Source organism: Streptomyces sp. BR123 (genome assembly GCF_013401435.1).
Classification (GTDB): Bacteria; Actinomycetota; Actinomycetes; order Streptomycetales; family Streptomycetaceae; genus Streptomyces.
Map to the genome: position 1 here is coordinate 1 of NZ_JACBGN010000018.1, position 51,727 is coordinate 51,727.

Consider the following 51,727-nt stretch of genomic DNA (forward strand, 5'->3'; position numbering starts at 1 on the left):
CCCCCGGACCCGTCGGCCGCGCCGCCCGGCGGCCCGACGCCCCGGGAGGAATTCGCCGCCGACCTGACCCGGCTGAGGGAGGAGGCGGCCCTCACCGTGCGGGTACTGGCCACACGCGTGGAATCCCCCGGCGCGCACACCACCATCGGCGGCTGGCTGGCCGGGCAGAGCCTCCCGTCGCTCGGCTCGCTGCCGCTGTTCCGGCGGGTGCTCGAGGAACTGGGCGTCAAGGAGCCTGCGGAGACCGCCCGCTGGCTTGAGCGACTGGCCGACCTGCGCCGGTCGCGCACCCCGCGAGCGGCCCGCGGCGTGGTGCCGTACCGGGGGCTCGCCCGGTTCGAGGAGCACCACGCGGACTGGTTCTTCGGCCGGGACCGGCTGCGGGACGCGGTCGTGGAGCGGCTGCTCGCCGAGGGGCCGGACTTCCCCCACCTCCTGGTCGGCGCCTCGGGCTCGGGCAAGTCGTCGCTGCTGCGGGCCGGGGTCCTGCCGGTCCTGCGCGCGGCGCACCGGTTCGTCCCGTGCCTGCTGGCCCCGGGGCGGGCCCCGGCGTCGGAGCTGGTCCGGGCCGTACGCACCATGACGTGCGCCGCGGACTCCGCGGTGCGGACGGCGGTGGAGGCAGCGGCCGCCCCCGGCGCGGCCGCCGTACCGGACTCCGCGGCCGGGCTCGCAGCCCACCTGCGGGACTGGGCCGAAAGCCGCGACGTCCGCGTCCTGGTGGCCGTGGACCAGTTCGAGGAGGTCTTCACGGTCTGCCGGGAACCCGCCGAACGGGAGCGGTTCCTGGGCTTCCTGGCCGCGCTTCCTTCCTCCCGCGTCCACGTCCTGGGTGCGCTGCGCGCCGACTTCTACGCCCAGGCCCTCCAGGAGCCCGCCCTCGGCACCGCCCTCCAGCGCGGCCAGATCGTGGTCGGGGCGCTCACCACCGACGAGATCCGCAGCGCAGTGCACGGACCGGCTGCCAAGGCCGGGCTCGCCGTGGACGAGGGCTTCGCCGACCTGCTGGTCGCGGACCTGCGGGACTCCGGCGCGGGCGGGCTGCCGCTGCTCTCGCACGCCCTGCTGTCCACCTGGGAGCGCGGCCGCGGCAGCGTCCTCACCATCGCCGACTACCGGGCGGGCGGCGGCATGTCCGCCGCGGTCTCGGCCAGCGCGGAGGAGGCGTACGCCGCACTCAGTGAGAGCCGGCGCGACCTCGCCCGAGCCCTGTTCCTGCGCATGGTGACGGTCGGGGACGGGGTCCCTGACACCCGCAGGGTGCTGCCGCTGCCCGGCCCCTCCTCTCCCGCGGACGACGGGCGCGACGAACGCGCCGAGCAGGTGTACGAGGTGCTGGAGTGTTTCGTGGACCGGCGCCTGATCGGCCTGGACGGCGAAGGCGCCCGGATCACGCACGAGGCTCTCCTCACCGCCTGGCCCCGCCTGCACGGCTGGATCGAGGCCGACCGCGCCGGACACCTGGTGTGGCAGGACCTGGCGCGCGACGCGGAGCGCTGGCGGTCGGCCGACCGGGAGCCCTCGCTGCTCTACCGCGGTGCCCGGCTGGCGCTGGCCGCCCGGTGGGCCGAGCGCGGCGGCCGTGCCCGGGAACTCACCGACACGGAGCGCGGGTTCCTCGTGGCGAGCCGGACCGCGGAGGAGCAGCGGGCCCGCCGCGACCGGCAGCACGCCCGGCGGCTGCGGCAGCTGCTGGTCCTCCTCACCGTCCTCGCGACCCTCGCCGGCTGCCTGGCCGCAGTGGCGCTGGTGCAGCGGCGGGACGCCGAACAGCAGCGCAGGACGGCTCTGTCCCGGCTGGTCGCGGCCCGCTCGGAGCGGCTGCGGGGCAGCGACCTCGCCCTGGCCGCCCAGCTCAGCCTGGTGGCGTACCGGACCGCACCGACGGCGGAGGCGCGGGCGGCGCTGACGGACGCCTCGGCGATGCCGGCGGTCACCCGGCTGCTGGCGTTCCGCGGTGTGGTGCAGGCGGTCGCCCTCAGCCCGGACGGGCGGACGCTCGCGGCGGCAGGACTGGACCGCACGGTCGCTCTGTGGGACCTGCGCGACCCGGCGCGGCCGCAGCGCCTGGACAAGCCGTCGCCGCCGTTCGCGGACACCGTGTACGCGCTGGCGTTCAGCCCCGACGGCGGGCTGCTCGCGGCGGGCGCGGGCGACGGGACCGTACGGGTGTGGGAGCCGGCCCGCGGCGCCGCCGCGGCAGCCTCGCCGGCCGCCGCCACCTCGCCGGGCGGGGGCGGCGCCGCCGGGACGGTGTTGCCGGGGCCCTCGTCCGCCGTGTACGGGCTGGCGTTCGCCCCGGACGGGGCCCGGCTGGCCGCCGGGTCCGCCGACGGCGGGGTGTACGTGTGGGAGCGCGCCGCGGACGCCCGCCCGGCGGCGCCCGCACCGGACGGCACCGGCACCGGCACCGGCCCCGGCACCGCCGTCGGCAGCGGTGCGGGAGCCGGCACCGGCGGCTTCGGACCCGCCCGCCGGCTCGGCGGGTCCGACGGGCCCGTCCACTCGGTCGCCTTCCGGCCCGGCGGCCCGGCCGTGCTCGCGGCGGGCGGGGCGAACGGCGCGGTCCGGCTGTGGGACGCCTCCGGCAGCGGCGGGCCGGTGCCCAGGGAGCAGCCGCTGACCGGGGCCGGCGGGCCGGTGTTCGGGCTGTCGTTCAGCCCCGACGGCCGCCGGCTGGCGGCCGGCAGCCAGGACCGGTCCACCCGGCTGTGGACGGTACCCGGCCCCGCGGACGGTGCGCCGCCTCCCCCCGACGTCCTGGCCGGGGCCCCCACGGCCGCGGACGGGCCCGCCAGCTATGTGAACGCGGTCGCGCACAGCGCCGACGGGCGGTGGCTGGCCACCGGCAGCGCCGACAACCGGGTGCGTCTGTACGACGCCGCCACCCGCACCTCCCTCGGCTCGTTCCCGCACCCGGGACCGGTTACCTCCCTGGCGTTCCTGCCGGACGGGCAGGGCATGGTCAGCGGCGCCGCCGACGGCACGGTACGGATCTGGCGGCTGCCCGCGCGTCCCCTGCACGGCGTGCAGGGCACCGTCAACGCCGTCGCGTACAGCCCGGACGGAACGCTGCTCGCGGTCGCGGGCCGCGAGGTGCACCTGTGGGACGTCCGCGATCCGTGGCTTCCCCGCCCGGTGGGCACGCCCCTGGCCAACCCGACCGGCTACTCGGGCACGCTGTCCTTCACCCCGGACGGCCGCACGCTGGCCGTGGGCGGCCGCGACGGCAAGGTGTGGCTGTGGGACACGAGCCGTCCGGACCGGGCCGCACCGCGCGGCGAACCGCTCGCCGGCGGCACCGGGACCGTCCAGTCCGCGGTGTTCTCGCCGGACGGCCGGACCCTGGCGGTCGGCAGCGAAGGCCGTACCGTCCGGCTGTGGGACACCCGGGACCCGGACCGGCCCCGCCCCGCGGGCGAACTGACCGAGCCGACCAACTTCGTGTACTCGGTGGCGTTCAGCCCGGACGGCCGGCGGCTGGCCGCGGGCACCGTCGACAAGCAGGTGCTGGTGTGGCGGCTGCCGGCGGGAGGCGGCGCCCCGCACGCGGAGGCCACGCTCCGGGGACCGGGAAGCTACGTGATGTCCGTGGCCTTCAGCCCGGACGGGCGGACGCTCGCCGCCGGCACCGGCGACCGGGACGTGTGGCTGTGGAGGTTCGACGGCACGGCGGACGGCGGGCGTCCGGTGAGCGCCGGACCCCCGCTGGCCGGCCCCAGCAGTTACGTCTACGCGCTCGCCTTCGCCCCGGACGGCGCGACCCTGGCCGCCGCGAGCACCGACAGCACCGTCTGGCTGTGGGACACCTCCGGGGCCGGCCGCGCCGGATCGCAACCGCCGCAGGCCCGGGCCGTCCTGAGCGGTCTCGGCGGCAAGGGGTACGCCATCGCCTACAGCCCGGACGGGCGTTCGCTGGCGGCCGGCGGCTCGGCCCCGGCGGCGCTGGTGTGGAGCACCGGTGCCGAGGACGCCGCCCGGCACGTCTGCGAGCGGGCCGGCTCGCCGATCACCCGGGCCGAGTGGGCGTCCCTGCTCCCCGGCCTGCCGTACGCACCGCCCTGCCCCTGACCTCCCTCGGCCCGTACGGAGTTGTACGGAGCTGCGTCCGGACCCGTCCGACCTGCGGCGTTGCCCTTCCGCCGGGCGGATCCGGTCGGGCTTGCTGGTGGGGCGCCGCCGGAACGACCGAGCACAACCCGGGCGGCGGATCCGACCACCACGACGCGAAGGAGCACCACCATGCGACGCTTCACCAGCAGCCTGCGGACCCGGACGGCTCTCGCGGCGGCCGCCGCGGGCCTGGCCCTGACCGGCGTTCTCGCCGGCGCCGGCGGGGCCGAGGCCGCCGGCAGCTACATCTCGTCCAACAGCGGCGGGGCGAACGTCCGCTCCTGCGCCAACACCGGCTGCGGCTCGTACGGGTACCTCGTCAACGGCACCGGAGTGGGCATGCAGTGCTGGCTGGACAGCCAGTGGGTGTACCCGCCGAGCTCCAACTACGCCTCCAACCGCTGGTTCCGGGTCTCCAGCCCGGTCGGCACCGGGTACGTCCACTCGTCGCTGGTCGCCGGACAGACATCCGTGCCGCACTGCTGACCGACACGCCCGCAGCGCACGTCCGAGGGCCGCTCCGGATTCTCCGGGGCGGCCCCTGCGTCCGTGCCGGCGCCGACCGGGCAAGCTCCGGGCGACAAGGGCCACGACTACCCGGCCTGCGGCAACGGCTCCGCCGCCGCGGCATCAAGTCCCGTGGCCTGCTTGCCGGCGCCGGCCCACGTGCCACCAACTCCCATGAACTGTGACGGACTTCCGGAAAGTGCCGAAGACCGCCGCTGGATCACTTCGCCGGGGACGTTTCCCCCGGGCCGGTCCCAGCTTTTCCCCGGAGGCCGCCCTCTGGCGATCCTGCTGACCGCCCGGTGCCGGGTAGGGCAATCCCCCGGTCAGCGAACCGTCCGGTTCGGGACGGGCGGCGCCGGCCCGTCCGAGGGGCCACACACGAACCATTTGAAACCCGAACAATATTTATTGCATATTTTTGCAACCTAGGGGGTCGGGAAACGCCTCCCAAGATGAGGACCCACCCGTTCTGCCCGCCCAGGGCAGCCGCACTGTTCGGAGCGAAGTTCGTGCACGATGACCCGCAGTCGCAGCAGCCCCGGCGATCCCGCAAGAAGGTGTGGATCGGCTCCGCGGTGGCCGTGGCCCTGTTTGTCGGCGCCGGCGCCGGGTTGATCCACTGGAGGACGGACTGGTTCGACGGGAACGGCGAGTCCGTCAGCTACGGAAAGCCCCCTGCCGGAGCGGACAAGGAGACCGGCGGCGGGAAGCAGGCCTCCGCGCCGAGCGCGGACCCGGACGTGTCCCTCCCCACCGGTCCGTTCGTCGACTTCAAGCAGACGGTCAAGCTGGACGACGGCACCCGCATATCCAAGGCCCGGGTGAAGGGCGCCAAGTCCGGCTTCGAGGGCAGCGTCTGGGTGTGGACGCCGAAGGAGTACGACCGCCCCGAGTACGCGAAGAGCGCCTTCCCGGTCATGATCGCGCTGCCCGGAGGCAACGGGAACGCCGACAACTACTGGGCGACCATGCCGAAGCTGGGCCTGCAGAAGGCCGTCGCCGAGGGCGCCGAAGCCGGCAAGAGCCTCCCGTTCATCCTGGTCATGCCGATCCTCAACCCGGACGCCAAGTATTACTACGACGGCTCCGACATCCCCGGCCAGGCCAAGATGGGCACCTGGATGGGCGAGGACGTACCCGACCTCGCCCGGGCCAACTTCCGCACCTACAAGTCCCGTGACGGCTGGGCCTTCATGGGCAACTCCTCCGGCGCCTTCGTCGGCCTCAAGCAACTCCTGCAGAAGCCGGACCGCTTCCGGGCCGTCATCGCCAACGGCGGCGAGATCGTCCCGGACTCCCCGCTCTGGAAGGGCCACCAGGCGGAAATGGACGCGAACAACCCCGAGAAGCTCGCCCAGAAGCTGATCAACGGCAAGGGCCCCGAGGTGAACGTCCTCTTCCAGTACGGCACCAAGGAGGGCGGCCGCGACCGGATGGAGAAGTTCCAGCAGGAGTTCGGCAAGGGCCCGATCAAGGTCACGATCCACGAGATCCAGGGCGGCGACCACAACGGCTGGGACTACGTCCGAGGCATGAAGGAAGGCCCCCTGGAACAGCTCAGCAAGCTGCTGAAGGGCCCGAAGCCGCAGTAGGGCAGGTGCGGAAGGCCTCGGCGCGGTTCCTGGTCGCACCGGCCGCGACCGGCGCAGCGCGCCTGATGACGGGCCGTCCACCCGGCGCCGACCCGCCCCGGCCGAAACCGCCGACGGGCGCCCGCTGCCGTTCAGGCAGGATGGGCGGATGAGCAGCCCTTCACAACAATCCGCCGTCGGCTGCGAGCCGGCCCCGGCCCGCCATGACGACACCTGCGCACCCGTTCCGGCGCGGGCAGCCGGGCTTGACGGGGCTGCCGCGGAACGGCTGCTTTCCGAACTCGCCCCGCTGCCGCACCGCCAACGGGTGTGCGCCGCCGTCGACCACGTCCGCGCACTGCCCCCGGCCGAAGTGCCCGGCCTCCTCGGCGTTCTCGCCGACCCCGACCGGCAGGTTCCGCACGTCCGCGCCCTCGCCCTGATCTGTGCCCGGTCCGTGCCCACCGATCCAGCGCACGGCGCCGGCCTCACCGCCGTGCTCACCGCCGGCCTGACCGACCCGCACCGGTACGTGCGCACCCAGGCGTTGACGGCCCTCGCCGCCGGACTGATCACCCCCGATCCCGAGCTCCTCCTCGCCGACCACGTGACCGGGGCTGCCCGCCGCGATCTGATCGGCCGGCTGCGGCGTCCGGCCGCCGATTCCGCGGATCCCGGCGCCATCCGCCGTCTCGCCGACGCGCTCGTGGAACCGCTGCGCGAGACCTGGGGGGACCACGAGGCGGCCCGCCTGCTGCCGGGCTGCTCCGCGGAGACGGTGCGCCGTCTGCTGCCCCTCCTGCACCACGTTCTGGCATGCTGGCCCGCCCTGACCCGTCGGCACCCCATGGTGGTGTGGGAGTGGCTGGCCAGGGAGGCGGAGTCCCTCCCGGAGGCAGCGCGCGAGGAGTGGTGGCGGTTCCGGGCCGCGCCGGCCCTCACCGCGCTGGCCGCCGTCCAACCGGTCCGGGTCCTGGACCTGTTCGCGCTCCACGGACCGGCCCGGCTTCCCCCCGGGCTCCTCCCGCACCTCCCCCGCTTCCTGACCCACGCCCCTCGGCGGGTCGCCCGGCTGTGGCGGGAGGATCGGCTCGACCTCGTCCTGACCTCCCTCACCGATGCCGCCGCACGGCGATTCGTCCGCTCCCTGCCCGAGGACGAACTGCTCGCCACCGTCCGGCATCCGCGCTCCACCGTCACCGTCCTCACGGCCGTGCTCGGCGCGCTGCCGCCCGGCCGGCGCGGCCCTGTCCTGGACGCGACCCGCAGCCACAGCCCGCGCGGGGCAAGGCTCGCGCGCACGGTGTCGGCAGCCTCCGGCCTCGAACGTCCCCCGATACCCCAGGACCTGCTGCGGCTGCTGCCCTGCCGTACCGCCGCACCCCACGTCCGGCACGCCCTCGCGGCCGCCCGTGAGCGCGGCGCGACGCCGGCCGAGCTGTTCCTTCTGCGCGGGCTGCTCCCCTACGAGGACGCGGCCCCGGCGCTGCTCGCCGGAACCCGCCGGTCCGACACGGACGAGCGGGGCGCGGCCTGGCGGGCACTGGTCGCCTGTGCGGCACGCTCGCGCCGCCCCGCCGCAGTGGCCGAGGTGGTGGCGGAGCTCGCCGAGCGGCTCCGCTCGGAACAGGACCCGGTACGGACCCAGGCCCTGGGCGCGCTGTCGAGCGTGCCGCCCGGACTGTTCGCCGAGGCCACGCCTGCGGCGCTGCACCGGATCGCCACGGACACCCTGGAGGCCCGCGACCGCTCGTTCGGCTCCCTGACGGCCCTGGCCACCCTCGCCCGCCGGGTGGCCTGCGCTCATGGCGTGCGCCCCGGACCACCGGGCGCGCCGCTCCTTGCCTGGGCCGTCCAGACCCTGCTGCGCACGGACGGGGCCGGACACAGCCCCGCCTCCGGCGCCCACACGCTCGGCACGCTGCGCCGCAAGCCGCCGGCCGGGGCGGTCGAGGCGCTGGTGGGCGGGCTGCGCCCGCTCGTGACCGCCGCCCTCGACGCCGGTGACCCCGCTCCCGTGCTCACCCTGGCCGAGACCCTCGCCGACCTGGGCGGGAGCGGCGGCGCCGCCCGTCGTGGAGGCCGCAGCCGGCCGGAGGGGACGCCGTGGCTTTGGAAGGCCGTCGAACGGGTCCTGACCGGCACGTCGGATGAGCGCGCGGCCCGCCGCAGCGCGGACCTGTGGCTCGCGCCGGCCACCCTGCGGCGAAGCCGGGTGCGTGCCCTGCTCGCCGCGGAGCCGAGTGCGATCGCACTGCCCCGGGTCGTCGAGACGGTCGCCAGGGATGCGGACGACCTGCTGCCCCTGCTCCTCGCGCACCCCCTCGACGCCCCGCCCGCCGGCCGCTTCCACCCGGTCGAGCACATCGGCCGCCCCCACGAGCGGTATCCGCTGCCGCCGGTGGTGCGGGCGGCCCACCGCTGGACCGGCGCCGCCTGCGCGGCCGTCGCCGACTGGCTGGTGGCCGGCCTGCGCACCCGCCACCCCGACGCCGGGACGGCCACGGACGGGGTCGGGGGCGCCGACGTGCCCGGCGATGCCCTGCTGCGCGCCCTGGCCGCCGTCCCCGGTTCCGCCGGCATCGCGGAGGTACGCGCCCTCGCCACCGCCCGGGACGTGGCCACGGCCGAGGCGGCGCTGGCCGCGCTCCCGTACGCGGACCGCCCGGCGCTCGTCCTGCCCGACCTGCTGGCGCGAGCGGCCGACGACAGGGCCCGGGTGGCGGTGTACGCGATCGGTCGGGTCTGCCCCCACGTGGCGCCCAAGGACCTGGCCGCGCGTTTCCGGCCGGTGCTGGCCCGCAGCGAGGGTTCGAAGGTGACCAGCCGCAAGGAGATCGTGCGGCTGGCCGCCGACCGACTGCCCGCCGCCCTCGCCGGTGAGGCGCTGGTCGCCGCGTTCACGGCCCCCGGGCAGCACCCGGACGTACGGGCGGCGGCAGCGACGAGGGCGGCCGCCCTCACGGCCCTGGAGCCGGTCGCGGCCTGCCTGGACGACATCGCGCGCCGAGGCTCCGCCTCCGAACGGGCTGCCCTGCTGCGGGTCTCCCCGTGGCAGCTTTCGGGGCCGGCGCGACAGCGCTACGCGGCCCTGGTGAACGTGGTCTGCCACAGCCTGCTGACGGCCTCCGGGGCCGTTCACGCCGAAGGGGCCGCGTCCACGGCGGCGGACAACGGCCAGGAGGACGGCCCGACACCACAGCAGACGGCCGAGACCTGCCGGGTCCTGTACCGGTGGGCGCAGGCCGAGCCCTCGACCGTGCACCTCGGGCTCCTGCCCCGGCTGGTCGCCGACCCGCGCGCTGCGGGCCCGGTGTGGGGGGCGGCCGCCGTGACCATGGTCGACGCGGCCCGGCAGGACCCCGGCGGCGCGGGAACCGTCCTCACCACGCTGCTCGCCGAGCTGCTCGGCGCCGGCGCGGGAGAGCCGCACCACGCCGCGGTCCGGCACCGGGTCGAGGCGCTGACCCGGGAGCTGGAACGGTGGGCGGGACAGCGGCTGCCCGACGCCTGCCGCCCCGTCTGGGAGCGGGCGTGCGCCCTGCTCGTCGCGCAGGACGCCACGCTCCGGCTCGGCACGGGCCTGCGCACGACCCTGGGACCCGGCGCCGGTTCGGACCACGAGGCCTGGTTGCGCAAGCAGGCCCGGCTGGTCCGGGACCGTCCGCTGCTCGCGGCCCGGACCGCCCGAGCGGAGGCCCGCCGCGCCGGCCGGCCGACCGCGAGCGGCCTTCGCGCGGACCTCGCACGGGCCCGTTCGGCCGCCGCCCCGGACGCCCTCTTCACCGGCCTGTACGCGCTCGCGCGCGCGGAGGAGGAGCTGGGAGCGGCCCGTTCCGTCGGCGGCGACACCGCCACGGCCATGACCGCCCTGACCGAGCTGTGCGGCCACCCCGCGCCGGACGTCCGGGACGCGGCGGCCGAGGCCGCCGGCCGGCCCTGAGCAGGGCACGCGGCGCACCGCGAAGCACGAGCCGGGGAAACACCGGCGAAGGTCGCGGCGCCCTTCAGGCGCCGCGACCTTCGGTGAGTCCTCCTCGTCTCCGGCCGGCCGCTCGGGTCACACCGCGAGCTCTACGGTGGAGCTGCCCGTGGGGCTCTTCACGACGGGCTTCTGCCGGTCCGCGCACTGCTGGGGGGTGTCGATTCCCAGGCAGAGGACCGATCCCCGGGGAACAGTGACGGTGCCGTCGCCCTTCGGCAGCGGCTTGCCGTCGACGCACAGCCCCGGGAGGCCCTTCGGGTCGTTGCAGTAGCTCTCCGGAACCACTCCGGACTCGGAGTCCGTCGACCCGGACTGCTCCCCGCCCTCAGCGGGGTCCTTCTGATCGGGGCCTTCGTTCTCCGTGTTCCCGTCCTCGTTCCTGTCTTCGCGCTCGTCGTTCTCGTAGCCGCTGGCGCCGCGGTCAGCCGAGAGGGTGGGGGTGACCGTGTGCGGCGTCGCCGGGGCGGCGAGCGCACTCGTGGGCAGGAGCGCGCCTCCTGCCGCCAGCGAAGCCGAGGCGGTGAACAGCACGAGACGCCGGGTGCGGGAGGTACGAGACATGAGGGGATCTCCTACGTGGGGGGAAGGGGGAGGGCCCACCGGTTCTGCGTGAACCCATGTCTCAAGTAAGCCCCGGCGGCCGAACCCCGTCATGCCCCTGCATCTCGGGACTTGACGGACCCCGGAACGCCTGATCCGCGGGACGGCAACCTGCTGCCGCCCCCGGCCACGGGTGCCGCCTGCCGGGCGGCCTGACACGGCGGGCCCCCGGTACGCACGGCACCGGTCCGGCAGCCGGCTGGGCCGCTCCCGGGCAATGACGACGTACTTCCTGCTCGTGGACTGCGGTGGACTTGCGGCACGAGATCGAGATCCACCGCATGACCGGGCGGGTGGTCGAGTGCCCGATCGACCGGCCGCGCGGAACGCAGTGCCGCCGAGTTCGATCCGCCGATCCAGCCCACCGACGGAGTCGGCGATCATGGACTTCGGCAGACGAAAGGAATGGGGCCATGGGGAACCTGGAGATGAGCACCGGCGACATGCGGGCCGTGATCCGGCTGCTGACGGCGGTGGAGCGGACACCGGAACAGGACCGCGTCCTCGGCATGGCGCGGGAGCGGTGTGCGCAGGTCGACACCCGCTTCGAAGACCAGGGCATCACGCTGGGCGTGCCGGTCGCACAGGCACTGGAGGAACTGCTGGAAGGCAGTCCCAGCGCAGACATGGAGCCCGGCTACACGTATGCCTTCCAGGCGCTGGTGGCAGTGAACTTCTCCGACACCTATGACCTCGGCTACTGGCGGCGGCCGTCCTGGTTCCACACCGTCGACGAGGAGATGACCCGCAACGGGGTGCCGGCCGACCTCGCGCCGGCCGCGCTCCTGTTCGGCGGTCCGCCGCTGCGGCTCCCGCATCCGGGCGACGCGGTGCCCTGGATGGGCACCTTCCCGGCTTCCCGGGCCGCCGAGTTGGTCGAGGCGTACGAGGCGGTCCTCGACCGGCTCGACCCCGAAGTACGCGAGACGGCGGAAGTGCTGCTGGAGCCCATGCGGGTCGAGGCCCACGAGTGGGAGGTGACGAAGAAGGCGGGCCGTACCGAGGACACCGTCTTCTTCTGGCTCCACTGAGCGTCAGAGGCGGGGACTTGGGGCCGTCGGCTCGCTGGGCCGCAGGCAGCGCCGCGGCTCCGGGGGCGGCCCGGGCACGGAAGGCCCGCCGGGGCGGGAGAGGATGTCGCACATGACAACGCAGACGCCGATCACCAGCATGGACCTCGCCGGTTTCACCGAGCGGGATCCGGGGGTGTGGACCGACGCCCGGGGGCTCGTTCTCTCCGTCCACTTCTTCGGTCTCGTACCGGACCTGCCCGCGCCGATCGAGGCGGCCGACCGGCTCCGGTACGGCCTGGCCAGGTCCGTCTCCGCGGCCGGTGCGGGCCTCATCGAGGCAGTGGTCGGCCAGGTGGACACGCTCCCGGCGGTCCGTCAACTCGTCAAGGTGCCGCTGCAGAACAGGCGGGGGCAGGCCTTCCTGGCCTCGTGGACCATACCGCGGGCCGGGTGCAGCACGGTCGTCAAGGTCCAGGCGGCAGAGGGCGCGTTCACGGGGATGAGGGAGGCCGTGCTGCTGGCCGAGGCCGGCCCGGAGCGCTTCTTCACGCCGCACCCGTACGGGCCGGACATCGCCGGGGGGCTGCCGTACCACATCGGAGACCTGGAGCAGTGGGACGCGCGGTTCCCCGACCATCCGCTGACCCTGGTCCGGGCCGAGCTGAACCGGATCGCGCCCACGGTGGCGCTCCACCCCTCGTTCAAGGCCCTGCCGCCGTTCGGCCACGCCGAGCCCCCGCAGCCCCACGCCGCCACCTGAGCGGATGCCGGCCGCCGCCGCGGCGGGCGGGCGAGTGCGCCGCCCGCGCGCGCCGCGGCCTAGGCTGCGGGCATGGTCCCGCATCGCTATCTCTCAGAACTCTTCTCACTGGACGGCCTGGTCGCCGTGGTGACGGGCGGCAGCTCCGGCATCGGACGAGCCGTCTGCGGAGCTCTCGCACGAGCGGGGGCCGGCGTGGTGCTCGTGGCGCGCAAGGAGGCGGAACTGGTCGCGGCGGCCGAGGAACTGGCGTCGGAAGGCTGCCGGACGGCCTGGGTGAGCGCCGACCTCGGCACCCGGGACGGGGTACGCGCGGCGGCGGAGCAGGCAGCCGAGGTGTTCGGCGAGCCGGACATCCTCGTCAACAGCGCAGGGATCAACCTGCGGCCGCCGATGGGCGAGCTGGGCGAGGACGTGTGGGACGCCACGATGGCGGTGAACCTGGAGGCGCCCTACCTGTTGGGCCAGCGGTTCGGGCCCGGCATGGCCGAGCGGGGTTTCGGGCGGATCATCCACATCACCTCCCAGCAGGCACACCGGGCTTTCGTCCAGAGCGGAGCATACGGAGTGTCCAAGGGGGCGCTGGAGTCCTTGGCCCGCTCCCAGGCCGAGGCATGGTCGCCCCACGGCGTCACCTGCAACACGCTGGTGCCCGGTTTCGTCATGACCCCGCTCAATGCACGGCTGTCGTCCGACCCGGAGATGGTTGCGGCGCTGGCCGCGCGGACCCTGGTCGGGCGCACCGGCCTGGCCGACGACTTCGCCGGAGCGGCGGTGTTCCTCGCCGGCCGCGCCTCGGGCTACATCACCGGCCAGGCGATCTTCGTCGACGGGGGGTTCTCCGTTCACTGAACCCGACACCGTGTGGAGCGGCAGCAGCTGCGCACTGCGGGCTGTCCTGGACGGTATTGACCGAGGCGTCCTCGGCGCTCGTGCCGCAGACGCGGACAGGGCGTACGCTTCGCGTCGGCCAGGGGCCGTCCCGCACCGGGCTCGCTGTTCGACACCGCCGACCTGGACTTCGACGGCCACGTGGACAGGACGGGTTCACCCGTCTGCGGGTGGCGTCCAGGAACACGAAGCCAGCGCGGACAGGCGGTCACGGGCGGGTTGGCCGTCCTGCCCGACGGCCCCGTCCGTCTGCCGGCGGTGAACACCGGCCCGACCGGGCTCGACGGTCACTACAGTCGAGTCTCATGACGACGGTCACAACGCGTACGGTCGAATACCCGGCCGACGGTCTCACGATGATCGGGCACCTTGCGCTCCCCGCCGGTGCCGACCGCCGACCCGCAGTCCTGGTCGGGCCCGAGGGGCCGGGGCTCAGCGACGTCGAGCGCCGCCGAGCCGATGCCCTGGCCGAGCTGGGATACGTGGCGCTGGCCTTCGACCTCCACGGCGGCCGGTACGTGGACGACCCCGAGGAGATGCTGGCCCGTTGCATGCCTCTGCTCGCCGACCCCGAGCGGATGCGGGGCATCGGCAACGCGGCGCTCGACGTGTTGTGTGCCGAACCGCGGACGGACCCCGCCCGGATCGCCGCCGTCGGCTACGGCACCGGGGGCGCAATCGCGGTTGAGCTCGGGCGCCACGGCGTCGACCTCCGCGCGATCGGGACGGTCAACGGACTGACCACGGGCCGGCCGGGCGACGCGGCACGCATTCGCTGCCCGGTGTGGGCCGGGGTCGGGTCGGAAGACCCGATCGTGCCGCCCTCGCAACGGGAGGCGTTCACCGCCGAGATGCAGGCCGCGGGCGTCGACTGGCGCCTCGTGGTCTACGGGGGAGCCCTGCACGCCTTCCACCACCCGCCGGTAGACCACACCGTGCTCCCCGGCGTCGGCTACCACCCCCGGCACGCGCAGCGGGCCTGGCGCGACATCGTCGACCTGCTCGCCGATTGCCTGCCCGTAACGCAGTGACCCGGTCGGCTCCCGAGGCTCATTCCTGCCCGCCGTCGTCGCCCTCGCCCCCGTCCGGCTCCGGCGCGTCCGGGTCGCAGCGGCCGCAGGGCGCCGGCCGGTGCGGGATCACCTCGTTCCGGTCGACGCGGTTGCGGGATGGGCACCCGCGGCTCCGGCGTGCGGGCCACGGCGGCTGCCTCTTCCCGTTCCACGCAAGCCCCGCAAGATTCGCTCATGCATTCGATTGCAGGTGTCGGTGGCACTGGCTCCGGCCGGCCGTACCGCGTGGACTCTCCACCAAACCCTGATCCCGGAAGACCCGGCGGGCGGCGGTCCAGCGTCTGGGGCGTCGCAGCTCGGCGATCCGGGGCGGGGCAGGGCGGGGCAGGCAGGCAGGCAGGCGACGCTGCTTCGTCAGAGCGCCACACCCTCGGGACGTGGATACTCTGTGAAATATGATCGAGTCCGGACGGCCGTGGCTCCGTCGGCGCCCAGGCCCGGGAAGCCTCGTGCGGCTGTCACCGGTCATTCTGACCGTCGTGATCGCCAGCCTGGCCTATGCCACTCCGCCGGAACTGGCCTTCAGCCGCCTCCTGCCCGCGGCGCCGGCCCTCGCCGCCGCCATGTGGCCGGTGCTCCCCACCGTCCTCCTCGGCACGGTCTGCCTCCTTCTGATGATCGGCCTCAGCCTCGTCTTCCCCGACCTGGGAACGTGGTGGACGGCCGCCGGGATCATCGCAGTCACCGTGGCCGCCGCGTACGGCAGCCATGTCCGGCTCCAGCGGGAACGCACCCTCTTCCACGTACGGCTCGTCGCCGACGCGGCTCAGCAGGTGGTCCTGAGCCCCATGCCACGCCGCTTCGGCACCATCCAGATCGAGTCGCTGTACCTCGCGGCCGCGGCGGAGGCCCGCATCGGCGGGGACTTCTACGAGGTGGTCGACACGCCATACGGGGTCAGGCTGCTCATCGGAGACGTGCGGGGCAAGGGACTGCCGGCGGTGGGGGCGGCCGCGGCGATCGTCAACGCCTTCCGGGAGGCGGCCTACGGCGAGACCGACATGGTGAACGTCGCACGCCGGCTGGACGCCAGCAGCACCCGTTACAACGCCGCCTTTCCCCCCGAGGGGCCGATGGAGCGCTTCGCCACCGCCCTTCTCGTCGAGATCCCGCACGAGGGCAGACGTATCGACATCCTCAACTGCGGCCACCCACCGCCGATGCTCCTGAACCGCGGGGAACTCCGTGTCCTCGAACCGGACACCCCCGCGCCACTGCTCAGCCTCGCGGAGCTGATCGGAGATCACTACAATGTCGACACCTTCGACTTCGCCCCCGGTGACCTGCTGCTCGTCTATACCGACGGGATCGTCGAGGCCCGTTCCCGCGACGGCGAGTTCTTCCCGCTGGCAGCTTGGATACGTCGGCAGCCCCCGACACCGCCCCGCGAACTGCTCACGGCTCTCCACCACGACCTCCTCCGCTACAGCAGGGGACGGCTCGACGACGACATCGCCGCCCTCGCCGTACGCCTCCGTGAGCCCTCGGACACGGAATCCGAGTGAGCGGCCCGTGCCACGATGTCGCCGACGGGCGGGCGGTGTCAGGCGAGGGGACCGGATTCCTACCCGGCTCGGCGTGGCGCCACGGCCCGCCGATGCACCGAACGGGACGTGCGGCAGGTCAGCCGGAATCCACCCGAGGGGGTCGGGACTGGGTGGGTGATCGGCGATCCACGTCCATACGGCCCACTTGCCGCGTCACGAGCCGGTGGCGCCAGACGATGTCACGCCCCCGCAGCACGATACGCACGACCACCCGGGCCGAACCCGGGCCCGTCCCGCGCATTCACCGCCGGTGAACCGCCGCTGGCGCCATCCGGCGTGCGGGGGAGAATGCGTCCATGCGCATACGAGCCGTACGCCTGGACGAACTGCCCCTCCTCCAGGACATCGAGAGGGTCGCCGGGCAGTGCTTCCGGGACATCGGCATGCCGGAGGTCGCCGACGACGAGCCGCTCCCGCTCGGTGAACTCGCCCGCTACCACCACGCCGGGCTGGCCTGGGTCGCGGCCGACGACGCCGACGCGCCGACCGCATACCTGATCGCCGACCGCGTCGACGGCAACCTCCACGTCGAGCAGGTCTCGGTGCACCCGGACAGCTCACGTCGCGGTATCGGCCGGCTGCTGCTGGACCATCTGGCGGCCCACGCCACGAGCACGGGGGCACCCGCCCTGACCCTCACCACGTTCACCCGGGTCCCGTGGAACGCTCCCTACTACACACGCTGCGGTTTCCGATTCATGGACGACAGCAGCATTGCCCCCGGTCTGCGGAAGATCCGCGAGCGCGAAGCGGCACATGGCCTGGACCGGTGGCCGAGGGCCTGCATGCGCCGGGCACTGCCATGAGAACCACGGGCCCGGAACGCAGTCGAGCACGGCATCAACCGGCTGAGAGACAACCGGCTGAGAGGCAACCGCGCCGTGGCCACCCGGTTCGACAAACCGGAAGTCCGCTTCGAGGCCGCCCTCCTCATCGCCGCGATCGACGAATTGGCCCCGGACATCGGGGGTCGGCGCACCTGGCCGAGGGCTCTGGCCGGAGAGATGTCCCGGCGCGCGGCGTCCGGTGCGGTACCTCGCGAGGCGGAGGGCCTCAGCTCGTGCCCAGGGGACAGTGGGTCCGGTACGACGGTGAGGGACGCCCGCCGGTCACCGACGGCCCGTCAGCCGAGATCAAGGACCGCGCGCCTGCCTGGCGGCGCGGCTCAGCGGCCGAGCGCGCCCCGGAGGGTGATCCCGTACCGGCTGCGCAGGCGCCGTACCTCCCAGACCGAGAGCGCGGTCACCGAGAGGGGGCCGCCGAGGAGGAACGCGTACAGCACTTCCGGGGGCGCGGCGACGTCAGGACCGTTGAAGACCTGAAAGGCGAAGAGCGACCACACCAGCAGTGGCGAGAGCAGTGCCGGGAGCAGTTGGTGGACGTCGGAGGCGCGGAAGCAGGTGGCGACGCAGATGTAGGCCATGAGGATCGTGAACGGGATGGAGGCGATCAGCAGGGCGATGGAGAGCAGCCAGCCGATGGCGAGGACCACGAAGCTGAGCAGCGAGCAGAGGATGCCGCGGCCGACGATCGAGGAGAAGAAGCCCATCAGGTCTCCTCCGTCGACGAGCTCGCCCTTGAGGGTCGTGAGGGACAGCCAGGTCGAGGCGGGGCCGAGGGCGAGCGCCAGCATGGAGGCGACCGGCCCCAGCAGGCGGCGCGCGAAGTCGCGGCGCCTGTCCGGGGTTCCCGCGATGAGGAAGGCGGCGATGCCGATGATGCTTCCTGCCAGCAGGATGGCGCAGGCGATGGCGAGTTCGACGAGTTTGCCGAGGACGAACTCCTGCCGCCCCGAACTCAGCGGATAGGCCGCGATGAGCCACACAGCGGCGACCATGCCGAGGAGCGTACGCCCGATCTGCATCCTTCCGATGAGCCTGTCGTCCGGACGTTCGTCCAGTCCGGGGGCGCGGTCACCCATGCAGGCGTGGAAGAACTCGTTCACCGTGGCGAAAGGTCCCGACCCGTCGTCGACCGTCTGCGCTCTGGCCGTGCTCACTTGCTGCTCCCCCGGTTTTGCGTGTGCTCCGCGTGGGCGTGTGTCCGCCGCGAACGCCGAACACCTTAGCGGATCTTGAACCGGTGACCGATCCGAGGGAGCCGGGGGAGCCGGGGCATCCGGCGACGCCTGTCGGGCGGGACGGCTCGCGGCTGCCTCCGAGGCCGCACCGCGAACCGGCACACGCCGCGTACGGCCGCCGCGTCCCTCCGGTGTGGCGGCCGGCGATGCGTGGGATACATGGCAGTCGCCGTACGACCTGCTCTCGTCGAGGAGATGCCATGCGTGTCGCTCCTGTGGCCGGCGCCTTCGAAGGGCTGCTGGCGGAGGCGCGGGCCGCCCTGCCCGGCATGGTGGCCCTGCGCCGGAGCATCCACCGCTTCCCTGAACTGGGCAGGCATCTGCCCCGCACGCAGCAGGCCGTCCTGGAAGCCCTGGGCGGCCTGGGGCTGGACCTGGTCACCGGCTCGCACCTGAGTTCCGTCACCGCCACCCTCGAAGGCGCCCGGCCCGGCCCGACGGTCCTGCTGCGTGCCGACATGGACGCGCTGCCCCTGGACGAGCAGACCGGTCTGGACTTCGCCTCCCGACTGCCCGGCGCCATGCACGCCTGCGGACACGACGCCCACACCGCCATGCTCGTCGGAGCCGCCCGGCTGCTCGCGGCCCGCCGCCCCCTGCTGGCCGGGTCCGTCGTCTTCATGTTCCAGCCTTCGGAGGAATCCGGCGGCGGTGCCCTGCACATGATCGACGAGGGTGTGCTGGAGACGGCCGACGGCACAGGAGTGGCGGCCGCGTTCGCACTGCACATCACCTCGTGCTTCGACAGCGGCACCGTCCACCTGCGGCCGGGCCCCGCTTTCGCCGCCTCCGACGGGCTTCACGTAACCGTACGCGGCCGCGGCGGACACGCCGCGACACCGCACCGGGCCCTCGATCCCGTCCCCGTCGCCTGCGAGCTCGTCCAGGCCCTCCAGTCCATGGTCACGCGGACCGTCGACGTCTTCGATCCGGCCGTGCTCACCGTCGCCTCGGTCCACGCCGGTACGACGGCCAACGTCATCCCCGAGACAGCGGAGATCCGCGGCACCTTCCGCACCCTCTCCCCGACCGCACGACAGCTGGTACGCGACGGCATCACGCGCGTCGCCCACCATGTCGCCGCCGCCCACGGTATGCGCGCCGACGTCGGCTTGACCGAGGGCTACCCGCCCGTCGTCAACGACCCCCTCTCCACTGCGGCCCTCCGCGACACCGCCACCGCGCTCCTCGGTCCCGACCGGGTCCATGATCTGGTCGCGCCGTTCATGGGTGCCGAGGACTTCTCGTACGTCCTGCAGCGGGTGCCGGGGGTGATGGCCATCCTCGGTGCGCGCCCGCCCGGCATCACGCCCTCGGAAGCCCCCGACCTCCACTGCGACCGCGTCGTCTTCGACGAGGACGCCCTGGCCACCGGAGCGGCCCTCCACGCGGCCGCCGCCCTCCAGGCGGTCCTTCCCCGGTGAGGGCCTTGAGACGGTCCGCTGCGCCACCCTGTCGCCGTACCGCAGGACACCGCTGTGCCTGGAGCGCTCCGTGACCGTGGCCCGGCCGGGTCGGTGTGAGTGCCACAACCCCCGGCCCCGTCCCGGCAAGTGCTGTGGGACATGGCCCGCACCGGCGACCCGGTGCACGTACGCCGGGCATTCAGGCGACCGGCCGAGGGACACAATGGTCCGGACCGGGGCCAGGACCCCGGCCCGCTGGATCTGATTCGGCGAGTTGCTGCGTCCTCCCCAGCCCCCAGCCCAAGGTCCGCCTGCACGCCCACCGGACCCGCGGGCCATGCCGGACCGGCAGACCTACCGGCACCACACGTCGATCCTGCCGGATGACCGCCCGCCGGACCTGGTGCGCGCGGCGATCCGGACGCTCTGCCATGGGACGCCCTCGCCGCAGAACCCCGCCCACAAGCGGAATATAAGATTCCCCTCTCGGCGTACAAAAGAAGGAACCGCATGTTCGACTCCATTTCCTCCGGCGGCGACCTTGGTCGGTTCCAGGCGGCCTCGGGCACCCGTCCCGGATCTCCGGCGGGTCTCATGCCGCGCTGCGCCGCCACTGCCATCGACCTGGTCATCGCTGTCGCGGTCATTCTCGTGCCGCTGGTCGGCCTCGACCGGATGCTCACGGGCGCCGGGGTCGCCGACGGGGACGCCCGTGCGATCTGGCGCACCACCGCCGCACTCTGGGTCGCGGCCTTCCTCCTGCTCTACTCTCCGCTGAGCGTGTCGCGCTGGGGCGCGACCCCGGGCAAGCGGGCCCTGCGCCTCGAAGTGGTGCGCTTCACGACCGGCGAGCGCATCGGCTACGGCCCGGCCGTCGCCCGGCACCTCACGAACCTGGTGGTGACCGGCATACCGGCGCTGTGCGTCGCCAACGTCTCGTCGATCAACCTCGGCACGGACCGCCGTGGCATACACGACAGGGCTTCGGGCAGCGCGGTGATCCACCGCCGCTGACGGCGCGGTCAGGGCCGGCTCCGAGGGCAGCCAGGGCTGCCGTGATCGCGACGGGCCGCGTGTGCCGGACCTCCGGCGGACGGCGTGTGCGGCCCCCGTAACCGGGCAGGCGGGGACGTGGGGAAGGGACCGGCCTTCCCGCCACCGCGGTCGCCGAGTCAAGCGCCGACGGGTGCCGCCGCAATCCATCGGACAAGGAGATGTCATGTCGCACGTGAAGGAATCCATCGAGGTCGACGTTCCCGTCACCACTGCCTACAACCAGTGGACCCAGTTCGAGTCGTTCCCCGAGTTCATGCACGGCGTCGAACGCATCGAGCAGCGTAGCGACACCCTCACCCACTGGGTCACCACGATCGGCGGGGTGGAGCGGGAGTTCGACGCCGAGATCACCGAACAGATCCCCGACGAGAAGGTCGCCTGGGTCACCGTCGGGGGACAGACCGAGCAGTCCGGACTGGTCACCTTCCGCCCCATCGACCCCACCCATACCGAGGTCACGCTCATGATGGACTTCGACCCCGAGGGCATGGCCGAGAGCATCGGTGACAAGCTCGGCTTCGTCGACCGCCAGGTGAAGGGCGACCTGAAGCGGTTCAAGCACTTCATTGAAGACCGCGGTGCCGAAACCGGCGCCTGGCGCGGCACCGTCTGACAACTGCGTGCGGCCGCCGTTTCGAGCGCACGGGCGGGTCGGCGTGCGGCGGGGCGCGCTGAGGTTCCGGGCCCACCTGGACCTGGCGCCGTACGCTTCAGGGCGCCCCGAGGCGCCGTACAGGGCCAGGGCCTCGTGACCGGAAGTCGGCGCGGCCGGGTGGCGAATCACCGACCCTGATGCGCGCGGCGCTCCAAGCCCGCGCATCCGGGAGTTCGAGCCGGGCGCCGACGCGGCTTCCATGACCTCTACCCGCGCGTCCACCCGTACGCCAGCCGCGGGTCGCACCCGGCCGCCCGGCACCGGCCGACCCGCGGTCCCCCGTGGCACCTGCCACTGCCGGAACGGAACCGGCCCCTGGGCCGACCGGCGCAACCCGGATTCCCGCAGCGGCGTCGGCGGACCGGCGGCACCGGCGGAACCGCCCTGGACAACGTCCCTGCCGCCCGGTTCCGATACGGGGCGCGCGTCGGCCGCGCCCGGCCTGCGTGTCGCCACCCTGAGACCTCGAAATGCTCCGCCGTCGACAATCGGGATGAACCAGTACGTAGAAGGATGTACCGAGAATGTCGCCCGTTACGTCGATCCGGTGATCTCCGCAGGTCCCTACGGTTTTTCGTATGGCATCACCGAACGGTCGGACCGGACCACACGACATGCCGACGTGGCGGGCAGCGGCCACTGCGATTCTGGTCGCCGCGGTTCTCCCGCCGGCCGTGTTCTACGTTCTGCGGTCACAGGGCATCAGCCAATGGCTTGCGCTGACGCTCAGCGGGGCGCTCCCGGCGGTGCGCATGGTGGTCACGGCCGCCACGCAGCGGCGTGTGAACGATCTCGAAGCGTTCATGATCGGCATGCTGGCGGTCCGCATCGTCACGTCGCTGCTCGCCGGCAGTCCGCGGGTCATCCTCGTCAAGGACGCCGGACTCGGGGCGGCTGCCGGGCTCTGGATCCTGGGCTCGCTGCTCGTGGCGAAGCCCTTCGCCTTCCAGGCGGCCCAGTCCTGGCACGGGCCCGCCGCCGCTGCCGCCCGGGAAGCGGCCTGGCGCGTCTCGCCTGCGCTGCGCAGCGCACTGACCCGGCTCACGGTGCTGTGGGGCGGCGCCCAACTGCTGGACGGCGCTGCCGGAGTACTCGTCGCACTGCTGATGCCGGTGGAGGCGGTTCCTGCACTCAACCGGGCCAAGGGGCTGGCGCTGCTGAGCGCCGTCCTCCTCGCCACCGTCTCCTGCAGCCGCCACTACAGGCGGCGGCACGCCCTGTCCCTCTTCGGCTCGACACCCCTGATCACCAGAAAGGAGGGCCGATCACCATGACCGACCAGCGCACCACGCACAAGGACCCTGCCACCCCCGCATCCGCCCCCGAGGCCCTGCGTGAGACGCTCGCGGAGCTGCGGCATCTGGCCGCCCTCCCGCTCGAACGCGGCCGGACACTGCCACCCCACGCCTACACCTCGCCCGCGCTGTACGCGTGGGAGGTCGAACGGATCTTCCGGCGGGAGTGGCTCTGCGTGGCACGAGCCGAGGACATCCCACAGCCGGGGAGCTATCTGCGGCTGGACGTCCTCGGCACACCACTGGTGATCACCCGGGACGAGGAGGGTGAGCTCCATGCCCTGTCCCGGGTGTGCCGCCACCGGTTCATGGACCTCCTGCCGCCGGAGACCACACCGGGCCGCGGCTGCCTGAAACGGCTGACGTGCCCGTACCACACCTGGACCTACCGGCTGAACGGCCAGTACGCGGGCCGGCTCGCCGGCGCTCCTTTGATGCAACGCGTCGACTTCGACCGGTCCGGCTGCCGGCTCCCGGCCCACCGCGTCGAGGTCTGGAACGGCTTCGTCCTGCTCAACCTCGACCCGGACGCGGCTCCGGCGGCACCCCCGTTGCGCGGGCTGGACCGGCGGCTGAGCAGCCACGGCATCGCGGACTGGGTGAGCGTCCACACCCAGACCTGGGAAGGCGTACCCGCCAATTGGAAAGTGGCGGTGGAGAACGGTTCGGAGAACTACCACCACATGGGCACGCACGCCGCGTCCCTGGATCCGGTACTGCCGGGCCGGAACACGGAGATCGACGAATGCGACGGCCGCTGGTTCACCATGTTCACGCCGCTGTCCGACTCCGGGCAGGGCGGCACCGGCCTCGGGAGGCGTTCCTCTGGATCCGGCCGGGAATCTCGGCCGGGAATGCTCATCGCCGGTATCTTCCCGCAGTTCGTCCTGGCGGTCCTGCCCGACAGCGCAGTCAGCATCCGCTGGCTGCCCACCGGTCCGGCCACCCACGACACACAGATCACGGCCTTGGTCCCGCCCGGGGCGCACAGCACACCCGGTTTCTCGGAGCAACTGAGCGCCATGCGCGCCCGGATCGCGCAGGTGCAGGAAGAGGACCTCGTGGCCGTCCGCGGCGTCCAGCGCGGCCTGGCCTCCCACCCGGCTCCGTCCAACGGCCGGTTCTCCCATCTGGAGCGCCCGTTGTGGCAGTTCCAGCGCTACCTTGCGGAGCGACTGCTGTGACGGACGTCCGGCATCGACGGAGGCCTACGGCCACCGTGGGTGCGCAGTCACGGTGTCAGCGGTCACCGGGCGCCGGTCATCGGTCGTCCGCACCGCACGCCCTCGGCCGCTCCCACGGGCCGGGCGGCTGTGGAGGGGGCCGACGGGCCCTCTCCACAGCGGTGGCCGGTGTCCGGCCGGCGGTGGTGTACCGCACGCGGGCGGAGTCGGTGTGGTCGGCGGGCAGGGTGTCCTGTCCACGGTCGTCTTGTGATCACCGCAGACGGGTCCCGCGAGCAGGGGGTACTCCTCGGGCCCCGACGGGCACGAATGACTCGGTGTGGCCCGGCGGCTCTGCTGCGTTTCCCGCCTGAACGGCCCGACGGCGGCGTCCGGTCCCGCCGCGGCCGCCTGTCGGTGGCGCGTCGTAGGGTCGTGGGGATGGAACGAAACGAGATTCCCGGCACCGCCGACGACGCCTTCGACACGGCCCTGCCGATGCTGACTCCCCCTCAGGCCGCCTACCTGCGCGAGCTCGCCGCCCCTCACGCCGAGGACGGGTACCGCTACGCCCTGAACGGTCTCGCGGCCCGCTGTGCCCGGGCTCCGCAGGAGCAGTGGCCCCGGCTGGTGGCCGCGCACTTCGAGATGCTGCGGCGGGCGAGCCGCGGCGACGAGAGCGCCGAGGAGCTGCTGCGGGGCGCGTACGCCCGGCTGCTGCCGGTCGACTCCCTCACACCGGATCTGGCGGACCGCATGCGCTACGCGCGGGTGGTGGCGGAGGGGCTCGTGTTCGCGTACGCCCTCGACGGACCGGACAGCGTGCGGATCCTGACCGACGTCGATGTCGAGCGGGCCGGGCTGCAGGCCCTGGGACAGGCGGCCTACGAGAATCTGATGGACGTGCAGGTCGCGTACGAGGACGTACCGGTCGAGGGGCGGGCGACGCTGCACTCCGTGTACGGCGACTCCCCGTTCGTCGCGAGCCGGGCCCTGTTCCTGGCGGACACGGTCCGGCAGCTGACCGGTGAGACCCTGCCGGAGGCGGGCGCGCTGGTCGTCGTACCGACCCGGCACCTGCTGGCGTACCACCCGATCGCCGACGGCACGGTGATCGACGCCCTCAACGACCTCGCCGCCTACGCCCTGCGCGCCTACCAGGACGGGCCGGGCCCGCTCTCGCCGCGGGTCTACCGGTGGCACCAGGGCGGCCTGACCTCCCTCACGGTCATCGACGAGGAGACCCGCACGTTCTCCTTGCAGCCGGACCCGCATCTGCTCGGCCTGATGAAGGGCCTGGTCCGCCTCGACCGCGCCGGGCGGACGACCACCGGCCCGGCGTCGCGCAACCCCTCCGACGCGGCCGGGCTCGAACGGGCCGCGTCGGAGGCCCTGAAGCCGGTCGCGCGGGACCCGTCGGGGCTGGGCGACGCCTTCGCCGCGGCCCTCGCCCTCGCCCTCGCGCGCTGCGCCGACGACCCGAAGGCCGACCGCCTCACCACCTGGGACGCGTGGGCCACCTCCGTGCAGCTCGGCTGCGCGCTGTTCACCGGCACGGAGCCGGTCGAATGCTACCTGGGCGAGGACGTGGTCACCCGGCTGCCCGCCCTTCCGGCCGCTCCCCCGGCGGACGCCCGGGCCTGGCTCGACGCGTTCTACCTGGCGGTGGTGTGCCGCCAGACGGAGCGGATCGACCGGCTGTGCGAGGTGCCGATGGAACGGCTGAGGGAGGACGACTCGGTCGACGAGTACGTACTGCACTGGATCGACACCCTGCAGACGTACTTCGCGCGGCGGAGCATGGACGACGTCGTGGACAAGCTGCTCGCCACGATCCGGACCTCGATGCCGGAGCGGATCGCCCGCGCCCCGAAGGACTTCGTGAACCGCATCGACTACCAGCCGGTCGGCCTCTTCCACCGCCTGATCACGGGCGACCGGGAGGCCTTCGCGGACACACTGGCCGAGGCGGTCGCGGAGCACGCCGGCTACTGGGGCCCGTCGCGGGCCCCGCGCGCCCGGGTGGCACTGGGCCCCCTGGCCATGGCGGCACTGGCCCACGACCACGGGTTCGCGGTCGCGGCGGACCACCCGCACCTGCCGGTGTACCTCCTCGACGGGGGGCGGATCGAGCACATCCCCTGATCCGGGCGGCGGCGCGGACGCGCCCCCGGACGCGGGGCCGACGGCGGGCGCGGGGAGGTGTGCGGTACGGCCTCCCCCGGCTCCCCGGCACGGCTCCCCGGCACGGGTGCCCGTGCCGCGGCGGCGTGGCCTGCGGCTTGACCACGACACGGCGACAAGGCCTTCACTGCTGTCGAGGAGGTGGTCCGGTGATCATTCGGGCAGAGGAAACGAACATGCTGCGCGCTCTCCCGGTGCTGGGGAGCAGGAGTTCGTCGGTGCGGCTGCGGGCGGCCCTGGCGGTCGGCACGGCCGCGGACGCCCGCTCCGCGGACACGCTGATCGAGCGGTGCGCGGTCGGGCCCGACTTCCCTGTGCGGACATGCCGACGTGGGCGCCGACCCGTCATTCGTCCTCGGTGACGGTTCCGAAGCCGGTCGAGTGCTCGGCTCCCAGTGCGCGCAGCCGCGTGGTCAGGCGCCCCGTCGGCCCGGGCGGCGGCCGGCATTGCCGGGGCCCCGGCGGGCGGGTGTGGCTGTCAGCCGCAGGGGGCTGCGACTGACGGCCTGTCGTCCTCCGTCCCGATCACGTGGTACCCGTCATGCTGGCGAACACGACCACGTTGCTGTCGTAGTAGTGCGTCTTCGGGTCGAAGTCGCCGCCGCAGGTGACCAGGCGAAGGCCCGCGTGGTCGAGGTTCTTGTAGACCTCGAGCGTGGGGAACTTGGCCTTCGGGTACTCGGCGACCCGGTTCACCGTGAACGTGACCGTCTTGTTGTCCCGGCGGGTCACCTTGATCGTGTCACCGGCCTTCATCGTCTTCAGCTTCTCGAACACGGCCGGCGCGCCGTTCCACGTGACGTGGCCCGCGATCACCGCCGGCCCTTGGGAGCCGGGGGTCGGCCCCGGCTCGTACCAGCCCGCGAGGCCGGGGTCCTTCGGGGTTTCCATCGCTCCGTCGGGGTTCAGCCGCAGCGTCTCCAGGGAGCTGGACACGCCGAGGGACGGAATCATGATCTTCTGGGGCTCCGACCGGGCGAGGGCGGGCTCGGCCCGGCCCGTACCGCTCTGCGCACCGCCCTCGGACGATGCGCCGTGGCCGCCTGCGGGCGCCTTCCCGGAGGGAGCGCTTCCGGGCCCCCCGCCGGCCGGTGTCCCGCTCTGCGGGGCCTGCCCCTGAGGGGCGGGAGGCGCCCCTTCGTCCTGGCCGGCGCAGCCCGCGAGGAGCAACATGGCCAGGGCGGCGGTGGCAACGGGGCCCGTGGTCCGGCGTCGGGGCCGCGCGGTGGACGTCGCGGGGGCCGGGGCGTGGGTGTTCTTCACGCGGCGCCCCCCGGCGTCTCCGTACGGACGGGGACCACAGCAGTGCGCTTGCGCGCGACGGCGATCCCGCCGGCCGTCGCCGCGTACACGACGGCGGCCGCCCCCGCCATGACGGCCATCGGCAGCACCGTGCTCTGCGGAGAGCCGCCGCCGGTCTCGATACCACCGACCGGAACGGACCCCACGGCCGCGCCCTTGACCTCTCCGCAGTTGGTCGGCGCCGTGGCCTCCTGGGGCAGCTTCGGGTCGAGCTCGCTCTTGCCGGCGCCGTCGAAGTCGTACTTGCCGTTCTTGTTGCGGTCGATGCCGTGCTGTACGACGTGCAGGTCCTTGATGTGCTCGACCACGTCCTGGCCGACGGTGATCGTCCGCTCGTAGACGACCTTGCCCTTCTTGTCGGCGACGGGCATGCGCTCCACGGCGAGGCCACTGGTCGCCTTGGTGTCCCCGGACGTGGTGAGCGAGATGTTGATGTCGCCGTAGTCGACGGTGGCCTCGGTGTTGTTGAGGATTCCATCGCGGTTGGTGTCGTCGCTGGCATCCGGGCAGTGGAAGTCGTGGCCCTTGGTGGAACCGTGCAGATGCTGGGCCGACGGCTGTCCGGGCACCATGCCCTCGGACTCGATGCGCACGGTCAGCTGGTTGCCCTTGAGGTTGAGCATGACAGTGCCTCGGGAACCGGAGTCGTTCAGCTGCGCCAGGTCGATCTGATACGCCTTCCCGCCCTCGGCGAGAGCCGCACCTGGAAGGCCTAGCGCCAGGAACACGGCGGCGGCGGGCACGGTGGCCATTACCACGAGACGGCGACCAGCGCGCTTGACTATCACATTCACTCCTGTTCCATGGATTCCCGGGAGGGGAATCGAAGATCGTCCGTGGGTGGAATGATTTCCGGAGGTCCGGCAACCCGCACTCCGAGCGATGAAGACGCTTCGGAATCAAGGGCCGGGTGATTCACGGAAGATTCCGGCCGGTCGGCATTGCCACCCGCTGCGAGGAATTGGTCGTTCGATGGCTACGCGACTGCCCGTGTCGCGGTCGACAGCAGTGCACCGGTCATCCAGATGCGTGACACCTCGTCTGCCAGCAGGGGGAATCGGGCAGCCGCACAGAGCATCTCCGAAAGCACGAGGATTCCGCGTGCGGTGCACTTCGGATCGCGGTTCCGATGCAACCAGATGACCGCATTGACCATGGGGCGGCGTCCCAGGGGAAGGGCCGTGTGCCGGGCATCGGCCGCCGCCTCGAGGGCAGGCCGCCCTCCGCCGAACGGCAGGGCTGCCGTTCGACGGATTCCCGGCGGCGCGACCGAGTCCCGCACATGGCGGAAGTACGCTTCCGGCGGGGCCTGCCCGTTCTCGAAGGTGTTGCGGAATCCGACGATGCGAGCGCCTGCGTTCTGCGAGAGGAACTCGACGTAGAGTTCGATGGACAAGCCTCTCAGCTGAACGTTCACAGGGAGGTAGCGCACCCTCCCCTCTCCGCACCCGGCATTCCCGGAAAAGCCCGCCTCCGCCGCTCTCGACCGGACGGCAGAGACGAGGAGCCGGTATTCCTCCGCCGATGCGTCCTCCACGGAAAACGACACGGGTTTCAGTACGACGGCATCCGTCAGGTGGATGGGCTCAGAACTCGGACTTCCCGGCGGACGTTCCACCGCAGCGGGTTCGATCCTGTTGTACTGGCGCACTACACAACCACCGCCTTCGACATGACCCGATCGACGACAGCTCGCCTCATCCGTGTCGCCGGGCCTGGTTCGGTCCAGTTCTTTGTAGCCGGTCATACGGCGGAGGAGTGAATAGTTGCCCTCTGATGCTAAGAACTCATCGAATGAGGTGGAAAAGGCATAGACCCCTCGCGCGGGCTCTCCGTCGCCGCCCGGTCGGACGGCGGGCAGCCTTCGGTGACCGGACTGCCGTCGGTGGCCGGACTGCCGTGCCGTCGAAGACTGCGTCGAGGGCGTCGAGGGCGTCGAGGGGCGAGGAGCTCACCGCCGCCGGAAGGGTCCGGGCCCCGAACTCGGCACGACCTGTTGGTAAATAATTGCGAAATTACCGGACATACCAGTAGATTTCTCGCCGTGACTTCGAGATGTCACCGCCGCACGCGTCGCCCGGACTCGCCGGGCCCGTCCGGCACGGGCTCACCTGCGGCCAGCTCGCCCGGAACCCCAACGCCTCGGCCGTGTCCCAAGTGGTGGGCAGTGCGGCTGACAGGCCGGACTGATCGCCATGGCGCAGCGCACCCGCACCCCGCACCGGACCGAAGCAGCTCTGCGGGCGGCGCTCGGCGCCGTCCGTGACCTGCGTATGGAAGGACAACCCCGCCGATGACCGATCGCACGAAGACGTCCCGGGCCGACATCCGCGGCTTTCACGCGGGCGACGGACCGCAGGTGGTGGAGGTGTGGCGGCGCAGTGCGCCGGCCGACCCCATCACCGCGGACCGCTTCCGCTCCCTGGTGCTGCTCGACGCCAATTTCGATCCGGAAGGGCTTCGGATCGCAGTCGAGGGCGACCGTGTCGTCGGTGCGGCCTACGCGGTGCGCCGTCTGACGCCGATGGCCGGCACCGACCTGGAGCCGGAGCAGGGCTGGATCCCCTTCTTCTTCGTCGACCCGGCCGCCCGCAGGCGCGGCCTCGGCCGCCGGCTGATGGGCGACGCCCTCGACTGGCTGCACGGCCACGGCCGCACCAGGGTGGACTTCTCCTCGTACACCCCGAACTACGTCCTCCCCGGCCTGGACGCCGAGACGTACCCGGAAGCGGCTCGGCTCCTGGAGTCCCTGGGCTTCCACACGCTGTACGAGGCGGCGGCCATGGACCGCGGCCTGGTCGGCTATCGCCTCCCGGAGGACGTCACGCGCCGTCTGAAGGAACTCACGGCGCAGGGCTACCGCTTCGCCACCCCGTCCGACGACGATCTGGTGGATCTCCTCGCGCTCGCCGGGAGCCACTTCGGTCCGGACTGGGCGGCCACGATCCGGGCGAGCCTGGCGGCGGGCACGCCGCTCGACCGGATCGTCGTCGTCCGGGACCCGAAGGAGCGCATGGTCGGCTGGGCGATGCACGGCGCGTTCGACGCGGTGGACGAGCGGTTCGGCCCGATCGGCGTGTTGGAGGAGATGCGCGGCACCGGACTCGGCGAGGTCCTCCTGCACCTGGTCCTGGAGAGGATGCGGGCGCGCCGCGCGCACTCCGCGTGGTTCCTGTGGACCGGCGCGCAGTCCCCGGCTGGGCACATGTACCGCAAGACGGGCTTCACCACGACCCGCGTGTTCCGCGTGATGCGCCGGAATGCCGCTCGATGACTCCGGCACGCCGCACCAGCGGCCTGAGCCGCCGTCACTTCGCGCTCGCGCTCCCCTCGGCACTGCTCGCCTCCGGGTGCTCCGCACCGCACCAGGGCACCGGGCGGCCCGGGGATCCGATCGTCCTCACCCTGCTCTCCCACTACGCGAGCGGGGTGCTCAGGGAGGCCCTGCAGGGCCCGGTCGACGAGTGGAACGCCACCCACGACCGGGTCAAGGTGCAGACCAAGGCCGTCGAGTTCACCGACCTGCTGACCACCTTCATGGTCCGGCAGGCCGCGGGACAGGGCGCCGACATCCTCCACCCGTACTGCTTGTGGAACGGCCAACTGGTCCAGGCCGGCGTCCTGAGACCCGCTCCGCCCGAACACGCCGAGGAGATCGCACGCGGCTACAGCGAGGCCGCGGTCGACGCCGCCTCGGTGGGCGGCCGGGTCTACGGCTACCCCACCGAGGTGCAGACGTACGCCCTCTACTACAACAAGCGGCTGCTGCGCGAAGCCGGCATCGCCGGCCCGCCGCGCACCTGGCGGGAGCTGGAGGACACCGCCTACCGCACGGCCAGACGCGACCGCTACGGCAACACACTGGTCCAGGGCTTCGGGCTGTCGACCGCCGACGACTCCACCACCGTCGGCCAGACGCTCGCCCTGCTCAACGCCGCGGGCGGAACGTTCGTCTCGAAGGACGGCCGCAGCACCGCCATCGACTCGCCGGCCGGACGGGCCGTGTTCGATCTGGAGCACCGCCTCGTCGTCAGGGGCGCGAGCTCCCCCGGTGTCAACGTCTACAAGGCGTTCCGGTCGGGGCAGGTCGCCATGGTGGTCAGCGCCGGCTGGTGGACCGGGAGCCTGAAGACCCTGATGGGCGAGGACTACCGCGACGTCGGCGTCGCGCCGCTGCCCCTCCCCGAGGCGGGCGGCAAGCGCGGCACGCTCTCCACCGGCTTCATGCTGGGGGTCAACGCTGCCGGCAGGCACCCGGCCGCGGCCTGGGAGTTCCTGCGCTGGCTCAACAGCGAGAAAGTGAACGTGAAGAGCGCCGAGGAGGGTGGGAAAGCGACCCGGATGAGCTCCCTGCAGGTGTCGGCCGGCTCCCTGACCGGCCGCACCGACGACATGCGGACGCTCCTGGGCGCGCACGGCGATGCAAACCTGCGCCCCTTCGTGGACGCGCTGGCGTACTCGGTGCCGGAGCCGAACGTGCCCGGCGCGCAACAGGCCAAATCGCTACTGCGCAAGAACATCGAGGCGCTGTGGACCGGTCAGCAGTCGGTGGACCAGGCGCTGCGCGCGACCCGCCGTCAGGTCGACCGGGAGGTGTCGCGCTCATGGTGAACACGCTGACCCCGACGACGACCGAGCGGGCGGTGCCCGGCACGCGCTCCGCCGGGCCCGCCGTCGACGGCCGCGCCCGGACCGGGCGCCGCCAGGCCGTCGTCGCCTATCTCTTCCTGGCGCCGACGCTCCTGTTCTTCGCCGTCTTCCTGGTCCTGCCGCTCGGCTTCGCGCTGCTGCTGGCGATGTCCAGCTGGGCCGGTTTCGACCTCGGCGACGTCCAACCGGTCGGCGCGGACAACTTCACGGGCCTCTTCGCGGACGGGTCGACGTTCCTGGCTCCGATCCTCACCAACACGCTGCTGTTCGCCCTGGGCACGGTGGTCCTTGCGCTCGCAGGCTCCGTGGTGGTCGCCGCATGCATCGACAACCTGCGGTTCCAGGGTCTGTGGCGCACTCTGTACTTCCTGCCGATCGTGACGACCGTCGTCGCCGTCGGCAACGTGTGGAAGTACATGTACGAGCCGGGCGGTCTCGTCAACGGAGTGCTCAACGCCCTCGGGCTCGGATCGGTTGCCTTCCTCCAGGACCCGGACACCGCGCTGCCCTCGGTCGTGGTCGTGCAGGCCTGGGCATCGGTCGGCTCGGCGATCCTCGTCCTGACGGCCGGGCTGAAGTCCATTCCGGAGTCGTACTACGAGGCCGCGGCGCTCGACGGCGCCGGGCAGGCCACCGTCTTCTGGAAGATCACACTGCCGCTGCTGCGGCCGTCCCTGCTGCTCGTGTGCATCACCCAGCTCATCAGCGGTCTGCAGTCGTTCGCGCTGATCACGGTGATGACCAAGGGCGGGCCGGGTGACGCGACCGACGTCGCTGCCCTGGAGATGTACCGGCAGGCCTTCTCGTACGGCCGGTGGGGCCCTGCGAGCGCCGCCGCCTTCGTCCTGTTCGTGGTGGTCCTCGTGGTCACCCTGGTGCAGTTGTGGATCTTCCGGCGCAAGGGGGAGGACGCATGATCCGCCGCCGTTTCCCGTGGTTCTCGTACCTGGTGGTCGTGACCGGCGCCGTGCTCACGGTGGTGCCGTTCCTCGACATGGTGATGACGTCGTTCAAGGGGGCCGGTGAGGCCGGAACGCTGCCGTACCGCTTCCTGCCCGAGGCGTTCGACCTGTCGAACTACCGGGCGGCGATCGACCAGCTCGATCTGCCGGTGCTCTTCCGCAACAGCGTCATCGCAACCGCCGTGATCACCGGGTCGGTGCTGTTCACGTCATCGCTCGCCGGCTACGCGCTCGCCAAACTCCGATTCCCCGGCCGGACCTTGATCTTCCGGCTCGTGCTGTCGACGATGATGTTCCCCCCGTTCCTCTTCTTCATCCCGCACTTCCTGATCCTGGTGCACTGGCCGCTGGCGGGCGGCAACGACCTGTTCGGGCGCGGGGGCGCGGGCCTGACCGTCAGCATCGCGGCGCTCGCCGTGCCGTTCCTCGTCAACGGCTTCGGGATCTTCCTGATGCGCCAGTTCATGGTGTCGATCCCGGACGAGGTCCTGGAGGCGGCGCGGATCGACGGTGCAGGCGAGTTCGGCGTGTGGTGGCGGATCGTCGTGCCGCAGACCAGGCCGGTCGTGCTGACGCTCGGTCTGCTGACCTTCGTCCACGCGTGGAACGAGTACATCTGGGCGCTGCTCGTCTCGACCGCCAACCCGGACGTGATGACCCTGCCCGTCGGCATCCAGCTCCTGCAGGACTACGTGGACCCGACCCGCACGATGCCGATCGTCATGGCCGGTCTCGTCCTGAGCATCCTGCCGATCCTGGTCCTCTTCCTACTGCTGCAGAAGCACTACATCCGCGGCGTGATGCTCAGCGGCCTCAAATGAGAGGCAGCGGCACGAGGGGCGCCCGCTCCGGCGGGCGCCCCCTTCTCCTGCGCGTCGTCAGTCGGACGGGACGGTGACCGCCCGGGCGTTCCATCCGGAGACACGTACGCGTGGGGTGCGGTCCGGGCCGACGGTCCGATGGGAGGCCTGCAAGGTTGCCGATTCGCCCGGCCACAGGCTGATCTGGTTGTCGCTCCAGCGCACGGGCAGCGTGGGGGTCTTCCCGTCCGCGGAGACCAGGTCGACGTCGGTGAGCAGAGCGGGGGTGTTCGTGGTGCCCGGGTGGCGGAGGGTCACGGTCGTCGTCGACGTGCCGGCTTTGGCCACCGTCGTCGTGGCCGTCACGTCCAGGGTGACCTGCGGCATCGAGTTCAGTCCGGTCAGGTCGGCGTAGGAGGTGGTGGGGGTGTGGTACCAGTCGGTTCCGGCGTGGTCGAGGACGTCGTTGCGGGTGGAGAGCCAGTAGACGTTGCGGCTCAGTTCCCGGCCGGTGGCACCGGTGAGCACCAGCCGGGCCAGGTACGTCCTCGCCAGGCCGGGGACCGTGGCCGGGAGGGTCAGCGAGGTGGTGGTCACGCCGCGGGCTTCGACGTCGACACCGGTGACGGTGCGGTCGTACTTCTCGGTCCCGTCGGTGTTGAAGAGCGTGACCCGCGCGTTCAACCCCGAGGCGGCGGTGGTGCGGTTGTTGACGATGCTCACCGTGCGGTTGTCGTACCCGTATTGGATGTGGAGGGGTTCGTTGGCCTTCTTCGCGCCGAAGTATGCCCCGTTCTGGTCGAGGTAGCGGTCGATGAGCTGCCAGTGCAGGGAGGTCCAGCCGCTGTTGAGCATCCAGTAGATGACGCCGGTCGCGGGGGCGGCGGTGTCCTCGGCGTTGCGGGAGTACGCCTCGAACTGCGCGCGGACGTTCTCGTACTGGGCGAGCTGGGCCTTGCGCACGTAGTCGCCGAGATCGGTCGGGCGTCCGTAGCGGCCGGCGAGCGCGGCGTCGTACAGCTTGAGTGTCGAGAACGTGGATGAGGGAGATCGGTGGTACTGGGGAGCGGAGGGCTGCTTCCAGAGGGTCTCCAGCTCGGCCGGGGTCAGCATCCGCCGCAGGGTGTCGAGGGTGGGGATGCTCGGGCCTGCACTGGTCTCCGAGTTGAAGCCGGTGGCTCCTCCGTCGCGTTTGTCGTACCAGTAGCCGGGCGGCACCCAGTCGTAGGGGCCGGTCATCCGCATCCCGGAAGGCCCGGTGACGGGTGTCGGCTTCCCGGAGGCGGAAGGGATCACTGGCACGTTCCAGTCGGCCGCCCGCAGCGCTTGGAGGTATTCCGACTCGATCGCGGCGTTCGGCGCCGCGTCGCTGCCGATCAGGAACGAGATCACGCTGGGGTGGTGGCGCAGCCGGGCCGCCTCGGCGGCCATCGACGCCTGGGCGACTGCGTGGTCGGCAGCGTCCCATGCCTCTCCGGACTCGGAGCGGTTGACCTCCCCTTCCCACTTGTCGCAGCACTCCCAGCCGGGGATCGTGAGGATTCCGTACCGGTCGGCGAGGTCGAAGAACTCGTCCGGTTCGAGGTGGCCTTCCAGGCGCAGTGTGTTCAGGCCCAGGTCACGGACGTACTGCATGCGGTCCTCGGCGTAGGCGGGGTCCCAGCGCAGGAACTCGTCGGGGGCCCAGCCCGCTCCCTTGACCAGCAGCGGGCGGCCGTTGATCCGGTACTGGCGCGCGCCGTCGGCATTGATCGGCGCTTGCACGTCGCGCACACCGAAGGCGGTGTGCGCGGTGTCGGAGGTGACCCCGTCGACCGTCACGGTCAGGTCGAGGTCGTACAGGGGCTGCTCACCCATCCCGGCCGGCCACCACACGCGTGGCGAAGGCACATGGAGTCCGGGTTGGTCGGCGGGTGAGTAGACCACGGTCCGGCTCTCCCCGGGCGTCAGCGTCACCTGCCGGCTGAGGGTGGCGGGTCCGGCCGTGCCGGAGAGGAGCGCCGTGACGGTGCGGGGTGAGTCGTTGCGCAGGCGGGCCTTGACGGTCAGGTCGGCGGAGGCCAGCGAGGGCACGGCCAGGCCCGTGACGACGTGGGCGTCACGGAGCACCACCGGGCCGCTGCGGCGGACGACCACATCGCGGACGATGCCCATGTTCCGGTCCGGCGGCGGCTGCAGCCAGTCGAGCCAGCCGACGGTGAGGTGCTTGCGCGGGTCGTTGGGCCGGACCCGGAAGGCGACCGTGTTGGTGCCCGGCCTGGTCAGAGCAGTGATGTCCAGCTCGTGCCGGGTGTAGGTCCCGGCGACCGTGCTCGCCGTCGCGATGCTGCGGCCGTTGACGAAGACGTCGGCGGCAGAGGTCACCCCGCTGAAGTCGAGATACGTACGGGCTTCCCGGCCGACCACCGAGAAGTCGGACCGGTACCACCACGGGACCGTGAAGTCGGCGGCAGGGATCAGCTTCTGGTTGGTGGAGTGGAACGGGTCGGGGTGGACGCCGGCCGCCAGCAGGGCGGCGAGGACGGTGGAGCGGGGGCCGGCCCGGTACCAGCCCGTCGTCGGATAGCCGGGGCTGGACACCTTCGCCGCCGGGTCCGTCACCAGGGCGGTCGACTGGATCATGAATTCGGCCAGAGCCGTGCCGGAGCCATGGCCGACGGTGACCGCGGCCGCGGCCGACCGACCGCTCACGGCCCGGCCCGTGTGGCCGGCCGGGCTGAGGGCGGGGAGCAGGAAGACGGTCAGGCCGAGGAGGGCAGCCGAGACGACGGACCGGACGGGGACGCGAGCCCCGCGGTGTGACGGACCGCCGGCCGGGATGGGCGGGAACGGGGACCCGGGGCGGCAGGGGGACACCTGGCCCAGCTGTTGAGGCATGCCGTTCAGCATGGTGCCGGAGCCTTGGCAGCCGATGCTCCACATGCCGCGCGTCGTCCGATCGCAGCAACGCGACCGCGCCGTGGGCGAAGGTGCGGCGTCGGCGGCGTCGGCGCGGGCCTGTGCGCCGAGCAGCGGTACCCGAAGGGCACTCGGGGTGGATGTCTCCCACGCCGGGCCCGGATCGCCAGGCCACCGAGACGCATGCGGCAGATGATGTGCTCTCCCGCCACCGGACCGGGCAGCGCCCCGGCCGTGAGCAGCGGAACGACTTGTGCAAGTGCCGCGGCAGGCCGAGGCCTGTTGCGACACAGGCCAAGGCCAGACCTGCCCACGCGTTGAGATCCTGCAGTCCCAGGATGACCGTGGAGGCAGCGGACAGCACGAGCGTCGCCACCTTGGTGGCGGAGGCGCTCCGACCGAACCGCTTCTTCTTGCCGCGGGCGTAGTCGCTGCCGTGACGAATCCTGTCCAGCAGAAGGGCGGCCGCCTCCCTCGGGCTGGGACCGACACCTATTCCGCTTTCCGGCTGCACTCCGCCCCCAAAGTTCTGTCATCACCCATCGGACCGCTCCCCCGTGGACACACCCCGGCGTCGCCGCTCGATGCCCCTCGCCACGGGAGGGCGATCGAGGCGGAGAAGCTCCGCTGACCCATGGTCAGCATGTGATCGTACGCGGCACATCCTTCGTCCCTGCGCCGGAGCGCCTACCGGCCGCCGATGAGTGCGGGAAGCCGGCGCATGTCGTGGAAGACGACGGTGTCCGGGCCTTCGAGGCGCTCGGCCGGGGTGAGCCCGCCCGCGTAGCCGAAGACCCGCATCCCTGCCGCACGGGCCGCCTCGACGCCCGGCCGACTGTCCTCGACCACCGCGCAGGCCGCCGGATCGACGCCCATCCGTCGGGCGGCGTACAGGAAGAGATCGGGGGCGGGCTTGCCGCGGGCGACCTCGGTGGAGCTGTGGACACGGCCGGCGAAGCGTTCGTACAGCCCGGTACGGCCCAGGGTGTGGCGCATCTTTTCGTGGGAGCCGCTGGATGCGACGCAGGTCGGCAGGGCGAGGAGGTCCAGGGCGTCCAGTGCCTCCGGCAGACCGTCCACCGGGGCCAGCCCGGCGTCGACGGCCTCGCGGTGGAGCAGTTCGAAGCGCTCCGCCCAGAGCGCGGCCGTGTCGTCGCCGAGCCGGGCGGCGATCTGTTCGCGGATGGCGGCGTGCGACCGCCCCATGAAGCGGTCCACCACCTCCCCCTCGGTGAGGGGCCAGCCCAGTTCCGCGCCGAGGAGCACCTGGATGCGCACGGCGATGCGTTCACTGTCGACCAGCACACCGTCGCAGTCGAATATCACGAGTTCAATCGGCTTGATCATCCCCGCAGCATAAGAGCGCCGAGCCCTGACGGACTGCCGGGCGGTGGTGACGTCCCACGCCCGCACCGCGCCGATGAGGACCGCCGCGGCGCACAGGGGCACCAGCACGGCCGCGGCGGCGGTCCGGCCGAGTCGGCGGGCTCGCGGTGCGGTGCTCGGCGGGCAGCAGCATCCCGAGGGCATCCACGGAACTCGGACCGCCGTTGCGATTGCCGGTGCCGATGCCGCCGCAGCCGTCGGCTGCCCGCTCCGGCGCGGCGGCGATCCCCGGGTGGGCGGAGACCGATGCGACGGCAGGAGCGGCCGACCCGCGGGTCAGTAGCCGGGGCTCTCCTCCCGGGGTGCGGGGGCGGCGGTGGAGGTGGCGACCCGTGGCAGGGCGTACGGATGCTTCTCGGCCAGCCAGCCGACCAGCTGTTCGCGCACCGTGCAGCGTGCGGTCCACAGGTCGTCCGGGTCCCGGGCGGTGACGATGGCCCGCACCACGATCGTGCTGGGGGTGGTGTCGGTGACCGCGAGGTCCCAGCCGCGGCCGTCCCAGGCCTCGCAGCCGTCCAGGATCTCCTTCAGCTTCTCGCGCATCAGCGCCACGGGGGTGGTGTGGTCGCAGTGGAGGAACACCGTGCCGGTCATCTGGATCCCGCCGCGCGACCAGTTCTCGAAGGGCCGTCCGGTGAAGTAGGAGACGGGCATGGTGATCCGGCGCTCGTCCCAGGTGCGCACGGCCAGGAAGGTGAGCGTCACGTCCTCCACCACACCCCACTCCCCGGCGACGACGACCGTGTCGCCGATGCGCACCATGTCGCCGAAGGCGATCTGGAACCCGGCGAAGAGGTTGCCGAGGGTGGACTGCGCGGCCACACCGGCGACGATGCCGATGATGCCGGCCGAGGCCAGCACGGACGTGCCGACGGCGCGGAAGGCGGGGAAGGTGAGCAGCATCGCGGCGGCGGCGACCACGCCGACGACGGCGGTGACGATCCTCATGATGAGGGTCACCTGGGTGCGGACCCGGCGGACGCGGGAGGGGTCGCGGGTGCCCAACGCGTAGCGCGCGTACGAGGATTCGACCACTGCGGAGGTGACGCGGACGACGAACCACGCACTCGCCCCGATCAGTACGAGCGTCAGGACCCGCCCCACGGTCGCCTCGTGGTTCCGTAGCGGTTGCCACGCGATCTGCCGGTACGCCCCGCGCAGTATCGCCGTGAGCAGGAGGACTCGTACCGACGGGCCGCAGCGTCGGAGCATGTTCCACAGCGGCGTCTCGGGGTGTCGGGCGTCCGCGCGCCGCAGCAGCAGGTCGATGAGCCAGCCTGCGGCGAGGGTGAGCAGGATCGAGCCGCCTATGACGGCCAGAAGGCGGAGAAGGCTGTCCATGACTCCTCGAAGAAGGGGTGGGGCGGGGAAAGGGTTCCGTCGCGCGTGCCCGGCGGCGCCCGCGCGGGCGATCCGGGGCCGGCCGAGGTGTCTCGCCGCCTCCTCCGGCACGGCGGAGGAGGTACGGTCGCGGTGGAAGCGGCGCCCGGACGGCTCGGGGCCGAGGCCGACGCCGAGCGCATGCGGACCGGCCCGCCCCGGCGCGGCCGACCGCTCCGGGGCGGCGGGTCAGCCGTGCAGCAGTTCCCGGCGCAGGGCGTCCAGGGTGCGGGAGAGCAGGCGGGACACGTGCATCTGGGAGAGGCCGATCTCCGCACCGATCGCGGCCTGCGTCATTCCCTCGCCGAAGCGCAGTTGCAGGATGCGCGTGCAGCGCTCGTCCAGGTCGGCGAGCAGGAGCGCCAGGGCCTGCCAGTCCTCGACCGCCTCCAGGGCGGGGTCGACGTCGCCCAGGGTCTCGGCGAAGGTGCGCGGGGCCCGGCCGGGCGCCGGCGCCTGCGTGCCGGGGGCGGTGGACTCCTGGGGCGCGTCGAGGGATTGCGTGGAGTAGCCGTTGGCGGCGACCAGGCCGTCGCGGACCTCGTCCTCGGGCAGGTCCAGGTGTGCGGCGAGCTCCGCGGAGGTGGGCTCGTGGCCCAGTACGGCGGTCAGCTCCTCGGCGGCCTTCGCCAGTTGCGAGCGCATCTCCTGCAGGCGGCGCGGGACGTGCACGGCCCAGGCTGTGTCCCGGAAGTGGCGTTTGATCTCGCCCGTGATGTACGGCATGGCGAGCGTGGTGAACTGGGTGTTGCGGTCGGGGTCGTAGCGGTCGATGGCCTTGATCAGGCCGATGATGCCGACCTGGACTATGTCCTCGTTCTCCGGGCCGCCGGGCCGGTCCCGGAACGGGCGCGCGGCGAAGCGCACCAGCGAGATGTTCATCTCGATCAGCGTGTTGCGTACGTACTGATACTCCCGGGTGCCCTCCTCCAGGCTCCGCAGCCGTTCGAAGAACACGCGGGTCAGGTGCCGGGCCTCGGACGTGGACAGTTCGCTTGGGCAGGGTACGTCCGGCAGCCCGCGGAGCGCGGGTGCGCCCGCTCCGCCGTCGGCGGGGGTGGCGGTCGTCGTCGGGGTCGTCGTCGCCTGGGCCGTGGTCTCGACCGTGGCCGTGAGGGTCATCGTCTGCGCTCCTTGGGCACGGGTGCTTGCGGTGCGTTGCGCGAATGCTCGGTCGTCTCGGTCATGCGGAAGTGCGCTTCCGCTTACTGCACCCTGCCGGGGCCGCGGACACACGTCAAGTGATACCGGAAAAACAGTTCGGGATTTGCTTTTCGCGAGTCGCCAATCAAGAATGCGATGGTGGAGAACGAGCACACGGGTCCCCGCCGAAGCCGCTGGACCTTCCTGACGAACCACGCCCGGGTTCTGGTCACCATCGCGCGCGACCCCGGGATCCGACTGCGCGACATCGCGGCGAACTGCGACCTGACCGAGCGCACCGTGCAGGCGATCGTCACGGACCTGCAGGCGGACGGGTACCTCACGCGCATACGGGACGGTCGGCGCAACCGCTACGTCATCGCTCCCGGCGCCCGTTTCCGCCACCCCGCGGAGGCCGACCGCGAGATCGCCGGCCTGCTGGCCTATCTCGTCGGCCCGCTGACCGCCCCGGCGACGGCTACGGCTGCCGGCGAGGAGGCGAACGACGCACCCGGCAGTCGGACCGCCGACATCCCGGCAGCCGACAGCCCCGCCTGACGGTGTCGCGACGCAAGCCGACGGCTGCCCGGCTCGGGGAAGACGGGAACCGGCGGGCACCGGCCCACTCCGTCACCACCAGCCCGTGGGATCCGGCCCATGGGCGGGCCCGGCCGGCCCGGAAGAGGGAAGCGGCGATCGGGCCGGGGGCGCCGTTCGACCGGACCGGGAGGCCCTGGTCGCCGCCCTGCGCGCGGACCAGGCGGGCGAAGACGGCGTTCGACAGACGACGAGGGCGCACTGTCGGAGGCGACCGCGGCAGGCGGCCGCCGGAAGCAGCGCAGCTCATGCGCGCCGGCGCGCACCCTGTCATGGAGTCGCGTCAGCCGGAACCGCCACCCCGGGAAGACCGCGGCGAGCGCATCGACCGACCCCCGCCTCCTACAGCTCGGGTTGGTGCTGGGGCTGGACGACGAGGAGCCAGTCGTCACCGCGGGTCTCGACGGTGAAGCCGGCGTTCCGGAACACCGCGGCGAGGGCCAGGCCGAAGGCGTGCCGGAGACCGGGGAGGTCGTTCCGGCCGACGTTGCGGCTGCGGCGCGGCCCCCGACGCCTGACCCGCACGCTGCGGACCTCTTCCGGCATCCAGCCGACCATCACGCCGCGGGCGTGCCGAACGGTGCGGATGCCCCCCGCTCCCGCCTCGCCCTCGGTGAACCCGGCCTCCATCAGAACCTCGCGAACCGCGGCCTGAAACTGTCCTTCTTGATCAGTCACGGCCCGCACTGTAGACGGAGGGCAGCCTGCTCGGCTGAGTGCGCGCCGATCGGCGCGACACGTTGCGAGGGGTGCAGGGCGGGGTGCGGGGCCGGGTGTCAGGTGTGGAGGCGGCTGTTGGTGCCGTCGTGACCGTCGGCGCTGTCGTCGTCGAACCAGTAGTCACCGGCGGCCAGGTAGCGGAAGGCATGGGTGGCGGGAGAGGGAAGGGCAATGGTGACGGCGCGCGTGCCGTCGCCGCGCGCCTTCAGCGGGTGAGCCGCGGGATCCCACTGGTTGAAATCTCCCACCACGCTGACCGGTCCGTCCGGAGCGTTCTCGGGGAGGACGAAGGTGACCTGGGTGCGGCCCTTGACCTGCTTGCGTTCGAGCACCGAAAACTCCAGAAGACGGAGGGAAAGACGGCCCTGTGGATCGTCGCACCAGAGCGCGACCGCTCGGCACGGCACGCGCAGGCGAGCGCCCGGTCATCACCCGCCCAGCCTCCGACCGTCAACCGCACTCGCGAGCGCGACGAGCTTCCGACAGCGGCCGGGCGGTGACCGCCGTGCGGAACCACCGCGCCCTCCTCGGCGGCAGGCGCGGGGCGGCCGAAGATCAGCGAGACCGGTCCGGCGGCCGCCACCACCTCGCCCGGCCACCGGTGCGGGGCGGAGCGGTCACGGGCGGACCAGGCGATGAGCGGCTCGGCGAGCATCACGTCGGCCGGCACCGCACCGCCGATCACCCCGGCGATCCGGGCAGGAACGCAGGCGGAGCAACCTCGCGCAGGCTCGACCCCTCCCCCCGCGGCGGCCCGTCCACCACGCGGCCAGGGCGACCACGGGGTGGAAGTGCGCGCCGGACACCGGACCGGGCAGGGCGATCCGCCGCCCGGCGGCCGAGCGGGGCCGTCTCCGTCACCCCGTACCACCCCCCGGCGGCCGGGGCGACCGGGGCCTGCAGCAAGGAGGGCAGCTTGGCCGGGGCCGCGGACAGGACCGGGTGGCAGCCCCCGGGTGCCGCGCCGCCCGGAGCCGTCCGGGCCGGTCTCGCGTCAGCACCTTCAGGTGGCGGGAGGTGATCGGCTGGGAGACGCCGAAAGGGCCGGTCAGGTCGCAGACGCAGGCCGGGACCGCCCTCGTGGGAGGCGATCAGGGACAGCAGCCGCAGCCGCACCGGGTCCGCTCGCGGACCATCGGCCAGCAGCACACCACGGCGTCGTCCTGCCCGAGGACGACCCGGCTCCGAATGAGACACACGCCTATATTGACAGTCATCTATCCATGAGGCAGGCTTCCTATATCGACATCCGTCGAAACAAGATCTCGGATTGGGAGACCGCCATGTCCCGTGTCCAGCTCGCCCTGCGCGTCGCCGACCTCGAAGGATCCGTCGCCTTCTACACGAAGCTGTTCGGCACCGAGCCGGCCAAGCGCCGCCCCGGCTACGCGAACTTCGCCATCGCCGAGCCCCCGCTCAAGCTCGTCCTCATCGAGGGCGAGGCCGGCGAGGAAACCCGCCTGGACCACCTCGGCGTCGAGGTTCAGAGCACCGACCGAGTCGCCGCGGCCGCCACCCGCCTCAAGGGCGCCGGCCTGGCCACCTTCGAGGAGAACGACACCTCCTGCTGCTACGCCCTCCAGGACAAGGTCTGGGTCCACGGCCCGGGCAGGGAACCCTGGGAGGTCTACGTGGTCAAGGCCGACGCCGACACCCTCGCCAAGGCCGCCGACACCCCGGAGGCCTGCTGCGGCACCACCGCCGGCTGCGCCTGCGGCAGCTGATGCCAACGGGGTGGGCGGGCGGCGGATTCGGCATACGAGGGTCCCTGCCGATCCGCGGGCCGGATCCCGCCGACCACCGATGACGATGGAGCCCGGCAGCTCGGCGAATCAAATATCGGTTGCCCGTCGGCGATGGCGGTGGATCCAATGACCGGCATGATCATCCGGGCGCGCCCGTGACGGCGGGAGGTGAGGAAAGCGAACCGCCGGGCCCGGCCACCGCGCGATCCGGGTGGGACACGACCGCATCGTCTGAGGGAGACGCCGCCTGATGAACACACCTCCATCGCCGTCCGGATCCGAGCGGACCGGCGGGTCGGCCGTCCGGATCGGCGCCTTCGTCCCGCTGACGCGGCCCGGCTGGGTCGAGGCGGGCCGGCACCTGCTCGCAGGCCTCGACCTGGCCGTAGGCGAGGTCAACGACGCCGGCGGGATCGGCGGAAGACCGCTGGAGTTGCTGGTCCGGGACACCGCGGCCGACCCGGAGCGGGCTGCGGCGGCCGTGGACGAACTGGCCGGCCTGGGTGTGGCCGCCGTGGTGGGCGAGTACCACAGCGTCGTCGCCCGCGCCGCAGCCGCCCGGGCCGACGCCCTCGGCCTGCCGTTCCTCTGCTCCTCCGCAGTGCTCGATGCGCTCACCGAACAGCCGACGGACTGCGTCGCGCGTCTGGCACCGCCCCAGTCCCGCGGCTGGCGGATCTACGCGGACTTCCTGCTCGGGTCGGGCCGGCGGCGGATCGCCGTGGCGACCCAGCCGAGCGTCTACTGGGCGTCGGGAATCCGCGTCCTGCGTGACCACTTCGCTCCCCGCGGCGGCACCGTCATCGAACTCGACACGAACGCACTCGCCCCCGCAGCCCTGTGTGACGCGCTCGTCGACCACGGTGCGACGGCGCTCCTCCTCCTGGTCGGCCATCCGGAGCCCGCGGTACCGATCGTGAAGGCCGTCCGCGGCGACCGGCGGCTCGCGGAGATCCTGATGGGCGCCCCGGCCGGACAACCGGAGTTCGCCGAATGGGCCGCGGCGCTGGGCGGGGACGGCGCCGGGATCCCGTTCCTGCGCTACCTGCCCGAGCGCCTCGGCCCACTCGGCGAACGCGTCGGGAAGGAGCTTCGCGAGCGGCTGGGCGAAGCACCCTCCTTCGTCGCCTTCGAGGGCTGGGACGCCATCGCCGTGCTCGCCGACGTGCTGCGTGCCCATGGCACGGACCGGGCGGCCATCGCCGGGTCATGGCCACGCGCGGCCGTCGAGGGCACGCGCGGACCGATCCGGTTCTCCCGTACGCCGGGCATCAGTGTGTGGCAATGGGCGTGGCCGGACATCCAGGTCGTCGATCGGGACCCGGCGGAACCCGGCCGCTTCCGCATCCTCCACACCGGCTGAAGGACCACGGAAGCCCGAGGCCTTCCGCTGCCTGGCGGACTCGCCCCCCACAGGCGAATCCGCCGCTGCCTCGGAAGCCTCCTCCCCCGCCGTCGCCGGGGCTCGCACACAGGGCCGGCCACGGGGTCGGAGCATGCTGCATCGGGGCTCGCTCGTTCGCATGGCAGGCGAGCGGGTCGCAGCGACTCCGGCGTACCGTTTCGCCATGGTGGAACCCGGACGCAGCCCGCCCCGGCACGCCGCACCGACACGGCCGGCTCAGCATCACCACCCGGACCATCCGTGCCGTCGCGGCGGACAGGCGGCCCCTGGTGCGCAGCGCCAAGGGGCGCTCACTGCGGCACGGGGGCACTCGCCGGTCCAACGGTGACCCGGGCGAACACCTGCCGCAAGGGCAAGCAAGTTCGATCCCATGACTACGCGATGAGGCCGGAAATGGACAGAAAGAAGCCGGAGCATCTCAACGACCCTGAATCACTCTCTGACGAAGAGATGATGAAACTGATCAACGAGATCCTCGACAGCGTCCCACCCGAACAAGCCGAGGCCTGCCTCCTCGCCATTGCCGGCGGGAAACCGGCTCCCCGGGACGTTCCGGTCGACCTGACCCCCGCCCAGGCGAACGACCTCCTCCTCTTCCTCCACAGAGGCGGCGGCTGACCGACTCGTGGGCGCACGCACGGGGAACACGATGGTCTCCGTGCCCCCGCGCGTGCGCCTTGCTTCCGGCACGAGGCGTGAGCAACCTGTGCGTCCATGACCACGAGTGACACCGACGGCGACACTGCGGAGCCCCCGGCCCGGCCGCCACAGGCTCCCGCCGCCAGGCGCCCCTGGTTCGCCGGGGCTACTGCGTTGGCCTTGGTTGTCGCCATGGTCGGCGCAGTGCTGGCAGCCTTCGTGACCCCGCTCGGGGATCATCTGATGAAGGCCCTGCTCGATGAGCCGACCTGCCCCGGCAAAGCCTGCGACGGCAAGAACCCCCAGAACCAGGGCTGCGGAGAAGACGCCCGGACGTTCAAACCCGAGATCAACAACCCTGCGCTCCTCCAGATTCGGCGCAGCGAGGACTGCAAGGCTGCCTGGGCGAGGATCGAACGGGGAAACCCCGGAGACCTGGTCACGGTGAAGGTCGCCGGCGGAACGAAAAGGACCTCAGAGGTCGAGTACGGGGATGACCAGTTCACCCACATGGTCGCCGTTCCGGATGGCGACTTTCAGATCACCGCCTGCGCGATTCCGAAAGCGGGCGGCAAGAGCACGTACGCGACCTACTGTGTGCACGCCACCGAGGCCACGGCCTGGCGGTGACGTGTGCTGTCGACACGATCCGCCAGGGCCGCTCCCGTGGCCGGCCGGGGTGTCAGGAGTGGACGGCGGCCACCAGCTCGCCGGTCGTCACCACCCGGGCGAAGCCGCCGCCGTGCAGTGAGACGGCGCTCGCGCGGGTCAGGTCGTCGGCCTTCAGGTGCCAGCCGTTCGGGCCGGTCAGGTCGAAGGTGTGGGTGGCGTCGAGGGCGACCAGCACGTCGTAGCCGAGGTTTCCGCCCATGCGGGCGGTGGTCTCCACACACATGTTGGTCTGGATGCCGACCAGCACCACCTGGCTGATCGCCGCCTTCTTGAACCAGTCGTCGAGGTCGGGGGTGCCGTAGAACGCCGAGTTCACCGATTTGGTGACGAGCAGCTCCGGCCCGCGGCCCCTGCCGCGCCTTTCCTCGACGTACTCCTTGAAGTCGTTCCCCTCGCACCCCGTCCGCAGCGGCGAGCCGGGCGTGTTCGAGTCGTGCCGTACGAAGACGACCGGCCGGTCCGTGTCCTGCCAGGCCGCGATGAGCGAGGCGATGTTCCCGTCGGCGGCCGGGTTGTTGCGCGGTCCCCAGAACTCCGACTCGTCGAAGCCCTTCTGCACGTCCACCACGACCAGTGCCGCGTTCTGTGTGATCTCCATGCCCCTCATCCTGCCGCCCTGGCCGAGCCGCTCACAGGAGGCGAAAAGACGGCGATCGATGGTTTACTGCCAGGATGATCCGAACGGCACCGGCCGCCCACCGCATCGCCCTCCTCGCCTTCCCCGGCATCCGGGCCTTCGACGTCTCGGTGATCACGGAGGTGTGGGGCGCGGACCGCACCGACCGCGGGGTGCCCGCGTTCGAGCTGCGTCGGGTGGCTGCGAACCCGGAGCCGGTACCGATGCGCGGCGGGCTGGCACTGGCACCGGACCGCACCCTCGCCTGGCTGCCCCGCGCCGAGCTGATCCTGGTGCCGGGGCTGGACGACCATGTCACCCCGGCGCCCGCACCGGTCCTCGCGGCGCTGCGCCGGGCCCACGCCCGCGGCACCACCATCGCCGCGCTCTGCGGCGGCGCGTTCACACTCGCGCAGGCCGGGCTCCTCGACGGCCGCCGGGCGCTGACCCACTGGGCGCTGACCGATCTGCTGCGGGCCAGGCACCCACGGGTGCGGGTCGAGCCGGACGCCCTGTTCATCGAGGACGGCAACCTGTGGACCTCCGCCGGAACGGCCGCCGGCATCGATCTGTGTCTGCACCTGGTGCGCACCGCCCACGGCGCGGAAGCAGCCGCGACCATCGCCCGCTCCATGGTCACCGCACCGTTCCGGACCGGCGGCCAGGCCCAGTTCGTCGAACACCCCACCGCGCACGCCAGCCGCGACGCGGACGCGCTGGCCGAGGTACGCGCCTTTGCCCTGGCACACCTCCACGAGCCGCTCACCGTTTCCTCGCTCGCCGCCCGCGCCGGTATGTCGCCGCGTTCCTTCGCCCGCCACTTCGCGGCGGCCACCGGAACCACCCCGCTGCGCTGGCTTGTGGACCGCCGCATCGCAGCAGCCCAGAAGCTCCTCGAACGCACCGATCTGCCCATGCCCGAAATCGCCCGCCGGTCCGGCTTCGGCAGCGAGGTCACCATGCGCCAGCACTTCGCATCCCGCCTGGCGACCAGCCCGCGCGCCTACCGCACCTCGTTCGCCGAATAGCCGCCCCCGGCACAGGAGCGCGTCGGCCGAGCGTGTCGCGGCGGACGCCGGCTGCCCGCTCCGCCCGCTCCAGGAACGCGCCCATGGCTGACAAGACGCTCCCGGGGGCGAGGGCTTTCGGTTTCAGGCGATGTGACAGGCGAGGACAGCCGGGTTCAGAACGCGGAATGGGCGAACCAGTGATCGAGCAGATCCGGGTCGCCGAGCAGCCGGAAGGCGTCACTTCGGCGGTCCCCGCGACCGTAGAGCAGCAGCAGGAGGTCCGAAGCCGTTCCCTGGACCGTGGCGTCTGCCGTGCGCGACGGGGCTCGGTCGGCCACCAAGGCGAAACCGTCGGGGCGCAAGCCGACCAGCCAGTCGCCGTCGCCTTCGCCATCGCCGTCGGTGCAGCTGAAGCGAATGGTCCTGTCGGGGGCGCGCAGTTGGGCGGTCAGCGGCGCGAAGGAGGATGCGAACGGCAGGTTGGTGAGGAACTCGTCGATGCCGTCGACCGCCATCGCGTGATTGATGCGCGGTGAGAGCCCCAGTGCGATTTCGGCATCGGCCCGGTGGACGAGGGTCTCGAAGAGCATGCGCCGGACCCAGAACCGGGCGTGCTGGTCGACCCCCCATGCCCACATCGGCGCGTCCGGATCGGTGGCGGCGAACACCTCGGCGGCCTCCGCAGCGCCGGCGGTCAGCCAGTCCGGGAGATCGCCGGCGCGCTCCGGCAGGCGCAGGTCCACCTCGCGGCTGGTCGGCGGCTGCTGGATGCGCTGCCGAAGCAGTTCGCTGAACCAGCGCTGCACGCTGCCGACGTGCTGCGCAACGTCGGCCAGCGTCCAGCCGGGGCAGGTCGGCACCGGGGTGGAGAGGTCGCTCGCCGTGACCGCGGCGACGAATGCGGCAGTCTCGGCCGCGACGGCCGCTCCGTGCTGGGCGGGGGTCATGTGTGCCCTTCCTCTGGCGGTACCGCAGTTGCTTAAGGGGTTGGATGATTGAGGTTCTTAAATAAATGGGACGGTAATTCGCGGGCGGCGAGGATGTCAACTTCCGCCCCCGCCTCAGCGCGGGAGGTTGCGACCGCCCGCGCTTCCGTGATCACCAAGCCACCGCGCCGACCGGCACGAGCGGGCGGCGGAGTCCGGCCGACGGGGAGCACCAGCCGTGGAAACGGTGGGCGGAGCCCGCGCGGCTCTTGCGAGCATGCACGCCATGAACACGACGGGGGATGAACGGATCGAAGTGGTGCCGCTCGGCACGACGCGAGCGCAGGGCACGGTCGAGGCGATCGCCGGAGGGCGGCTCCTCGTCCGTACGCCCGGGCTGGTGGAGGTCCACGACCGCGAGGACTTCCTCGCAGGCAAGGCAGGGGGCGCGACCGCGGCCTTGCGGACGCAGGAGCAGGAGCGGGCGGTCCCGACGCCCGACGGCGGATTCGTGGTGGCCGGAGTGGCGTCGGTACGGGCGCTGGGCCCCGCCGGCGGCCCGCGCTGGGAACTTCCCCACGCCCCGTGGCACGGCACCGCCCGGGCGCACTCCACCCCGGCCGTCAGCCCGGACGGGCGGCTGGTGAGCGTCGTCGTGCCGGTGCTGGAGCCCGACAGGGAGAAGGCGGCCCTGGTGTACGACCTGGAGCCGGACCGGAACTACACCTGGGACGACCTGCTGCTCTTGGACGCTGCGACCGGCGAGGTGCTCGGTCGGCGGCAGCTGCGTTCGCTGGCGTCGGCAGCGGTGCAGTCCTGGCATCCGGACGGCGGCGCCTTGATGGTGTCCTGCTGGACCGCCTGGCAGAGCTGGTCGACCTGGTGGGCCGAGCAGCACGCCGACGGCATGCGGATCCTCGGCGGCGCGTGGATGCGGGCGTTGACGGGTTTTCTCCCCGGCTCCCGGGTACTGACCCAGCGGTACGCCGAGCACGTGTTCCCCGACGACGACCGCGACGAGCTGGCGGCGTACGACCTCGGCTCCGGGGAGCAGACGGCGCTGCTCGACCTGGCGGAGCTGGCCGTCGACCCGGAGAACGACGAGTTCTTCTCCGCCGAGGTCCTGGACGGGCACCACGTGCTGGTCCCTGGCCGGGTGTACCCGGGGGGTGGGGCTCCTGAGACCCGGCACTGGCTGCTGAACGCCGACACGCTGCGTCCGCTCGGCCGGCTGGACTACCCGGCACCGGCGCCACCCGCCTTCTCGATCGCGGCCCCGGCGTCCAGGGCGCCCTGGCGGTTGCTGCTGTAGGTCAGGATCACTCCGATGCCGCGCTCGGCGATCTCGACGGCGGCGGCCTTCACCGCCTGGCGTTGTCCGTGGAAGGGCGGAGGCGTTCGGGGGCACCGGCGTGGCCCGCTTGACCTGCCGGGCCACGGGCCGCACAGTCGGGATGCGGAGCCGCGCGGGCACCGGCGTCCCTGCCTGCCGGGCACGCCGCGCGCAGAACGCCCGTCCGGGTACACCGGGCGGCCTTGACCTCCGGGAGCGGCTGTGTCAATGGTCGTCGACCTGATCGTGATCGGCACGGCCATCACCCTCGGACCGCTGCACAACAGCGCCTTCATCCTGCTGCTCGCGTCGCGCCGCGGCGTCCGCAAGGGCCTCGCCTTCCTGTTGTCCTGGCTGGCCGACCTGGTCATGGTGGTCGCGCTGGTGGTGCTGCTGACCGGCGGGACGCCGCCCATCCACCACAGCACACCGTCTACTGCCGCGGTCGCCGCCAAACTCGCGATCGGTGTCGGCCTGGTGCTCTTCGGCAGCTACCGGCTCCGGGGGCTGCCCCGCCCGTACCGGCCACCGAGCTGGACGGGCCGCATCGACAACGCCTCCCTCGGCACCGCCGCGGCACTCGCCTGGCTGCTCCAGCCGTGGGCCCTGGTCGCCGCCGGCGCCGCCACGGTCGTCGATGCCGACCTCTCCACCCTCTCCGACTGGCTCGCCCTGACCGGCTACTGCCTGCTGGCCACCCTCAGCCTCCTGATCATGGAGCTGTACACCGTGTGGGCACCGCGCGCCGCGACGGCCCGGCTGACCGCCCTGCGGACCTGGCTCGAGCAGCACCAGGAGCAGCTGCTCATCACCCTCTCGCTGCTGGCGGGACTCTGGCTGACCGCCAGCAGCATTTACGCACTCGTCGCCTGACGGCCCACCGACACGGCGAAGGCGAGCTCGTCGCCCACGGACGCACCGCAACGGCGCCGGAGCGGCTGGCCGAAACCCTCGGCCTCGACTGGGCGGAGTGGATCTGCGAGCCGGAGCACCACGACGATGTGGGCTGGGAGCAGCCGCCGCAGGGTCCGCCCGCAGGCCGCCGGCCGCAGCGTGCGGCCGGCGGGCTGCGGGAGGGGACCGACGCCACGGCGGGGACGGCGCGTGCCCTGTGCCCCCGTGCCCCGCCGTGGCGTCCCACGATGTCCCGAACCGACCCCGACCGATCAGCTCACGCGTTCGATGCGCGCCCGGCGGATCAGGTTCTTGCCCGGCTCCCGCACCTGCTCGAAGGCCGCGTTGTTCAGCAGGGCGCAACTGCCCGACGGACCGGTCACCGTCACCGTCGTCGCACGACCGTTGTCGAGGTTCGTCACCTTCAGCTTCGTCCCCACCGGGAACGTCCCACTGCTCGCCGCCGGCGCACCCGCCTCACCCGACAACGTCACCGTCGACCCCGGACACACCACCTCCCCAGCGGCCGGAGGCACCTGCCCACCCGCCGCACCGGACGCACCGGACGCACCGGACGCACCGGACGCACCGGCCTGCGTGTTACCGCCACCGGCCACCTTTTCGATGCGCGCCCGGCGGATCAGGTTCTTGCCCGGCTCCCGCACCTGCTCGAAGGCCGCGTTGTTCAGCAGGGCGCAACTGCCCGACGGACCGGTCACCGTCACCGTCGTCGCACGACCGTTGTCG

At 72.5% G+C, this 51,727-nt stretch carries 42 protein-coding genes and 1 pseudogene; 28 read left to right on the forward strand and 15 right to left on the reverse strand.

Translation table 11 applies throughout. The features are described from left to right. The 4 genes from HYE82_RS04995 to HYE82_RS05010 form a co-directional block, all read left to right on the forward strand. The coding region (locus HYE82_RS04995; RefSeq protein ID WP_179172689.1) for a WD40 repeat domain-containing protein at positions 1 to 4,071 on the forward strand (4,071 nt) is incomplete at its 5' end. A 171-nt stretch (positions 4,072 to 4,242) separates the two neighbouring features. Then, positions 4,243 to 4,599 carry a hypothetical protein gene (locus HYE82_RS05000; protein ID WP_179172690.1) on the forward strand — a complete coding sequence of 119 codons (357 nt, stop codon included), beginning with the start codon at positions 4,243 to 4,245 and terminating at the stop codon, positions 4,597 to 4,599. Positions 4,600 to 5,132: 533 nt separating this feature from the next. Beyond that, complete coding sequence (locus HYE82_RS05005; RefSeq protein WP_309144198.1) at positions 5,133 to 6,215, forward strand: alpha/beta hydrolase-fold protein; 1,083 nt, start codon at positions 5,133 to 5,135, stop codon at positions 6,213 to 6,215. Between the two features lie 148 nt (positions 6,216 to 6,363). Beyond that, a complete protein-coding gene (locus HYE82_RS05010; protein ID WP_179172692.1) occupies positions 6,364 to 10,137 on the forward strand; it encodes a hypothetical protein in 3,774 nt (1,257 codons plus the stop codon). 117 nt (positions 10,138 to 10,254) lie between these two features. On the opposite strand, the gene HYE82_RS05015 is transcribed toward HYE82_RS05010, so the two are convergent. Further along, positions 10,255 to 10,740 carry a hypothetical protein gene (locus HYE82_RS05015; protein WP_179172693.1) on the reverse strand — a complete coding sequence of 162 codons (486 nt, stop codon included), beginning with the start codon at positions 10,738 to 10,740 and terminating at the stop codon, positions 10,255 to 10,257. A 452-nt stretch (positions 10,741 to 11,192) separates the two neighbouring features. Between HYE82_RS05015 and HYE82_RS05020 the strand changes: the two genes are divergently transcribed. The 6 genes from HYE82_RS05020 to HYE82_RS05045 all read left to right on the forward strand — a co-directional run bounded on the left by HYE82_RS05020 (position 11,193) and on the right by HYE82_RS05045 (position 16,869). Beyond that, positions 11,193 to 11,810, forward strand: a complete 618-nt coding sequence (locus HYE82_RS05020; RefSeq protein WP_179172694.1) for a hypothetical protein — start codon at positions 11,193 to 11,195, stop codon at positions 11,808 to 11,810. Positions 11,811 to 11,922: 112 nt separating this feature from the next. Then, on the forward strand, positions 11,923 to 12,552 hold the full coding sequence (locus HYE82_RS05025) for a hypothetical protein (RefSeq protein WP_256986927.1): 630 nt from the start codon (positions 11,923 to 11,925) through the stop codon (positions 12,550 to 12,552). Positions 12,553 to 12,624: 72 nt separating this feature from the next. Further along, positions 12,625 to 13,404, forward strand: coding sequence for an SDR family NAD(P)-dependent oxidoreductase (locus tag HYE82_RS05030; protein ID WP_179172695.1), 780 nt, complete (start codon positions 12,625 to 12,627; stop codon positions 13,402 to 13,404). 344 nt (positions 13,405 to 13,748) lie between these two features. Further along, positions 13,749 to 14,474, forward strand: a complete 726-nt coding sequence (locus tag HYE82_RS05035) for a dienelactone hydrolase family protein (RefSeq protein WP_179172696.1) — start codon at positions 13,749 to 13,751, stop codon at positions 14,472 to 14,474. Positions 14,475 to 14,911: 437 nt separating this feature from the next. Continuing rightward, positions 14,912 to 16,021 carry a PP2C family protein-serine/threonine phosphatase gene (locus HYE82_RS05040; protein ID WP_179172697.1) on the forward strand — a complete coding sequence of 370 codons (1,110 nt, stop codon included), beginning with the start codon at positions 14,912 to 14,914 and terminating at the stop codon, positions 16,019 to 16,021. Positions 16,022 to 16,359: 338 nt separating this feature from the next. After that, positions 16,360 to 16,869 carry a GNAT family N-acetyltransferase gene (locus tag HYE82_RS05045; protein WP_179172698.1) on the forward strand — a complete coding sequence of 170 codons (510 nt, stop codon included), beginning with the start codon at positions 16,360 to 16,362 and terminating at the stop codon, positions 16,867 to 16,869. A gap of 359 nt (positions 16,870 to 17,228) precedes the next feature. Here the strand turns inward: HYE82_RS05045 and HYE82_RS05050 are convergent, their stop codons facing one another. Then, entirely contained in the window at positions 17,229 to 18,062 is an 834-nt protein-coding gene (locus HYE82_RS05050) for a hypothetical protein (RefSeq protein ID WP_179172699.1), read from the reverse strand. A 281-nt stretch (positions 18,063 to 18,343) separates the two neighbouring features. Between HYE82_RS05050 and HYE82_RS05055 the strand changes: the two genes are divergently transcribed. The 6 genes from HYE82_RS05055 (at position 18,344) to HYE82_RS05080 (ending at position 25,863) form a co-directional block, all read left to right on the forward strand. Further along, on the forward strand, positions 18,344 to 19,567 hold the full coding sequence (locus HYE82_RS05055) for a M20 family metallopeptidase (RefSeq protein WP_179172700.1): 1,224 nt from the start codon (positions 18,344 to 18,346) through the stop codon (positions 19,565 to 19,567). A 492-nt stretch (positions 19,568 to 20,059) separates the two neighbouring features. Next, complete coding sequence (locus HYE82_RS05060) at positions 20,060 to 20,563, forward strand: RDD family protein (protein ID WP_256986928.1); 504 nt, start codon at positions 20,060 to 20,062, stop codon at positions 20,561 to 20,563. Positions 20,564 to 20,768: 205 nt separating this feature from the next. Continuing rightward, positions 20,769 to 21,218: an SRPBCC family protein gene (locus HYE82_RS05065; RefSeq protein ID WP_179172701.1), complete on the forward strand. Its 450-nt coding sequence runs from the start codon at positions 20,769 to 20,771 to the stop codon at positions 21,216 to 21,218. A gap of 656 nt (positions 21,219 to 21,874) precedes the next feature. Further along, positions 21,875 to 22,534 carry a VC0807 family protein gene (locus HYE82_RS05070; protein ID WP_179172727.1) on the forward strand — a complete coding sequence of 220 codons (660 nt, stop codon included), beginning with the start codon at positions 21,875 to 21,877 and terminating at the stop codon, positions 22,532 to 22,534. Continuing rightward, the gene (locus tag HYE82_RS05075; RefSeq protein WP_179172702.1) at positions 22,531 to 23,739 is read left to right on the forward strand and encodes an aromatic ring-hydroxylating dioxygenase subunit alpha; all 1,209 of its coding nucleotides are present in this window, start codon (positions 22,531 to 22,533) and stop codon (positions 23,737 to 23,739) included. Before HYE82_RS05070 ends, HYE82_RS05075 begins: the two co-directional genes overlap by 4 nt. A gap of 420 nt (positions 23,740 to 24,159) precedes the next feature. Continuing rightward, complete coding sequence (locus HYE82_RS05080; RefSeq protein WP_179172703.1) at positions 24,160 to 25,863, forward strand: immunity 49 family protein; 1,704 nt, start codon at positions 24,160 to 24,162, stop codon at positions 25,861 to 25,863. A 564-nt stretch (positions 25,864 to 26,427) separates the two neighbouring features. On the opposite strand, the gene HYE82_RS05085 is transcribed toward HYE82_RS05080, so the two are convergent. The 3 genes from HYE82_RS05085 to HYE82_RS05095 form a co-directional block, all read right to left on the reverse strand. Then, a complete protein-coding gene (locus HYE82_RS05085) occupies positions 26,428 to 27,165 on the reverse strand; it encodes a class F sortase (protein WP_309144199.1) in 738 nt (245 codons plus the stop codon). Next, a complete protein-coding gene (locus HYE82_RS05090) occupies positions 27,162 to 27,956 on the reverse strand; it encodes a hypothetical protein (RefSeq protein ID WP_179172704.1) in 795 nt (264 codons plus the stop codon). The genes HYE82_RS05085 and HYE82_RS05090 overlap by 4 nt, the downstream gene beginning before the upstream one ends. 224 nt (positions 27,957 to 28,180) lie before the next feature. Next, a complete protein-coding gene (locus HYE82_RS05095) occupies positions 28,181 to 28,855 on the reverse strand; it encodes a ribosome-inactivating family protein (RefSeq protein ID WP_309144200.1) in 675 nt (224 codons plus the stop codon). A 642-nt stretch (positions 28,856 to 29,497) separates the two neighbouring features. Between HYE82_RS05095 and HYE82_RS05100 the strand changes: the two genes are divergently transcribed. From HYE82_RS05100 to HYE82_RS05115, 4 genes are read left to right on the forward strand one after another with little or no spacing between them, the layout of a single operon-like run. After that, positions 29,498 to 30,478, forward strand: a complete 981-nt coding sequence (locus tag HYE82_RS05100) for a GNAT family N-acetyltransferase (RefSeq protein ID WP_179172706.1) — start codon at positions 29,498 to 29,500, stop codon at positions 30,476 to 30,478. After that, positions 30,475 to 31,815: an ABC transporter substrate-binding protein gene (locus tag HYE82_RS05105; RefSeq protein ID WP_179172707.1), complete on the forward strand. Its 1,341-nt coding sequence runs from the start codon at positions 30,475 to 30,477 to the stop codon at positions 31,813 to 31,815. The genes HYE82_RS05100 and HYE82_RS05105 overlap by 4 nt, the downstream gene beginning before the upstream one ends. Beyond that, a complete protein-coding gene (locus HYE82_RS05110) occupies positions 31,809 to 32,771 on the forward strand; it encodes a carbohydrate ABC transporter permease (RefSeq protein ID WP_179172708.1) in 963 nt (320 codons plus the stop codon). Before HYE82_RS05105 ends, HYE82_RS05110 begins: the two co-directional genes overlap by 7 nt. After that, positions 32,768 to 33,637: a carbohydrate ABC transporter permease gene (locus HYE82_RS05115; protein WP_179172709.1), complete on the forward strand. Its 870-nt coding sequence runs from the start codon at positions 32,768 to 32,770 to the stop codon at positions 33,635 to 33,637. The genes HYE82_RS05110 and HYE82_RS05115 overlap by 4 nt, the downstream gene beginning before the upstream one ends. 57 nt (positions 33,638 to 33,694) lie before the next feature. Here the strand turns inward: HYE82_RS05115 and HYE82_RS05120 are convergent, their stop codons facing one another. From HYE82_RS05120 to HYE82_RS05135, 4 genes are all read right to left on the reverse strand, one after another. Further along, complete coding sequence (locus tag HYE82_RS05120) at positions 33,695 to 36,493, reverse strand: exo-beta-D-glucosaminidase (RefSeq protein WP_179172710.1); 2,799 nt, start codon at positions 36,491 to 36,493, stop codon at positions 33,695 to 33,697. A 708-nt stretch (positions 36,494 to 37,201) separates the two neighbouring features. Beyond that, positions 37,202 to 37,861 (reverse strand): HAD family phosphatase, encoded by a 660-nt coding sequence (locus HYE82_RS05125; protein WP_179172711.1) that lies wholly within the window; start codon positions 37,859 to 37,861, stop codon positions 37,202 to 37,204. 315 nt (positions 37,862 to 38,176) lie between these two features. Further along, positions 38,177 to 39,241, reverse strand: a complete 1,065-nt coding sequence (locus HYE82_RS05130; RefSeq protein WP_179172712.1) for a mechanosensitive ion channel family protein — start codon at positions 39,239 to 39,241, stop codon at positions 38,177 to 38,179. 228 nt (positions 39,242 to 39,469) lie between these two features. Next, the gene (locus HYE82_RS05135) at positions 39,470 to 40,402 is read right to left on the reverse strand and encodes a SigB/SigF/SigG family RNA polymerase sigma factor (protein ID WP_179172713.1); all 933 of its coding nucleotides are present in this window, start codon (positions 40,400 to 40,402) and stop codon (positions 39,470 to 39,472) included. A gap of 177 nt (positions 40,403 to 40,579) precedes the next feature. On the opposite strand from HYE82_RS05135, the gene HYE82_RS05140 reads away from it, so the two are divergent. Continuing rightward, a complete protein-coding gene (locus tag HYE82_RS05140; RefSeq protein WP_179172714.1) occupies positions 40,580 to 40,981 on the forward strand; it encodes a helix-turn-helix domain-containing protein in 402 nt (133 codons plus the stop codon). Positions 40,982 to 41,362: 381 nt separating this feature from the next. Here the strand turns inward: HYE82_RS05140 and HYE82_RS05145 are convergent, their stop codons facing one another. The 3 genes from HYE82_RS05145 to HYE82_RS38865 form a co-directional block, all read right to left on the reverse strand. Beyond that, positions 41,363 to 41,698 (reverse strand): hypothetical protein, encoded by a 336-nt coding sequence (locus HYE82_RS05145; RefSeq protein WP_179172715.1) that lies wholly within the window; start codon positions 41,696 to 41,698, stop codon positions 41,363 to 41,365. A 98-nt stretch (positions 41,699 to 41,796) separates the two neighbouring features. Beyond that, positions 41,797 to 42,072: an isoamylase early set domain-containing protein gene (locus tag HYE82_RS05150; RefSeq protein ID WP_179172716.1), complete on the reverse strand. Its 276-nt coding sequence runs from the start codon at positions 42,070 to 42,072 to the stop codon at positions 41,797 to 41,799. Between the two features lie 525 nt (positions 42,073 to 42,597). Continuing rightward, on the reverse strand, positions 42,598 to 42,792 hold the full coding sequence (locus HYE82_RS38865) for a hypothetical protein (RefSeq protein WP_306439543.1): 195 nt from the start codon (positions 42,790 to 42,792) through the stop codon (positions 42,598 to 42,600). 231 nt (positions 42,793 to 43,023) lie between these two features. Between HYE82_RS38865 and HYE82_RS05160 the strand changes: the two genes are divergently transcribed. From HYE82_RS05160 to HYE82_RS05175, 4 genes are all read left to right on the forward strand, one after another. After that, positions 43,024 to 43,464: an ArsI/CadI family heavy metal resistance metalloenzyme gene (locus tag HYE82_RS05160; protein ID WP_179172717.1), complete on the forward strand. Its 441-nt coding sequence runs from the start codon at positions 43,024 to 43,026 to the stop codon at positions 43,462 to 43,464. A gap of 271 nt (positions 43,465 to 43,735) precedes the next feature. Then, positions 43,736 to 44,848, forward strand: a complete 1,113-nt coding sequence (locus tag HYE82_RS05165; RefSeq protein WP_179172718.1) for an ABC transporter substrate-binding protein — start codon at positions 43,736 to 43,738, stop codon at positions 44,846 to 44,848. 435 nt (positions 44,849 to 45,283) lie between these two features. Then, a complete protein-coding gene (locus tag HYE82_RS05170; RefSeq protein WP_179172719.1) occupies positions 45,284 to 45,508 on the forward strand; it encodes a hypothetical protein in 225 nt (74 codons plus the stop codon). A 96-nt stretch (positions 45,509 to 45,604) separates the two neighbouring features. After that, a complete protein-coding gene (locus HYE82_RS05175) occupies positions 45,605 to 46,159 on the forward strand; it encodes a DUF2690 domain-containing protein (RefSeq protein ID WP_179172720.1) in 555 nt (184 codons plus the stop codon). A gap of 52 nt (positions 46,160 to 46,211) precedes the next feature. Here HYE82_RS05175 and HYE82_RS05180 read toward each other — a convergent pair whose 3' ends face one another. Then, the gene (locus tag HYE82_RS05180; RefSeq protein WP_179172721.1) at positions 46,212 to 46,799 is read right to left on the reverse strand and encodes a cysteine hydrolase family protein; all 588 of its coding nucleotides are present in this window, start codon (positions 46,797 to 46,799) and stop codon (positions 46,212 to 46,214) included. A 74-nt stretch (positions 46,800 to 46,873) separates the two neighbouring features. On the opposite strand from HYE82_RS05180, the gene HYE82_RS05185 reads away from it, so the two are divergent. Further along, positions 46,874 to 47,845: a GlxA family transcriptional regulator gene (locus HYE82_RS05185; protein ID WP_179172722.1), complete on the forward strand. Its 972-nt coding sequence runs from the start codon at positions 46,874 to 46,876 to the stop codon at positions 47,843 to 47,845. 155 nt (positions 47,846 to 48,000) lie between these two features. Here the strand turns inward: HYE82_RS05185 and HYE82_RS05190 are convergent, their stop codons facing one another. Beyond that, positions 48,001 to 48,774 carry a maleylpyruvate isomerase family mycothiol-dependent enzyme gene (locus HYE82_RS05190; RefSeq protein WP_179172723.1) on the reverse strand — a complete coding sequence of 258 codons (774 nt, stop codon included), beginning with the start codon at positions 48,772 to 48,774 and terminating at the stop codon, positions 48,001 to 48,003. 265 nt (positions 48,775 to 49,039) lie between these two features. Between HYE82_RS05190 and HYE82_RS05195 the strand changes: the two genes are divergently transcribed. Both HYE82_RS05195 and HYE82_RS05200 read left to right on the forward strand, forming a co-directional pair. After that, positions 49,040 to 50,065, forward strand: a complete 1,026-nt coding sequence (locus HYE82_RS05195; RefSeq protein ID WP_179172724.1) for a hypothetical protein — start codon at positions 49,040 to 49,042, stop codon at positions 50,063 to 50,065. A gap of 249 nt (positions 50,066 to 50,314) precedes the next feature. Next, complete coding sequence (locus tag HYE82_RS05200) at positions 50,315 to 50,959, forward strand: GAP family protein (RefSeq protein WP_179172729.1); 645 nt, start codon at positions 50,315 to 50,317, stop codon at positions 50,957 to 50,959. Between the two features lie 293 nt (positions 50,960 to 51,252). Here the strand turns inward: HYE82_RS05200 and HYE82_RS37705 are convergent. After that, positions 51,253 to 51,727: pseudogene (locus tag HYE82_RS37705) on the reverse strand (septal ring lytic transglycosylase RlpA family protein); the annotation flags it as partial.

What these genes read in the sequence shown, in the direction of transcription:
- HYE82_RS05000 (WP_179172690.1), top strand. Translation starts at nt 4,243, where the DNA reads ATGCGACGCTTCACCAGCAGCCTGCGGACCCGGACGGCTCTCGCGGCG.
- HYE82_RS05010 (WP_179172692.1), top strand. Translation starts at nt 6,364, where the DNA reads ATGAGCAGCCCTTCACAACAATCCGCCGTCGGCTGCGAGCCGGCCCCG.
- HYE82_RS05015 (WP_179172693.1), bottom strand. Translation starts at nt 10,740, where the DNA reads ATGTCTCGTACCTCCCGCACCCGGCGTCTCGTGCTGTTCACCGCCTCG.
- HYE82_RS05020 (WP_179172694.1), top strand. Translation starts at nt 11,193, where the DNA reads ATGGGGAACCTGGAGATGAGCACCGGCGACATGCGGGCCGTGATCCGG.
- HYE82_RS05025 (WP_256986927.1), top strand. Translation starts at nt 11,923, where the DNA reads ATGACAACGCAGACGCCGATCACCAGCATGGACCTCGCCGGTTTCACC.
- HYE82_RS05030 (WP_179172695.1), top strand. Translation starts at nt 12,625, where the DNA reads ATGGTCCCGCATCGCTATCTCTCAGAACTCTTCTCACTGGACGGCCTG.
- HYE82_RS05035 (WP_179172696.1), top strand. Translation starts at nt 13,749, where the DNA reads ATGACGACGGTCACAACGCGTACGGTCGAATACCCGGCCGACGGTCTC.
- HYE82_RS05040 (WP_179172697.1), top strand. Translation starts at nt 14,912, where the DNA reads ATGATCGAGTCCGGACGGCCGTGGCTCCGTCGGCGCCCAGGCCCGGGA.
- HYE82_RS05045 (WP_179172698.1), top strand. Translation starts at nt 16,360, where the DNA reads ATGCGCATACGAGCCGTACGCCTGGACGAACTGCCCCTCCTCCAGGAC.
- HYE82_RS05055 (WP_179172700.1), top strand. Translation starts at nt 18,344, where the DNA reads ATGCGTGTCGCTCCTGTGGCCGGCGCCTTCGAAGGGCTGCTGGCGGAG.
- HYE82_RS05060 (WP_256986928.1), top strand. Translation starts at nt 20,060, where the DNA reads ATGTTCGACTCCATTTCCTCCGGCGGCGACCTTGGTCGGTTCCAGGCG.
- HYE82_RS05065 (WP_179172701.1), top strand. Translation starts at nt 20,769, where the DNA reads ATGTCGCACGTGAAGGAATCCATCGAGGTCGACGTTCCCGTCACCACT.
- HYE82_RS05070 (WP_179172727.1), top strand. Translation starts at nt 21,875, where the DNA reads ATGCCGACGTGGCGGGCAGCGGCCACTGCGATTCTGGTCGCCGCGGTT.
- HYE82_RS05075 (WP_179172702.1), top strand. Translation starts at nt 22,531, where the DNA reads ATGACCGACCAGCGCACCACGCACAAGGACCCTGCCACCCCCGCATCC.
- HYE82_RS05080 (WP_179172703.1), top strand. Translation starts at nt 24,160, where the DNA reads ATGGAACGAAACGAGATTCCCGGCACCGCCGACGACGCCTTCGACACG.
- HYE82_RS05090 (WP_179172704.1), bottom strand. Translation starts at nt 27,956, where the DNA reads ATGGCCACCGTGCCCGCCGCCGCCGTGTTCCTGGCGCTAGGCCTTCCA.
- HYE82_RS05100 (WP_179172706.1), top strand. Translation starts at nt 29,498, where the DNA reads ATGACCGATCGCACGAAGACGTCCCGGGCCGACATCCGCGGCTTTCAC.
- HYE82_RS05105 (WP_179172707.1), top strand. Translation starts at nt 30,475, where the DNA reads ATGACTCCGGCACGCCGCACCAGCGGCCTGAGCCGCCGTCACTTCGCG.
- HYE82_RS05110 (WP_179172708.1), top strand. Translation starts at nt 31,809, where the DNA reads ATGGTGAACACGCTGACCCCGACGACGACCGAGCGGGCGGTGCCCGGC.
- HYE82_RS05115 (WP_179172709.1), top strand. Translation starts at nt 32,768, where the DNA reads ATGATCCGCCGCCGTTTCCCGTGGTTCTCGTACCTGGTGGTCGTGACC.
- HYE82_RS05120 (WP_179172710.1), bottom strand. Translation starts at nt 36,493, where the DNA reads ATGCCTCAACAGCTGGGCCAGGTGTCCCCCTGCCGCCCCGGGTCCCCG.
- HYE82_RS05125 (WP_179172711.1), bottom strand. Translation starts at nt 37,861, where the DNA reads ATGATCAAGCCGATTGAACTCGTGATATTCGACTGCGACGGTGTGCTG.
- HYE82_RS05130 (WP_179172712.1), bottom strand. Translation starts at nt 39,241, where the DNA reads ATGGACAGCCTTCTCCGCCTTCTGGCCGTCATAGGCGGCTCGATCCTG.
- HYE82_RS05135 (WP_179172713.1), bottom strand. Translation starts at nt 40,402, where the DNA reads ATGACCCTCACGGCCACGGTCGAGACCACGGCCCAGGCGACGACGACC.
- HYE82_RS05140 (WP_179172714.1), top strand. Translation starts at nt 40,580, where the DNA reads ATGGTGGAGAACGAGCACACGGGTCCCCGCCGAAGCCGCTGGACCTTC.
- HYE82_RS05160 (WP_179172717.1), top strand. Translation starts at nt 43,024, where the DNA reads ATGTCCCGTGTCCAGCTCGCCCTGCGCGTCGCCGACCTCGAAGGATCC.
- HYE82_RS05165 (WP_179172718.1), top strand. Translation starts at nt 43,736, where the DNA reads ATGAACACACCTCCATCGCCGTCCGGATCCGAGCGGACCGGCGGGTCG.
- HYE82_RS05170 (WP_179172719.1), top strand. Translation starts at nt 45,284, where the DNA reads ATGGACAGAAAGAAGCCGGAGCATCTCAACGACCCTGAATCACTCTCT.
- HYE82_RS05175 (WP_179172720.1), top strand. Translation starts at nt 45,605, where the DNA reads ATGACCACGAGTGACACCGACGGCGACACTGCGGAGCCCCCGGCCCGG.
- HYE82_RS05180 (WP_179172721.1), bottom strand. Translation starts at nt 46,799, where the DNA reads ATGGAGATCACACAGAACGCGGCACTGGTCGTGGTGGACGTGCAGAAG.
- HYE82_RS05185 (WP_179172722.1), top strand. Translation starts at nt 46,874, where the DNA reads ATGATCCGAACGGCACCGGCCGCCCACCGCATCGCCCTCCTCGCCTTC.
- HYE82_RS05190 (WP_179172723.1), bottom strand. Translation starts at nt 48,774, where the DNA reads ATGACCCCCGCCCAGCACGGAGCGGCCGTCGCGGCCGAGACTGCCGCA.
- HYE82_RS05195 (WP_179172724.1), top strand. Translation starts at nt 49,040, where the DNA reads ATGAACACGACGGGGGATGAACGGATCGAAGTGGTGCCGCTCGGCACG.
- HYE82_RS05200 (WP_179172729.1), top strand. Translation starts at nt 50,315, where the DNA reads ATGGTCGTCGACCTGATCGTGATCGGCACGGCCATCACCCTCGGACCG.